The following is a 52,310-nucleotide window of genomic DNA, read 5'->3' as shown; positions in this document are numbered from 1 at the left end:
GGGCGCGCTCGGCGAGCCGCGCCTCGACGTCGAGCACCTGGTAGCCCGTCGTCCGCGCGCGCGTCTCGCTCACGAGACCGAGGAAGCCGCCCCAGTGGGTCACGGGCTCGCCGAGCGTGCCGTCGGCGTCGCCCTCGCCGTCGGCCGCACCCGTGCCGCCGGAGCGCTCGTACGCGAAGCCGCGCTCGGCCATGCACCGCGCGGTCAGCTCCTCGACCGTGCGCGCGACCGTGTCGGCCTCGGGCGCGGTCCAGCCCCACGCGTCGAGCGGCGGCGGGCCGTGCTCGGCGAGCAGGCGCAGGTTGCCCGACGGGTCCGCGTCGGGCGGCCCGTCGGGTGCCGGGGTCGGCACCGCGCCGGTCGCCCGGCCGCCCGTGCCCTGACCCGGTGAGCCGGTGTCGCCGTCGCCGGGGCCCGCGGTGCACCCCGACGCCCCGGCGACGAGCAGCGCGGCGAGCGCCGCAGCCACCACGGCACGGCGACGGGTGCTCCCGGGCGCCGCCGTCGCGCGGTTCACGAGATCAGGAACGACCCGCTCCACCCGACCGCGCCCGTGACGAGGTTGCGGTTCCTCGCCCAGAGCGACGACGTCCCGGTGCCCCACTGGTTGCTGTAGGAGTAGGTGCTGCCCTGCCTGAGCCCGAGGCGTTCGGCGCCCTGCCCGGGGTACCCGGCGCCGACGACGCCCGCGTACGTGTAGGGCTCGCTGCGGATGCGGACCCCGTCGTGCAGGTAGTCGTACGCCTGCGCGGGTGTCGCGGCGGTGAGCCCGCCGAGCGCCAGCGCGGCGGAGAGGGTCAGGGTCGTGATCGTGCGTCTGCTGTGCATGCTCGTACCTCGTCGTCGTGGCATGTGCCGCAGGCCCCCCGCGGCTGGCACGACCGTAGGGCCCGACGCGCCGCCGGGCAAAGGCGCAGGCCGGGTGCGGGCGGGGCGCTGGACCGTGCGGCGGGACGCGACGCCCGGGGCCCCCGCGTCGCCGGTCGTGCCCGCCGTGACCCGTGGCCGCGCCGAACCAGGACCAGATCACCCGGCGAAAAGTGCCCGCGACGCGCGGTAGTAGGTTAATGTTTCAACCAGAAGGCCCGTTGCCTGCCCCCTGCGCAACGGGTCTTCTCCATGCCCGGACCCGGCCGGTGGCCGCACGACCCGGTCGCGCCGTGCGAGCCGCTCGCCCAGGCCCACCACGCCGCGGGACCACCGCCGCCGATCGCCCGCCCAGACCCGCCCGCGCCGACCCACCGGCGCGGGCCTGCGCCGCCGTCGGCCCGCCGGGCTAGCCTCGCACTCGATGCCTGACGAGAGCTCCCCGAGCACCCCGCCCGCCACCTCGACCAGCCGTCCGGCCGACACCGTGCGCCGCGCGGCCACGACGGTCGAGGTCGACGCCGCGCCCGTGCTCTCGTACCCGATGGCGCACAACCGGCTCCCCGTGGTGAGCCGCATCGCGGTGCACCACACGGGCCCTGCGGTCCGGGGCGCGGTCGTGCAGGTCGAGGTACGCGACGTCGAGGGCCGCGTCGGCACGCCGTGGGAGCAGCTCGTCGACCTCGAGACCGACGCGCAGACCGTCCTGACCGACGTGGACCTGCGGCTCGACCCGGCGGCGGTCCTGCAGATCGAGGAGCAGCGGCCCGCGCAGGTCGTCGTGCAGGTGCTCGGCGAGGGCGACCTGCTCGCGGAGCGGACCGTGCACGTCGACCTGCTGGCGCCGCGGCAGTGGCTCGCGGTCCCGCCCGTGCTGGCCATGGAGCTGCTGGCCGCGTTCGTCATGCCGAACCACCCGGCGGTCGGCGCGCTCGTCGACGAGGCGTGCGTGCTGCTCGCCGAGCGGACGGGCGACGCCTCGACGGCGGGCTACCAGCAGGGTCCCGAGCGGGTCGACGCGACCGTCGCCACGGTGCTCGACGCGATGACGGCGCGCGGCATCCGGTACAGCGAGCCGCCCGCGTCCTGGTCGGACGTCGGGCAGAAGGTCCGCACGCCTGAGGAGGTGCTCGACGGACGCGTCGGGACCTGCCTCGACACGGTCGTGACGATGGCGGCGGCGCTCGAGCACGTCGGGGTGCGGCCGCTGCTGTGGCTCGTCGAGGGTCACGCGTTCCTGGGGTACTGGCGCGAGGAGGCGGCGCTCGCGGCGATCGCACAGCGCGAGGTGCCGGACGTCGCGGCGGTCGTCAACCTCGTCGACCTGGGGCTCGTCCGGCTCGTCGAGACGACGCTCGTCACCGCCCGGGGCACGGGTGAGGGCGCGACCGGAGCCGCCCGTTCGGGCCCGGTGACGGCCGCCCAGGCGCACGACGCCGCGTACACGCGCTGGCTCACCGGCGACCTCGCGCGCGTGCTCGGTGTCGTCGACGTGTGGCGGGCCCGGCGCGCGGGCGTCCTGCCGCTGCCCGCGCACACGCGCGCCGCGGACGGGACCGTGACGATCACCGAGTACCGGCCGGGCGAGGACCGCACGACCGTGCCGCAGCCCGTCGCGGTCGACGCCGACGTCCGCCCCGCCGCCGCGGGGACGCTCGGCCGGGCGCCCGTGCCGCCGCGCGTCGCGCAGTGGAAGAACTCCCTGCTCGACCTGTCGCTGCGCAACCGCCTGATCCACTTCACGCCCCGGTCGGGGATACCGCTCGCGGTGCCGGCCGGTGGGCTGGGGTCGGTCGAGGACGCGCTGCACGACGGCCGCGCCGTGCACCTGCTGCCCGCCGACCAGCTCGACGAGGTCGAGGTCGCGCGCGGCGTCACCGCGGGCCGCGAGCTGCCGGCCGAGCAGCGCGCGGAGCTGTTCGCCCGGCGCCAGGCGCTCTACACGGACCTGCCCGCCGCCGGGTACGCGACGCGGCTGCGGGGGCTCGCGTACAAGGCGCGCACGGTCGTCGAGGAGACCGGCGCCAACAACCTGTACCTCGCGTCGGGCTCCCTGGTGTGGACGCTCGACGGCCGGGAGCTGCGGTCGCCGCTCGTGCTCACGCCGGTGCGGCTCGTGACGCGCTCGCGCGAGCAGGCGTACCGGCTCGAGCTCGACGAGACGGGTGCGAGCACGCCCAACTACTGCCTGCTCGAGAAGCTCCGCCAGGTGCACGGGCTCACGGTCCCGGGCCTCGCGGAGCCGGCGCTCGACGGCGCGGGGATCGACGTCGACGCCGCGCTGCTCGCGCTGCGCACGGCGCTCGCGACCGAGGGCCTCGGCTACCGCGTCGAGGAGACCGCGGACCTCGCGATCCTCCAGTTCGCGAAGTTCCGGCTGTGGAAGGACCTCGACGAGCACTGGGACGTGCTGACGCAGAACCCGCTCGTCCGGCACCTCGTCGAGACCCCGACCGCCGTGTTCGCCGACCCGGTCCCCGAGCCGGGCGCCGTCGACCTCGACGAGCTCGCCGCGGCGTGCCCGGTGCCCGCGGACGCCTCGCAGCTCGACGCCGTCGCGCACGCGGTCGCCGGCCGGACGTTCGTGCTCGAGGGGCCGCCCGGCACCGGGAAGTCCCAGACCATCACCAACCTGCTGACCCGGGCCGTCGCCGAGGGGCGCCGGGTGCTGTTCGTCGCCGAGAAGCGGGCGGCCCTCGACGTGGTCCGCGCCCGGCTCGACGACGTCGGCATGGGTCCGTTCTCGCTCGACCTGCACGACAAGGGCAGCAAGCCGTCCGCGGTCCGCGCGCAGGTCCGCACCGCGCTCGAGCACACCGTCGAGGTCGACGACGAGGGGCTCGCCGCCGAGCACGAGACCCTGCGCGCCGCGCGCCGGGCCCTCGCCCGCTACGCCGAGCGCCTGCACGAGCCCAACGGCGCCGGGCTGTCGTTCTACTCCGCCCGCACGAGCCTCCTCGCGCTGACCGACGGCGCGGGCCGGCGCCGGCCCACCGCGGGGACGACCGGCGTCGGGACGACCGAGGTGCTCCCCGTCCCCGTCGAGCTCGTCACGACCGGCGCCCCCGAGGTGCCGGCCCTGCGCCGCGCGCTCGAGCTGCTGCCCGACACCGCCGACCCGGCGCGCCCGCGCCCCGACCACCCGTGGGGCTTCGTCGGGCTGACCGACCCGCAGCGCATCGACGTGGCCGCCGTGGGCCGCGCCGTCGCCGACGTCGACGCGGCGCTCGCCCCCGCGCGGGCCCTGAGCGGCACGTCCGCGACGGTGCTCGCCGCCGCACGCACGCACGAGGACCTCGAGGTGCTCGCCGACCTCGGTGCCGCCCCGCCGGTCCGGGTCGAGACGCTCGACGAGACCCGCACCGAGCGCTGGCGCACGACCGCCGCGCGGCTCGTCGAGGAGATCGCCGCGTTCCCGGCGACGGCCGCCGCGGAGCACCCCGGGCTCGCGCTCGCCGTCCCCGCCGTGCTCGACCTGCCGCTCACCGACCTCGCCCGCCGGGCGCAGGCCGCCGCGTCGTCGGGGTGGTGGGGCCGGCGCGGGCGGCTCCTCGCGGTCGCCGCGGAGCTCCAGCCCGGCCTGCAGCCCGGGACGACGCTCAAGGCCGGGCAGGTGCTCCCGGTGACCGCCTCGCTCGCGCGCGTGCACACCGCCGTCCAGACGCTCGCGTTCCGCGTGCAGGGGCTCGCCGGCGTGACGCTCCCGGCGGGCTGGAACCCGCTGCTGCCCGAGGCGCTCGAGGCGGTGCAGAGCCAGGTCGCGTGGCTCACGTGGGCCGGCGAGGCCGTCGATCCCGACGGTGGCGACCCGACGGCGGACCCGTTCGTGCGCGGGCTGCGGGCGTTCGTCGACGACGTCGCGCGCCTCCCGTTGCTGCCGGCCGACGTCGCGGTGCTCGAGCGGCTCTCGCGGACGACGACGGCGCTCGCGGCGACCGTGCAGGCGACGACGCGGCAGGTCGCGCGGTGGTCGACGCCGGACGGGTTCGTCGCGCGCTGGACGGCGACGGCGGCGGAGCGCGTCGGGGGTGCGGGCGCGGGGTTCGACGACGACTGGACGTCGGCCGCCGCGTGGGGGTCCGGCGCCGCGGGGGACGACGACCCGGACGGCCCGCTCCCGGTGGCGCGCCCGGCCGTCGGACCGGGGATCGACCCGCTCCCGCTCGAGCGCTGGGTCGCGTTCGTCGGGGCGCTCGAGCCCCTGCGCCGGGCCCGGCTCACGTCCGCGCGCGAGCTCCTGCTCGTCGGGGCCGTCGCGGCACCCGACGCCGTGCGCGCGCTCGACCGCGGGCTCGCGATCGCGTCCGCGCGTGAGCGCCGCACCGCGACCGGGCTCGACGGCTTCGACCCCGTCGCGCACGGCCGCGCGATCGGGCGCTTCCTGTCGTCGGCCGCCGCGGTGCGCGACCACCAGCGCACCGCGCTCCCGCGCGACGTGACCGCGGCGCGGCCGTTCGACGCGTCGTCGGCGCAGGGGGACGTCGGCGGGCTCGTGCGCGAGCTCGCCCGGCAGCGCGGCGGGCTCGGCGTGCGCGGGCTCATGGCGACGTACGGGGAGCTCATCACGCAGGTCATGCCGTGCGTGCTCGTCAGCCCGGACTCGCTCGCGCGGTTCTTCCCGGCGCGCGCGGGCCTGTTCGACCTCGTGGTGTTCGACGAGGCGTCCCAGATCCGCGTGGCCGACGCCGTCGGGGCGATGGGCCGCGCGCGCTCGGTCGTCGTGGTCGGGGACTCCAAGCAGATGCCGCCCACCTCGTTCGCCGAGGTCACGGGCGGGGGCGACGAGGAGCCCGCGGAGGGCGCCGCGGACGCGGGCCTCGCGGACGGGCTGCTCGAGGGCGTGCTCACGGGCGCGCTCGCCGTCGAGGACGAGGAGAGCATCCTGTCCGAGTGCGTGCAGGCGCGCGTGCCGCGGCGGTGGCTGTCGTGGCACTACCGCAGCCAGGACGAGTCGCTCATCGCGTTCAGCAACCACCAGTACTACGAGGACCGGCTCAGCTCGTTCCCCGCACCGACGTCGGGCGCCGCCGACCCCGGCCCGGGCGGCTACGGCGTGAGCCTCGTGCGGGTCGACGGGACGTTCCACCGGACCGCCCGCCGGGGCGGGCCCGGGCAGAGCACCGCAGGGCTGCTCCGCACCAACCCGGTCGAGGCCCAGGCCGTGGTCGACGAGATCCGCCGCCGGTTCGACGCCGCGCCGGACGGCCTGCCGTCGATCGGGGTCGTCACGTTCAACGCCCCGCAGCGCGCACTCATCGAGGCCCTGCTGCGCGACTCGGGCGACGAGCGGCTCGCCGACGCGCTCGAGCGCAGCGGGTCCCCGGGCGGCTCCGACGAGGGCCTGTTCGTCAAGAACCTCGAGAACGTCCAGGGCGACGAGCGCGACACGATCCTGTTCTCGACCGCGTTCTCCGTGAACGAGCGCGGCTACCTCCCGCTCAACTTCGGACCGCTCAACCGCGACGGCGGCGAGCGCCGGCTCAACGTCGCCGTGACCCGGGCCCGGCGCCAGGTCGTCGTGTTCTCCTCGTTCGACCCCGAGCAGCTGCGCGCCGAGGAGACCCAGAGCGTCGGCATCAAGCACCTGCGCGCCTACCTCGACCTCGCGGCGAGCCGGTCGCGCGCGACGACGGTCCCCGCGCGGCGCTCGTCGGCCGTCGACCGGCACCGCGAGCAGGTCGCCGAGGCGCTGCGCGAGCGCGGGCTCGCGGTCCGCACCGACGTCGGGCTCTCCGACTTCCGGGTCGACCTCGCGCTGGCCGACGCCGCGGCCCCGGAGCGCCCGCTCGTCGCGGTGCTGCTCGACGGGCCGGGCTGGGCCGCGCGGCGCACCGTCGGGGACCGCGACGGGCTGCCGACCGAGGTGCTCTCGCGGATGCTGCGCTGGCCCGCGGTCGAGCGCGTGTGGCTGCCCGCGTGGCTCGCGACACCCGGGGACGTGCTGGACCACCTCGTGGGGTCGGTCGAGCGCGCGGCCGCGGACGCCGCGACGCGGGACGACGCGACGCCGGCCTGACCGCTCAGGACGCCGAGGCGCCGCGGCGCGGAGACCTACCGCGGTCGGCGCGCCACGAACGTCACGTGCGTGTCCGGCCACTCGACGGGCTCACCCGTCGACGGGTCGCGCAGCGCCGCCCCCACGGAGAGACGGTTCTCGACGAGCCACTCGTTGCGCCACGGCCCGCTCACGGGGTCGACGGTGAACCCGACGCCCTCGAGCAGCGCGACCCAGTCGGGCCACGTCATGTCGCAGAACCGCTCGTGGCACTCGGACAGCCACGAGTCGACGTAGTCGCGCGTGTAGAGGAACTCCGCCGCGGCCCGCAGCGTGAGCTCCGCGACGCCGCCGTCGACCCAGCGCACGTCGCACCCGCCGCCGGACAGCGCCGGGAAGTCCTGCGCGAGCTGTACGAGCCGCTCGGCGGGCGACAGGGCGGCCACGTGCGCGGCGACGGCCTCGCGCGTCCACCCGCTCAGGTCCACGGGCCGGGCCGACGCGCCGTCCCCGTCGAGCTCGAGGTGCACGAGCCGGTCCCCATCGAGCGGGCCGAGCACGTCCGAGCACACCCAGACCCCGCCGGGAGCGGTGTGCTCGTAGATCCGCTTCGCGAGCAGCTCGAGGTCGCTGCGCCCGGCGCCGTAGCTCGAGATCTCGTGGGTCAGGGCCACGGTGAGCGTCGTGCTGACCGACGCGGCGGGGAAGACCGGCGAGCGCAGCAGGTTCCGCTGCGCGAAGAAGACGTTCGGGTTCGCGAACACGCCCTGCGCGCGCCGGTGCTCGGCCTCCGCGACGAGGTGGCGCGAGACGTCGACCCCGTAGAGGTCGGACTCCGCGAGCCGCGGGTCGCGGGCCGCGCGCTCGAGCAGCCCGCCCGCCGCGCACCCGAGGTCCACGACCCGGCCGGGCTCGACGAACGGCGCGACCTGCTCCCACTTGCGGTCGGACGCGTCGTCGAACGCTGCCGTGTACGTGCGGTAGTCGCGCGTGGTCGTCAGGTCGCCCTCGGTCGAGACCGTCGGGTCCTCGTGGATCAACGTGATCGCGGCGTCGAGCCGGTACCGGTCGTAGAAGTGCACGACCTCGGGGTGAGCGAGGTCCCGCCACCGCTCGTCGCCCGCCGCGAGGAGCTCGAGGACGTCCCACGGCCGCTCGGGCACGTCGTCGCACGCGTCCTCGACCGGGACGACCCGGAAGCCGAGGTCGGCGTACATCGCGGCGACCTCGGGCGTCGAGCACGCGACGACCGTGTCGAGCGGCGTGGCCGTGACACCGGTGGAGAGCTCGACGCTGCCGAGGACGGTGCGCGCGAACCGGGGGCTCGGCGGGACGTCGGCGACGGGGGCGACGAGCGAGGGCAGGCCCTCGACGGCCGTGACCCGCTCGATCATCGCCTCGCGCCGGTGCGCCGGGAGCGGATTGCGCCGCGTGCCGCTGTGGGTGGCTGACGTGACGGCCCAGACGACGTTCGCGTCGAGGTCGCACACGACCGGCTCGCCCGCCGAGTCCGCCAGCTCGCCGCCGAGCAGCGCGTGCAGGTACGCCGTCTGGAACCGGGTCACCAGGTGGTGCCGGCCGGGGAGCAGGACATGACGGACGCGCGCGTGCATGGCGAGCAGGATGCCACTCCTGGACGCCCGTCCGGGGGAGCGTCGCCCGGACGGCGCAGCGGTCGCGTGCCCGGGTGTCCGGCCGTCCGCGCAGCGATACGCTCACGCCTCGTGGGCCGGGTGGCCGGAGCGCGCGAGGGGGCGGCGATGACGGGAGGTCGACGGGGTCCGGACATGGACCCGTACGGCCGGCTGCGGTCCGAGGTCTCGAGCGGACGTCTGCTCGACGGCGACGCGGTGGAAAGCGCTCGTCGAGCCGGTGCACCGATGCACTCCGAGCACGACGCGGTCGTCACCGGGACGGCGCCCTGGGGGGCGGCGGTCCGCCTGACGGACGGGGTTCCAGGGTTTCTCGACCACCTCAAGGGTGGGGCGTCGCTCGCTGTCGGCGACACCTGCCACGTGGTCGTGGTGGACGACGCGCGCGACCCCGTGCGCGTCAGTGCGTCCCAGGCCGACCTCGACATCGGTCGGCGCCTGCACCGACGAGGACCTCAGGAGGGACCACCGGTGCCCGACGACGAGGACGTGCCAGTGGCGGAGCGCGCTCGCGGACGGGAGGACGGCCCAGCGCTCGCCGGGCGCCACGCGGTGCTCGACGCCCTCGCGCTCCTGCGGTCGGAGCTCCCGCGGGCTGAGGGCTGGGAGAACGACGACCTCGCCGGCTTCCTGGAGGCGTTCGAGGCGCTGCTGGGATGCGTCGAGCAGGTCTACCTGAGCGAGAGCCGGCCCGTGCCGAACGACCCCTGGGTCCTGGTCGCCGCCGCCCTCGAGGGCGCGCGGTACTACGAGTGAGTCCCCGGAGCGGCGCGTCGACGTCCGGGCCCTGGTCGGGGGACGTGAGCCCCGGATGACCTTCGAGGACCGGGCGCGTGTGCTGCACGAAGGCGGTACGGACCTCGACGAGGTCCTCGCTCGACCGAGGGCGGAGGGCGCGTCGATCGTCGACTGCGTCAAGGTCGTCCGGGCGGTCGAGGGCATCCCGCTCGGTGAGGCCAAGCGGATCGTCGACGCCAGCCCTGCCTGGGCGTCGCACCGGGAGGGCAACCGCCGCCTCCGAGCGAGGAGCAACAGGCCGCCCGCCGGACCGGCGGCGCTACGCTCGCGGCAACAGACGGCTCACCGGGTCCGTGCGCGGACCCCGCACAGAGACGGACGGCGATGGCGCTCACCGACGAGACCCCCGTGACGGCCCGCAGCACCGACCCGCTGGGGACGGTGATCCCCTCGACCGTCCCGACGCACTGGTACAACCTCGCCGCCGACCTGCCGGAGCCCGTCCCGCCGCACCTGCACCCCGGCACGCGCGAGCCGCTCGGCCCGGAGGACCTGGCCCCGCTGTTCCCGGCCGCGCTCATCGCGCAGGAGGTCTCGACCGAGCGCTACGTCGAGATCCCGCAGACCGTCCGCGAGATCTACGCGCTGTGGCGCCCGTCGCCCCTGATCCGGGCCGCGCGGCTCGAGCGCGCGATCGGCACGCAGGCCCGGATCTACTACAAGTACGAGGGCGTGAGCCCGGTCGGCTCGCACAAGCCGAACACCGCCGTCGCGCAGGCGTACTACAACGCGGTCGAGGGCATCACGCGTCTGACGACGGAGACGGGCGCGGGCCAGTGGGGTGCGTCGCTGTCGATGGCGTGCGCGCTGCTCGGGCTCACGTGCGAGGTGTGGCAGGTGCGTGCGTCCTACGACGCCAAGCCATACCGCCGGTTCCAGATGGAGACGTACGGCAGCGTGTGCCACCCGTCGCCGTCGGACCTGACCGAGGCGGGCCGCGCGATCCTCGCCGAGCACCCCGACACCACGGGCTCCCTCGGCATGGCGATCAGCGAGGCCGTCGAGGCGGCCGTCAAGGACCCGGGCGCGCACTACTCGCTCGGCAGCGTGCTCAACCACGTGATGCTGCACCAGAGCGTGATCGGCCAGGAGGTGCTCGTGCAGCTCGCCGACGCGGGCGAGCGCCAGGCCGACACGGTGTTCGGCTGCGCGGGCGGCGGCTCGAACCTCGCCGGGCTGACGTTCCCGCTGATCGGGCAGAACCTGCGCGACGGGACGACGACGCGCGTCGTCGCGTGCGAGCCGGCGGCGTGCCCCTCGCTGACGCAGGGCGAGTACCGCTACGACCACGGCGACGTCGCCGGCCTGACCCCGCTGCTCAAGATGCACACGCTCGGGAAGGACTTCGTGCCGCCGTCGATCCACGCGGGCGGCCTGCGGTACCACGGGATGGCGCCGATGGTCTCGCATGCGGTGAACCTCGGGCTCATGGAGGCGGTCGCGGTCGACCAGGACACCGCGTTCGCGGCCGGCGTCGAGTTCGCGCGCGCCGAGGGGATCATCCCGGCACCCGAGTCGACGCACGCCGTGGCCGCCGCGCTGGCGCACGCGCGGTCGGTCACCGAGCCGGAGGTCGTCGTGATCGGGCTGTCGGGCAACGGGGTGCTGGACCTGCCGGCGTACTCGTCGTACGTGTGAGCGGGCCTCCGCCGGCTGGTCCGCCGCCCGGCTCGGTCCGCGCCGCCGGCCTTGCCTCACGGCTGCGACGGCCGGCGGAGGCGCTCCGGGTCAGGCGGAGGACGGCTTGCGCAGCCCGCGACCACGCGCCGGAAGTGGCGCGGTGCCGTCGTCGCCCGTCGCCCGCCACTCCGTGATCGCCGCCCACGCCACCGCGGTGATCGGCACCGCGAGCAGCGCGCCGATGATGCCGGAAAGGATCGTCCCGGCGGTCAGCGCGAGCAGGATCGCGAGCGGGTGCAGCGCGAGGGCGCGGCCGATGACGACAGGGGCGAGCAGGTCGCCCTCGAGCTGGTTCACGGCGATCACGACGACGAGGACGATGAGCGCGGTCGTCGGGCCGTTCGTCACGAGGGCGACGAGCGTCGCCAGGATGCCCGCGACGGTCGCGCCGATGAGCGGGACGAACGCGCCGAGGAACACGATGGTCGCGAGCGGCAGCGCCAGCGGGACACGGAGGATCACGAGCGCCGCGCCGATGACGACGGCGTCGACGAGCGCCACGATCGCCGTGCCGCGCACGTAGCCGCCGAGCACCCCGACCGAGCGGTTGCCGACGCGCCACGCGCGCGCCTGACGCTCCTCGGACAGCGGCCGGATGAGGAACCCGTAGATGCTGCGGCCGTCCTTCATGAGGAAGAACAGCACGACGACGCCCAGCAGCAGCCCGGCGACGCCTTCGGCGGCCGCGGTCGCCCCGGTGATCGCGCCGCTCTGCACCTGGTCGCTCGTGAGGGCCGCGGTGAGCGACTCGCGCGCGGACGCGATCTGCTCCTCGGTGATGCCGAGCGGGCCCTGGAGCAGGAACTTCTCGAGCTCCCCGAGGCCGCGTTCGGCCTCCTCGACGAGCGTCGGCCACTCCTTGCGGATGCCGCGCCCGACGAGCCACAGCACGACCCCGAGCGTGCCGAGCCCCAGGAGCAGCGCGGCCCACGTCGCGAGCGCGCGGGGCCAGCCCCAGCGCCGGAACAGCCGCACGAGCGGGCTGAACGCGGCGGCGAGGATCGCGGCGATGAGCACGGGGATGACGAGCAGCTTGACCTGCGTGAGCCCCCACACGAGGACCGACGCGAGCGCGAGGAGCAGGAGCGTCTGCGCGCTGCGGATCGCGGCGCGGCCGAGGCCGTCCTGCCACGGGCCCGTCGGGGGCGGCGGGGCCGGGCGGTGCGTCGGGCTCGGGACCGTCGTGGCGAGCGCGGCGGGCGACGCGGCGCGCCCGGGGCGTCGGCGGAAGGCGTTCATGACGTCAACCTGCCACGCGCGGGACCACGCGGCGCGGTGGGAGCGCAGGTGGGCGTCGGGCCGGTGTCGGGCGGTGCGCGGCGGGAGGCCCGGCACCCGGTCCCCGGGCCTCCCGCCGCGCGCCGTGCGGACCCGTGCCGGTCAGGCGGCGGCGGCGCGGCGCGAGGCGAGCGCCGTCCCCGCCTGCGCCGCGGCCTCGCGCGCGGTGGTGTGCATGTCCGCGGCGATCTCGGCGAAGTCGTCGAGGGCGGGGTTCACGCCGACGAGCGTGAACTCGCGCTCGACCACCGTGAGGTCGGCGCCCCAGACGTCGGCGAGGATGCGGCGCAGGTAGTCGGTGTTGTGGTCCCAGCCCTCGCGCGGGGTGCCGGCGCCGTACGCGCCGCCGCGGGTGGTGACGAGGACGGTGGGCGTCCCGTCGAGCAGGCGCGTGCCCTGCGGCGCACCGGCGATCGCGAGGTCGATCCAGGTCTTCGCGTGCTGGGACACCCCGAAGTTGTAGAGCGGCACCGCGAGCACGGCGCTCGTCGCGTCCTGCAGCTCGGCGGCGACCTCCTGGGCGAGGGCGACGGCTGCGCGCTGCGCGTCGGTCCGGTCCGCCTCGGGCGTGAAGCTCCCGGAGATCGCGGTCGCCCAGGCGTCGGCCGGCAGCGGGTCCGCGCCGAGGTGGCGCCGCACGACCGTGGTGTGGGGGTGGGCGGCGACGACGCGGTCGAGGACGACGTCGGCGAGGGCGCTGCTGGCGGAGCGGTCGCCCTGGATGCTGGCGTCGATGCGGAGCACGGTCATGGGGGTTCTCCTCAGGTAGGGACTTGAGCGTTCAACTCGCACCTTAGAGCGAGGGAGTTGAATGTTCAAGCCGTGCTCTAGGATCGTCCCGTGACCGCACATCCGCCCCGCACCCCCGTCGCGGAGCCGGACGTCCGCTGGCTCTCCGCCGAGCAGCAGCGCGAGTGGCGGTCCCTGATGGGGCTGTTCATGGACCTGCCCCCCGCCCTGGACGCGCAGCTCAAGCGCGACGCCGGGCTGAACACCTTCGAGTACCAGGTGCTCGCCGCACTGTCCGAGGCGCCGGCCCGCACGCTCGTGCTCAGCGACCTGGCCGCCCTCGCGCGCGGGTCGCTCTCCCGGCTCTCGCACGCCGTGACCCGGCTCGAGCGCGCGGGCTGGGTCGAGCGGCGCAGCTGCACGGACCGCGCGGGCCGGCACACCGAGGCCCGGCTCACCGAGTCCGGCCTCGCCCGGATCGAAGAGGCCGCCCCCGGCCACGTCGCGGCGGTGCGCCGCCTCGTGGTCGACGTGCTGACCCCCGAGCAGCTCGCGCAGCTCGGCGCCGCCGCCCGCGCGATCAGCGCGGCGACGCAGGCCGAGCCACCCGGCGAGGGCCGCGTGGACGGCAGCTGCTGACTCCCGTCCCCGCGGCGGGGCGCTCGCGCCCGGCAGCGCGCTCGCCTCAGGCGCCCCCGACCGCCAGGACGTAGAGCGCGGCGAGCGCACCCCCGCCGACCGGTGCCCCGACCGCGACCTGCGCGAGCGTGTGCTCACGCAGGGCCACCCGAGCCCAGCACACCAGGAGCACGACGGGCACGGCGAGCGGCAGCACGGCCGGCCCGAGCTCGTGGGCCAGCACGACGCCCAGCCCCGCGGACACGCCGGCGTGGAAGCTGATCTTCCACGCCAGGTTGATCACGAAGAGCAGGGCCTGGGTCCCGATCGCAGCGACCACGAGGGCGACGACGGCCCGCGGGGCGTCCGTGGCGACGGCGTGCACGAGCCCGACGGCCGCGAACGCGATGTTGCTGAGGATCGGGACGACCCGCTGACTGCGCGACGTGAGCATCCGGTCCGACCACCGCCCGGCTCGCACGCCCGCGATGACCACCGCGTACGGGAGCACGGTCACGAACAGCGCGCAGACCGCCCCGCTCACGAGCCCGGCGGCACCTCCCGCGCGCCAGCCGACGAGCACCAGGGCGGCGGCACCGATGCACGGCGGCGCGAGGACCCCCGTCACGAGGCGCGCGAGCCGGGTCTGGCGCGAGGCGGCGCCGACGGCAGGAGCGACGGGGGTCGCCGGGGCGCCGCCGACGGGGCCGAGGTCCTGCGTCACGGAGCCCCCTGGCTGTCGCTGCGTGGTCCGACGCGGGGAGGCTACCGCGCCACCCGCGACGGGCCGACGCACGCCACCCGGGCTACGGCTTGACCGCCCGGACGATCGCGCCGTGCAGACCGGGAGCCACCTCGTGCGTGAACGTCACGCTCGCGTCGGTGAAGCCCGCCGCCGCGAGGCCGTCCAGGTACTCCTGGCGCGAGAGCGCCCCCGCGATGCACCCGACGTAGCTGCCGCGCTCGGCGCGCTGCTCCGGGGTCACGTCGTCGTCGGCGACGACGTCGGAGATGCCGACGCGGCCGCCGGGGACGAGCACGCGGAACACCTCCGAGAGGACGGCCGGCTTGTCGACGGACAGGTTGACGACGCAGTTGGAGATGACGACGTCGACCGCGGCGTCGGGCAGCGGGACGGCCTCGATGCGGCCCTCGAGGAACTCGACGTTCGTCGCGCCCGCGGTCGCGGCGTTGCTGCGCGCGAGGTCGAGCATCTCGGGGGTCATGTCGACGCCGTACGCGAAGCCGGTCGGGCCCACACGCCGCGCGGACAGCAGCACGTCGATGCCGCCGCCCGAGCCGAGGTCGAGCACGCGCTCCCCGGCCCGCAGGTCGGCGACGGCCGTCGGGTTGCCGCAGCCGAGCGACGCGAGGAACGCCGCCTCGGGCAGGGCGGCCGCGTCGTCGGCGTCGTAGAGCGCGCCGCCGAACTGGTCGCCGGTCTCGAGGGCCTGCGCGGTGCCGCAGCACGACGCGGCGGCGGGGGAGCCGGCGGTCTCGGCGACGGCGCTGCCCGTCGAGCAGCAGCTCCCGGCCGTCAGGTCCGCGGCCGTGCCGCAGCACGGCTCCGCCGCTCCGGCCCGGGCCCCGGCGCAGCACGCGTCACCGGCCTGCGGGGCGCCGCTGCGGCTCACGGCGAGCGCCGCCTCCGCGTAACGGTTGCGTACCTGCTCGACGAGGTTCTCGGTCATGTCGTCCTCCACGGTCGGTCGGGTCCCGGGGGCCCGCTACGGCAACGCATTGATATGCGTCGATGTCTGAACGATGGAGCAAGGATCGACAGATGTCAATATCTGAGGCACGATCGACCCGTGAGTGCTCCCACGCTGCTTCCCGTCCTCGACGTCACCGCCTGCTGCACCCCGCTCGACGAGGGGACGCTCGCCCGCGACGACGCCGAGAACCTCGCCCGCATCCTCAAGGCGCTCGCCGACCCGGCGCGCCTCCAGCTGCTGTCGCACATCGCGTCGAGCGCCGAGGCGGTGTGCGCGTGCGACCTCAACGACGTCGTCGGCCTCGCGCAGCCGACCGTCTCGCACCACCTGTCGACCCTGGTCAAGGCCGGCATCCTCACGCGTGAGAAGCGGGGGGTGTGGGCGTACTACACGGTCGTCCCGGGGGCGCTCGGCGCGCTCGCGGACGTCTTGCGGCACGCGGGCACGAGCGCGCGCTGACCCACGGCGCCCGGCCCGGCGCACGCGCTGACCGCGGCGCCGTCGGGCGGCACACCCGCTCCGCAGCGCCGGCGGCAGCGGCTCACCCGCTCCGCGGCGCCCGCAGCATCTGCGTCTCGACCGGCCCGTGCGGCCGCAGCGCCGTGATCTCGCCGACCACCCGGAAGCCGAAGCCCTCGTAGTACCGGACGTTCTCCTCGCGCGAGGTCTCGAGGTAGCACGAGGCCCCGGTCCGGTCGGCGTCCGCGAGCACGGGCGCGAGCAGCCGGCGGCCGTGCCCCCGGCGCTGCGCGTCGGGCCGCACCCCCAGGACCTCCAGGTACCACGCCCCCTCGCGCGGCACGGCGTCGCGCAGGCCCGCCTCGACGGCCGACCCGAGCCGTGCCAGGGCCGCCGTCCGCCGCGGGTGCGCCAGCGCGACGGGCACGAGCGGCCCGAGCGTGCGGAGCTTGCGCAGCGTGGACATCGGGTAGGCGCCCGGCGGGTACCAGACGGCGACGCCCGCGACCCCCGCGTCGTCGTGCACCCCGAGCACCCGCCCGTGGCGCAGGCCGTCGGTCAGCCCGACCCGGTGGATCGCGTCGAGCGCGCTGCGCCGGACGTGCGGCTCGGGGAGCACGTGCGAGAAGCCGGGGTCCCCGCGCAGCGCGCTCGACAGCACGCGCGCCGCGGCCCGCACCGACGCCCGCCCGGGAGCGAGCTCGGCGGCCAGGTCGGCGGGGTCCATCCTCGAAGACTGCCCCACGGGGTGCGGGGCGGCGACCGGCGGAGGTCCCGGACGCAGGCGCCGTCAGCGGGCCTCGTAGACCACGAGCGCGACGTCGTCGCGGGCACCCACGTCGAGCATCGTGCCGATCAGGAGGTCGCCCAGCTGGTCGACCGGCCGCTCCGCCACGGTGGCGGCCGCGATCCGGGCCAGCCGCGCGAGGCCGTCGTCGAGCCCCTCGTCGCGGCGCTCGACGAGCCCGTCCGTGTAGAGCACGAGGGTCTCCCCGCGCTCGAACGTCGCGGTGGCCTCCGGGCGCGGGCCCGGGGCGAGCCCCAGGAGCGTGCCCGTGCCGTCCTCGAGCCAGCGGGGCCCGGTCGCGGACAGCACGAGCGGCGGCGGGTGGCCGGCCTTCGAGTACGTGACCGTGCGGGCCTGCTCGTCGACGACCGCGCACACGACGCTCGCGCACTCCGCGCCGGGGAGCGTCGAGGCGAACCGGTCGAGCCCGTCGAGCGTCGCGGCGGGCGACAGGTCCTGGAGCAGCAGCGCGCGGGCGGCGCTGCGGAGCTGGCCCATGACGGCCGCGGCGCCGAGGCCGTGCCCCACGCAGTCGCCCACGACGAGCCCGAACCGCCCGCTGCCGAGCGGCACGACGTCGTACCAGTCACCGCCGACGGCCAGCCGGTCGTCCGCGGGCCGGTAGCGCGTGTGCCAGCCCGGCGACCCCGGGTCCGCGGGCAGCATCGCGGCCTGGAGCGCCGAGGAGACGGTCTGCAGGTCGTCGACCTGCTTCTGGTGCGTGAGCGCCACCGCGAGCGCGTTGCCCAGCGACGCGGCCACGAGGTGCAGGAACAGCTGCTGCGCCTCGTCGTCGGGGCGCAGCGGGTTGCCCGTGAGCGCGACGACGCCGACGGGCGCGTCGCCGAGCACCGCGGAGACGGGCTCGACGAGGGTGGTGCCGAACCGCTCGGCCACGCGCGAGGCGCACACGCGCTCGAGCACCTCGCGCGGCACCGGGCCGGTCCCCGGGGCGCCGCCGTCGGGCCCGGGGTGCGTCGAGAGCAGCTCGGTGAGGCCGCCCGACGTGCACAGGTGCACCTCGGCGTGCGTGACGTCGGGACTCTCCCGGAGCACGTCGGCGGCCACCTTGGCGGTCAGCTCGATGTCGAGCTTGACCCGGTGCAGGCTCGTCGAGAGCGTGCCGAGCGTCTCGAACCGCCGGCTCGCGACGACGCGGTCCGTGGTCTCGCCCACGATGCAGAGCATGCCGGCGAGCTCGTCGCGGTCGTCGCGCAGAGCGCTGTAGGAGAACGTGAACGCGGCCTCCTCGAGGAACCCGGACCGATCGGTCAGGAGGCGCATGTCCTCGAAGAACAGCGACCTGCCGGTGGACGTCACGGTGTCGACGAGCGGGCCCACCGAGTCCCAGATGTCCGCCCAGACGTCGGCCATCGGGGCGCCCATCGCGCCGGGGTGCTTCGTGGTCCCCAGCATCCGGCTGTAGCCCTCGTTGTAGATCATGGTCCGCTCCGGTCCCCAGGCGACGAAGACGGGGAACTCGGTGCTGAAGCAGATCCGCACGGCGGCGCGCAGGTCACGCGGCCAGGACCTCGGGGAGCCGATCGGCGTCGACGCCCAGTCCACGGAGCGCGCGAGGACGCCGGTGGGCGTCGTGCCCGTCGCGCGGGCCAACCACGTGTCGGGCACGGCTCAGCGTAAGCCGCGACAGCGCGCCGCACCTCGTACGGCCGTCCAGGTGGTCGGTGTTCCACGTGGCGGGTGTGCCGACGAGCGTGTGCCACGATGCGCGGATGGTGCAGCGGTACGACGTCGTCGTCGTGGGCTCGGGCTTCGGTGGCTCCGTCGCCGCGCTGCGCCTCGCCGAGAAGGGCTACCGGGTCGCGGTCCTCGAGGCCGGGCGGCGGTTCGCCGACGAGGACTTCCGCACGTCGTGGCACCTGCGCACGTTCCTGTGGGCGCCGGCGCTCGGCTGCTTCGGCATCCAGCGGATCCACCTGCTGCGGGACTCGCTCGTGCTCGCCGGGGCCGGTGTGGGAGGCGGCTCGCTGGTCTACGGCACGACGCTGTACCGGCCGCTGCGCGCGTTCTACGAGGACCCGCAGTGGGCGTCGATCACCGACTGGGAGGACGAGCTCGCGCCGCACTACGACCAGGCGGCGCGCATGCTCGGCGTGACCCGCAACCCTGCCGTGACGCCCGCGGACGCGCTGCTGCGGCGGGTCGCGACCCGGCTCGGGCAGGAGGGGACCGTGCGGCCGACCGACGTCGGCGTGCTGTTCGGGGAGCCCGGCGCGGCGGTGCCCGACCCCTTCTTCGGGGGCGCCGGCCCCGCGCGCGCGGGCTGCACGCAGTGCGGCTCGTGCATGACGGGGTGCCGGGTCGGCGCGAAGAACACCCTGACGAAGAACTACCTGCACCTCGCGGAGCGCGCGGGCGTGCACGTCGAGCCGCTGACGACCGTGACCGGCCTCGCGCCGCTCCCGGGCGGCGGCTGGGAGGTCACCGCCCGGGCGACCGGCGGGCGGCTCGGGCGGCTGCTGGGCGGCGACGGGCCCGGGCGTCGGACCTACCGCGGCGGCTCGACCTGGCACGCGGGCCACGTCGTGCTCGCGGCCGGCACGTACGGCACGCAGACGCTGCTGCACCGGATGCGCGCGAGCGGCACGCTGCCCGCCCTGTCCCCGCGCCTCGGCGAGCTCACGCGGACCAACTCCGAGGCGCTCGTCGGCGCGAGCGCGCCGCACGTCGACCCGGCGCGCGACCTCTCGACGGGCGTCGCGATCACGTCGTCGTTCTTCGTCGACGACGCCACCCACGTCGAGGCCGTCCGCTACGGGCGCGGCTCGAACGCGATGGCGCTGCTGCAGACCGCGCTCGTCCCGGGCGGCACCGCGCTGCGCCGGGTCGGCGGCTGGCTCGGCACGCTCGCGCGCGGCCTCGCGACCCGGCCGGCGACGACCGTGCGCGCGCTCACGCCGTACCGGTGGAGCGAGCGGACGACGATCGCGCTCGTCATGCAGTCGCTCGACAACTCCCTGACCACCTCCCTCGCGCCGCGCCTGCTCGGCGTCCCGCTCCCGGTCGGCCGGCGCCGGCTCACGTCGCGGCAGGGCAGCGGCGAGCCCAACCCCACGTGGATCCCGCAGGCCCATGCCACCGCGGCGCTCCTGGCCGACGAGCTCGGCGGCGTCGCCGGCGGCAGCGTCGGCGACCTCGCCGCGATGCCGATGACCGCGCACTTCCTCGGCGGCTGCCCGATCGGCGCGACCCCCGAGGACGGGGTCCTCGACCCGTACCAGCGCGTGCACGGGTACCCGACGCTGCACGTGCTCGACGGCGCCGCCGTGACCGCGAACCTCGGCGTCAACCCGTCGCTCACGATCGCCGCGCAGGCCGAGCGTGCGGTGTCGCTGTGGCCCGAGCGCGGCGGGGTGGACCCGCGCCCGGCGCAGGGCGAGCCGTACGTGCGGGTCGAGCCCGTGCCGCCGGGGCGCCCGGCGGTGCCGGCGGGTGCGCCGGGGGCGCTGCGCGTGCGGCGGGAGGATGCGGGCGCGGGACGGCCGTCGTCCGCCGGTGCGGTCGGGGCGTGACGACGCGTCAGGACCGGCGCTGCCAGCTCGCGTAGACCCCCGCGGGGCGGAACCCGAGCGCGACGTTGATCGCGAGCATGTGCCCGTTCTCCTCGGCGTTCCAGGTGTGCACGCGCCGGGTCGCGGGGCGCTCGTGCGCGAGCGTGCGCAGGTTCGCCGCCTTGACGAGCATCCCGAGCCGGTGCCCGCGGTGCTCCCGGAGCACGAGCGTGTCCTCCTGCCAGGCGCACTCCGGCTGCGCCGCGGGATGCTCGATCCGCGTGAGGGCGACGAGCCGTCCGCTCGGCACGTGCTCGGCGACCGTCACCACGTACCCCCGGCCGCTCGCCGCCGCGAGGTCCTCGCCGTAGCGCACGCGCGCCGCGTCCCACGGGTCCTCCTCGACGTCCAGGTCCGCGAGCGGGACGTCGGTGCTCATGCGCGTGAGCAGCACGCCGACGTCGTCGAGCCAGGCGTCGGGCGTGCGGTCGGTCCACGAGTGCAGGCGGTATCCCGGGCCGGCGGCCGCGGCGGCACCGTCGAGGTGGCGCGCGAGGACGGCGGCGTCGAGCGGCACGTCGAGCACGCTGTACCGCTCGGCCTGCTCGGGCCGGTACCCCCGGTGGGCCGCGAACGCGACGCCCGGGACGGAGCCGTCGAGGCGGCCGCTGCCCGACGCCGCGGCGAGCGCGTCCGGGTGCCCCTCGGGCGGCTCGCCGCGGTGGTACGTCATGCCGTGGACGGTCGTGCGGCCGCGCCGGGCCGCGACGCGCTCGGCGGCGTCGACGAGCGCCGTGCCGATGCCCTGGCGCAGGCGGTCCGGGTCGGCCCAGACGTCGAGCTCGGCGAGGCGGGGGTTGCTCGTGCGGGGGAGCTCGACCACCGCGGCGCCCGCGACGTCGTCGGCGGTGAGGTCCTCGGGGCGCCGGTCCGCGGAGGCCGCGGGGACGGCGACGAGCACGATGCGCTCGGTGTACTCCTGGCCCCGCAGCGTCCCGAGCCAGTGCTCGACGGGCTCGACGAAGTCGTCGTGCCCCCAGGTGCGCCGCTGCGTCTCGGCGTTCAGCCGGTGCGCGCCGACGACCGCGCCAGCCGCGCGGTCCTCGACCCCCGCCGGGAGGACCGCCTCGACCACCGACCACGACGTCATCCTGCGAGCGTGGCACCGCTCCGCGGCGCCGGTCGAGCGCATTGCGTGGCGACGCCGTCGGCTGCTCGCGCGCGCCGGGGGAACCGTCTCACCGCACGCCGGGGTAACCGTCGCACCCGCCCCGCGGGCCCGTCCCGCCGGGGTCCGCCCGAGCCGCCCGGGACGCGACCTATCCTCGACGGCGTGACGAGCGAGCGTGCGTGCGGGACGCGGCCCCCGGGTGCCGTCCCGGGGCTGACCGCGTGCAGCCTGTGCGCGGGCGAGACCCTCGGGTCGGGCGACGCCCTCGACGGCGGTCAGCTGGCCCGGCTCCGGGCGCTCGCGGCCCGCGGCACCGCGCAGCTCACGCTCGCGGAGTGCCTCGACGAGTGCGAGCGCGGGGACGTCGTCGTCGCCCGCCCGAGCGGGGACGCCCGCCGCACGGCCGGCGGCCGCCCGGTCTGGTTCGAGCGCGTGGCGGGCGACGAGCTCACCGGGCTGCTCGCGGGGTGGCTCGACGCGGGCGGTCCGGGTGTGGACCCGGTGCCCGACGCGCTCGCGGCGTACGTCATCGAGCGCGGCGGGGAGCCCGGCGCTGAGGCGTGACGTCCAGCCGGGTCGCGAGCCCGCTGAGCGGCGTGCCGCCGATGGCGGAGCGGGTGCTCAGCGCGCCGCCCACCGCACGGCGCGGACCGTGGAGCGGACCACCTGCTCCTTGACCGCGGCAGCCGGGCGGCCCGTGAGGACGACGTCCCTCGGGCTGTCGTCCCTGCCGACCACCTGGACGAGGCCGTCGTCGCGGCCGAGGCTCAGGCACTGGACCCAGTACCGGAACTGCAGCGGCGCCGGGTCCCGTCCCGAGAGCTCGGCGGCCACGTTGCGTCCGGCGCGTGCGCCGGTCGGGAGGGCCGTGGCGCAGGCCATCCGCAAGGTCCCCGCCCCGGCCGACCAGGCCGCCGCCGCGTCACCGGCGGCGTAGACGTCCGGGTGGGACACCGAGCGGAGGAGCTCGTCGACGACGATGCGCCCGTCGGGCCCGACCCGCAGGCCGGCGTCCGCGGCGAGCTCGGTCGCGGCCACCAGGGAGGCGTTCCACACGACGACGTCGGCGTCGATGTCGTCGGGGGCCACCGTGACGCCCTCGGTCAGGCCGACGCCCAGCCGGTCGAGCACGGTGCGGACGTGCGCCCGCCCCCTCGCCGACAGCGACGGGCCCACGGTGCCCGCCGTGTGCAGCTCGACCGCCCAGCCCGTCCGCTCGGCCAGCTCCGTCGCGGTCTCGATGCCTGTCGCGCCCCCGCCGACGACGACGACCTTCCCGGGGCCGTCAGCCAGGCGCTTCCTCGTGCTCTCCGCGGTCTCGGAGGTGAACACCCTGCCGTCGCGGTCCCCGGCGGGCCCGCGGGTGCGACTGCCGAGGGCGTACACCAGCCGGTCGTAGGCGTGCACGCGTCCGTCGTCGGTCGTGACGGTCCGCCGCGCGGTGTCGATGCTCGTGGCCCGTCCGGGCACGTGCGCCACCCCCCGGGGAGCCAGGAGCGGCGCCAGGGGGTGGGAGATGCTCGGCCGGCCCGCCGCCAGCTCGTGCTGCCGCACCCGCTCGGTCAGCTCCGAGGTCGGGGAGACGACGGTCACGGCCGCACCGGCGGCCGCCCGCAGCGCAGCCATCAGACCGGCGTAGCCCGCACCGAGGACCACGACGCGGGGTCGGGAGGAGTCGTTCTGCTTCGAGGTGTGCATGCCATGGTGACGACGCGGGAACGTCGGACGTGACGTCGCGCCGTCGTGACTCACGTCACATGTCGCGCCTCGCCCTCCGGGGCGTCGAGGACGGCCTCACGCCGGGCGCACGCGTCTCAGGACGCCGCGTCGCGTGCGAGCATCGCCCGGTGCCTCCTCACGTGCTGCTGCTGACCTTCGACGACCCCGACGGCCACGACATCGAGACCCCGGGGGTCGTGGCCGCGCTGCGCGCCCGCGGCGCGACCGTGACCGTCTCGCCGTGGCGCGAGCCGTCGGTCACGCGGGTCCCGGCGGACGTCGTGGTGATCCGCTCGACGTGGGACTACCAGGAGCACCCCGACGAGTTCCGGGCCGTCCTGGGCGCGTTCGCCGCGCCGGTGCTCAACCCGCTCGACGTGGTCGGCTGGAACCTGCACAAGTCCTACCTCCTCGAGCTCGCGCGCGCGGGCGTCCCGGTCGTGCCGACGGCCCTCGTCCCGGCCGGGAGCGACGAGCCGGTGCCCGCCGTCGACGCGCCCGAGGTGGTGCTCAAGCCGGCGATCTCCGCCAACGCATGGGGTCTCGGGCGGTTCGCCACGGGCTCCGCGGAGGCGGCGGACCACCTGCGCACGCTCACCGCCACGGGCGACGTGCTCGTCCAGCCGTACCTGCCGGAGATCCTCGCCGGGGAGCGGTCGGTCGTCGTGATCGGCGGTCGCGTCTCGCACGCCGTCCGCAAGACGCCCGCCGCCGGGGAGTTCCGGGTGCAGGCGGAGTACGGCGGGACGGACACGGCCCACACGCCGACCGCCGCCGAGATCGCGGTGGCGCACGCCGCGCTCGCGTGCGTGCCCGGCGGGCCGGAGGCGCTGCTGTACGCGCGGGTCGACCTCGTCGGTCCCGAGGACGCGCCGCTGCTCATCGAGCTCGAGCTGGTCGAGCCCGAGCTGTTCCTCGACCTCGCGCCCGGCTCGGCGGACCGGTTCGCCGCCGCGCTGCTCGCCCGGGCGTAACGCCGCCCGGCGCGGCGGCGGTCCCGGCTAGCCTCGTCCACGCGCCCCTCTCGTCCACCTCACCGCGGAGGCCTCCTGCATGGGCACGGTCCGGAACCCGATCCTGCCGGGGTGCTACCCGGACCCCTCGATCTGCCGCGTGGGGGACGACTTCTACCTCGTGACCTCGACGTTCGAGTACTTCCCGGGGCTGCCCGTGCACCGCAGCCGGGACCTCGTCGGCTGGGAGCAGATCGGGCACGCGCTCGACCGGCCCGGTCAGCTCGACCTCGCCGGGGTGCGGTCCTCGCACGGGCTGTTCGCGCCGACCCTGCGGCACCACGACGGCACGTTCTGGCTGATCTGCACGCTCGTCGGCCAGCGCGAGGGCGCGCCCGGGGGGAACTTCTACGTGACGGCGACCGACCCGGCCGGGCCGTGGTCGGACCCGGTGTGGATCGACGAGGAGGGGATCGACCCGTCGTTCCTGTTCGACGACGACGGCCGCGTCTGGGTGCACGGGACGCGGCAGCCGCCGGAGCCGCGGTGGCACGACCAGACCGAGGTGTGGGTCCGCGAGCTCGACCCCGCGACGGGCCGGCTGGTCGGCGAGGAGCACGTGATCTGGCACGGCGCGCTCGAGAACGCGGTGTGGGCGGAGGCGCCGCACCTGTACGCGGTCGACGGCCGGTACTACCTGCTCGCCGCGGAGGCGGGCACCGAGTTCCACCACGCGGAGTCGGTGGCACGCGCGGACACGGTGACCGGGCCGTACGAGGGGTACCGCGGCAATCCCGTGCTGACGCACCGCCACCTCGGCCGGGGTGCGGACGTCGTCGGCGTCGGGCACGCCGACCTGGTGCAGGCCGCCGACGGCTCGTGGTGGGCCGTCGCGCTCGGCATGCGGCCGTACGGCGGCTACCACTACAACCTCGGGCGCGAGACGTTCCTGCTGCCCGTCGCGTGGGAGGACGGCTGGCCGGTGTTCGCCCCGGGCGAGGGCCGGGTCCCGGCGGTCGTGGACGTGCCCTTCGCAGGGGAGCCCCGGCCGGGCGTCACGCAGGGGGCCACCTCGGGGCTCGTGCGTCCCGACGACGTCCGGTGGACCTCGCTCCGCGGCCCGGCGCAGGACTTCGCGACGCCCGACGGCGACGGCTGGCGGCTGGCCCTGGACCCGACGACGCTCGCCGAGCCCGGGACGCCCGCGTTCCTGGGCCTGCGCCAGCAGCACACCGACGTCGACCTGCGCGTCCGCCTGACCGCGCCCCTCGCCGAGGGCTCCGGCGAGGAGGCGGGGCTCGTCGTCCGGCAGTCGGAGGACGACCACGTGCGGCTGCACGTCACGGCGCCGACGGCCGGCGGGCGCACGCGGGACGTCGTCGCGGTGCACCGGCGCGGCGGCGTCGACCACGAGCGGGGACGGGTCACGCTCGCCGCGGGCCCGGACGAGCCGCTCGTGCTCACGATCAGCGCACGCGGGCAGGACTACGCGCTGACCGCCGCGACGGCCGCGACCGCTGCGACCGCCGGGGCGGACGGCGACGGCGACGGCGAGGTGGTCGCGGTCGTCGACGGCCGGGAGCTCGACACGGTCGCGACCGGCGGGTTCGTCGGGCTGTGGCTCGGCGTGTACGGGACGAGCAACGGGCGGCCTACCTCGACGTCGGTCACGGTCCACACGGTCGAGTACCTGCTGCCGTGAGCCTCAGGCTGCCTCGACCGGCAGCCAGAGCTCGACCGTCGCGGTGCTGAGGTCGTCGGCGCGCTCGAGCACGGCGACGATCTCCGGTCCCTCGCGCAGCCGCCAGGGGTTCGACGGGAACCAGTCGGTCGCCGTCGCGGCCCAGACGGACTGCAGCGTCTGCGGGTACGGGCCCGCCGCGCGGAACACGGCCCACGACCCCGCGGGCACCGGGAGGACGTCGAGGTCGCCGGGGACGTCGACCTCGTCCGTGACGGCGACCCCGTGCAGGTAGGTCAGCTCGGTGCCCTCCCGGCGGTCGGGGTCGATGTCGGCGCTCACGGCGAGCAGGCCGCGCGGCTCGGTGTCGCTCAGGGCCGTGAGCCGGCCGTGCTCCTCCGGCGCCAGTGAGGTCACGTGCTGCTGAATCGCCGGGTTGACCCCGTGGTGCACGAGCGGGACGCGTACGGCGCGGCCGGCGAGGCGGAAGGCGGGTCGGGAGACGAGGCGGACGTCCATGGGATGTGCTCCTTCGACGGTCAGGCGGAACCTGAGGCGGGGTTGGGTGCGGAGGGGGCCGCCGTCCCGCCGGACCTCGCCCGGGCCGACGCCGTGCACGGACCGGAACGCCCGACCGAAGGCCTCGGTCGAGCCGTACCCGTGGCGCACGGCGATCCCCAGCAGGTCCCGGGTGCCCGTCACGACCTCCGCCGCGGCGAGCGTCATGCGCCGGCGTCGCACGTACTCCGACAGCGGCATCCCCGCCAGCGCCGAGAACATGCGGCGCAGGTGGTACTCGGTGGTGCCGAGGCCAGCGGCGAGGCGGGCGACGTCGAGGTCCTCGGCGAGGTCCTCCTCGACGACGTCCACGAGGTGGTTGAGCCAGGCGATCACGGTGCCCCTTTCCGTCCGTCAGCCTGCCGCCGGGGTCCGGCCCGGCGCCCGATCATCGTGGCCCGGTGCGATCGGCCGGTGCTATCGGCCGGTGCGGTGGGTCCGGGCGACGACCCGTCGACCGATCCGGGCGTCGTCGTGCCTGATCCTGCTCGGAACGGCGGGAACGGGTACCCGGTCGCCGCCGCCGGTGCTTGGGTCGGGCCATGGCCCTCGACGAGCTCCGCACCCTGATCACCCGGCACGCCCGGGCGGGCGTCACCAGCACCCCGGACGGCGTCCACGTCGCGCTCGTCGAGCACCCCGGCGAACCCGAGGCCGCGACCACCGGCACCGTGCTCGCCGTCGTCGTGCAGGGCGCCAAGCGGCTCGCGCTGGGCGACCGCGTGCACGACTACCGCGCCGGGCAGTACCTCGTGGCCTCGCTCGACCTGCCGGTCACCGGGCAGTTCACGGAGGCCAGCCCCGAGCGGCCCGCGCTCGGCGTCGGGCTCACGCTGCGCCCCTCGGTGGTCGCCGAGCTCGTCCTGCACCCCGCGGCGCGTGACCTCGTCGCCGCCGGGCGCGGACGGGCCGTGCCGCCCGGGGTCGCCGTGAGCACCGCGCCCCCCGCGCTGCTCGACGCGGTGCTGCGCCTCGTGCGCCTCCTCGACCGCCCGCGCGACCTGGCGGTGCTCGGGCCGATGGTCGAGCGCGAGATCCTGTGGCTGCTCCTGACCGGCGATCAGGGCGCGACCGTGCGCCAGCTCGGGCTCGCGGACAGCAGCCACCAGCACGTCGGCCACGCGGTGCGGTGGCTGCGCGAGCACTACGCGGAGACCGTGCGGGTCGAGGACCTCGCGCAGCTCGCGCGCATGAGCCCGTCGGCGTTCCACCGGGCGTTCCGCGCCGTCACCGCGATGAGCCCGATCCAGTTCCAGAAGCAGATCCGGCTCCAGGCGGCGCGCGTGCGGCTCGCCGTCGACCCGAGGGACGTGGCCGGCGCCGCGCGCGCCGTCGGCTACGAGAGCGCGTCGCAGTTCAGCCGGGAGTACCACCGGCAGTTCGGGGCGCCGCCCGGGAGCGACGCCCAGCGGCTGCGTGCCGCGGCAGCGGTGGAGGTGACGGCGTGAGCCGCCTCGTGCCCGCCGGCGTGCACCGCTCGCGCCGCCTGCTGCCGGCCGTGCCGAGCCGGGAGGGCCACCGGGCGACGCCGCTCGAGCTGTTCTTCGACCTCGCGTACGTGTTCGCGTTCACGCAGGTGAGCCGGCTCATGGCGCACCAGCACGACGGCGTCGGCATCGTCCAGGGTCTCGTCGTCCTCGCGCTGCTCTGGTGGTCGTGGACGGCGTTCGCGTGGCTGTCGAACCACGCGCACGCCGACGAGGGCGTGGTCCGCGTCGCCATGACGACCGCGATGGTCGCGCTGTTCGTCGGCGGGCTGGTGCTCCCCGACGCGTTCGGTGCGCACGGCGGCGACCGGTTCGCGCCCGTCGTCCTGGTGTCCGCGTACCTCGTGGCCCGCGCCGCGCACGCCGCGGTGTACGCGTTCGGCGACGTCGACGACCCGGCGATGCGGCGGCGCGTCGTGCGCGCGGTGCTGCTCCCGCTCGTCCCGTCCGCCGCGCTGCTCGTGCTCGGGGCGTCCGTCCCGCCCGGGGTCCGGCTGTGGTGCTGGCTCGGCGCGGTCGTCCTCGAGCCCGCCCTGTCCTACCTCGCGACCCGGGGCACCGAGTTCCGGCTGCCGTCCGCGACGCACCTGGCCGAGCGGTACGGCCTCGTCGTGATCCTCTCGCTCGGCGAGTCGGTGCTCGCGATCGGCGTCGGGGTCGGCGCGGCGGGTGAGGCCGTCGACGGCGCGACGCTGCTCGGGGCGGTGCTCGCGATGCTCGTCTCGATCGCGCTGTGGTGGACGTACTTCGCGCGGTACGCCCGCCCCGCGGAGCACGCCCTCGCCGCCACGCGCGGCGTCGAGCGGGCCCGGCTGGCGAACGAGGGCTACAGCTACCTCCACCTCGTCGTGGTCGCGGGCACCGTGCTCGCGGCGCTCGGGATCGAGGGGGCGATGGCGCACGTCGGCGACACCGAGCCGCTCGGCACGTTCTCCGCGGCGGCGCTCGGCGGCGGGCTCGCGTGCTTCCTCGCGGGCGCGAGCCTCTTCGTCCGCCGTGCGCTCGGTGCGTGGCCCGTGGTGCGGACCGCCGGTGCGCTCCTGCTGCTCGCGGCCGTCCCGGTGCTCGGCGCCGTCCGGCCGCTCGCGGCCCTGGGCCTGGTCGTGGCGCTGCTCGTCGGGGTGCTCGTCGTCGAGCAGGCCGGGGTGGGCCGTCGGAGGGAGGCGGACGACGAGCCCGCGGTCGTGGGCGTCGACGCCGGCTGAGCACGGCCCGGGTCACCAGCGGCGAGGGCCCCGCCCTGCGCCGCCCGGGTCACCCCGCCGGCCTGGGCCCGCGTCCGCGCGGCCCGCGTCACCAGCCGGCGAGCGCCCGCACCCGCACGGCGAGCTGCTCGGGGGTCTCGCCGTCGGTCGCGAGCCGGTGGGTCCCCGCCGGGGCCGCGGCGTCCAGGCGGCGGGCGGCGGCGGCCGAGCGCGCGCGGTGCGCCCGGAGCTCCTCGCCGGTCTCGCGCGTCGCAAGCCGGGCGTCGACCACGTCGTCCGACCCGGTGAGCAGCACCGCGGTCACCGCGGGGGAGTCGCCCATCGCCGCCGCGAGCGCCTCGGCGGCGAGCACGCTCACGGTGTTCGTGTAGACGAGCCGCCGGTACCCGAGCTCCCGGTAGTTGGCCCAGACCGCCGCGAGGTTGCGCAGGTCGAGCCCGTGCTCCCACGGCGGCGGCCACGCGAGGTCGAGGAAGTCACCCTCGACGACGGCGTGCCGCACGTCGTCGGCCCGCAGCAGCGCGTGCAGCGCGAGGGCGGTCGAGGTCTTGCCGACGCCGGAGCGACCGCCGATCACGACGAGGTGGGACGCGTCGTCGGCCGGGCCGCGGTGGTCCTCGTGCTCCGGTGCTGCCACGCGTCGGAGGGTAGCGGGGCGCGCGACCGGGCCGCGGGCGGGGCGGTGCGGCGCACCGGGGCACGGCACGGCACGGCACACAATCCGCTGTCCCGCGCGGGGCCGCACCGCCACACTCCTGCGCATGAACCAACACGAGACCGCGAGCCCGCCCGAGACCGTGACGCTCTGGCGCCCGACCGGCCCCGAGGAGCTCGCGCTCGTCGAGGCGACCGGGTGGACGGCGTGGCCCCCGCGCCTGCCCGACCAGCCGATCTTCTACCCGGTGCTGAACGAGGACTACGCGACGCGGATTGCGCGCGACTGGAACGCCCCGCGCAGCGGCGTCGGCTACGTGACGCGCTTCGAGGTCCGGACGGACTTCCTCGACGCGTACGACGTCCAGCAGGTCGGCGGCGAGACGATCCTCGAGTACTGGATCCCGGCCGAGGACCTCGACGCGCTGAACGCGAGCATCGTCGGGCGGATCGAGGTCGTGGGCGAGCACCGCTGACGCCCTCCGCCGCGTCGTCCCCTCCCCGCGCACCGAGCACGGGCGGGGGCGACGCGGCGCGCCCGGCGGCACCCGGTCGGCGAGTTGTGCACGTCGCCCCCGCGGTGGAAGGTAAGCGACCGGGAAGGAGACCCATGACCCCGCCGCCCGCCCCCACGCGGACCGAACGCCTCGACGCCCTGCCGTTCACGCGCGAGCACCTGCGCCTCCTGCTCGGCTCGGGCGCCGGGTGGGCGCTCGACGCGCTCGACGTCGGGCTCATCTCGTTCGTCCTCGCGCAGCTCGCGGTGCAGTGGGGGGCGTCGCCGACCGAGCTGTCGTGGATCGCGTCGGCCGGGTTCGTCGGCATGGCGCTCGGCGCGAGCCTCGGCGGGCTGCTCGCCGACCGCATCGGGCGGCGCCAGGTGTTCGCGCTGACGCTGCTCGTGTACGGGCTGGCGACGGGCGCGTCGGCGCTCGCGGGCTCGGTCGCGGCGCTCATCGTGCTGCGGCTCGTCGTCGGTCTCGGGCTCGGGGCGGAGCTGCCCGTCGCGTCGACGCTCGTGAGCGAGTTCGCGCCGCCGCGCATCCGCGGGCGCGTCGTCGTCGCGCTCGAGGCGTTCTGGGCTGTCGGCTGGAGCCTTGCGGCGGTCGTCGGGTACCTCGTCGTCCCCGCGAGCGACGACGGCTGGCGCTGGGCGCTCGCGATCGGCGCGGTCCCGGCCCTGTACTCCGCGGTCGTGCGCGCGGTGCTGCCCGAGTCGGTGCGCTTCCTCGAGTCGCGCGGGCGGGTCGTCGAGGCCGAGGCCGTCGTGCAGCGGTTCGAGCGGTCCGCCGGCGTTGCGCCGGAGCCGGCCTTCGTCGCCCCCGCGACGCCGACCGCGGGCGGGTCGTGGACCCCGAAGCCGATGGTGCCGGGACCGCGCCGGCCGTCGGCCGACGAGTCCGACCCCGTCGAGCCCGACGGCACCCGCGCCCGCCCCCAGCCGCCCGCTGCGCGCGGGACCCGGGTCGCCGCGCTGTTCGCGCCGTCGCTGCGCCGCCGCACCGTCGCACTCTGGCTCGTGTGGTTCATGGTCAACTTCGCGTACTACGGCGCGTTCATCTGGCTCCCGACGATCCTCGTGGCCGACGGGTTCACGCTCGTGCGGTCGTTCGAGTACACGCTGTGGATCACCCTCGCCCAGCTCCCCGGGTACGCCGCGTCGGCGGTGCTCGTCGAGGTGTGGGGACGGCGCCGCACGCTGTCCACGTTCCTCGTCGGCTCCGCCGTGGCGGCCGCGCTGTTCGCCTCCGCGGGCACCGAGCAGGGCGTGCTGCTGACCGGGATGCTGCTGTCGTTCTTCAACCTGGGCGCGTGGGGCGCGCTGTACGCGGTCACGCCCGAGCTGTACCCGACGTCGGTGCGCGGGACGGGATCCGGCGCCGCCGCGGGCTTCGGGCGGATCGCCTCGGTGCTGGCCCCGCTGGCCGTGCCGTTCCTGCGCGACGCGGGCGGCACGAGCCTGCTGTTCGGGGTCTTCGCGGCCGTCTTCGTGGTCGCCGCGGTCGGCGCGTTCACCCTCCCGGAACGTCAGGGTCTCCCGCTGGACGAGTAGACGACCTACGCTGCGCGCGTGCCGGACACCTCGCAGGACTCCCCGCGGGCGACGACGCCCGTCCCCGTCCCTCGTCGGCGCGTGCTCGCCTGGGCGCTGTGGGACTGGGGGTCCGCGGCCTTCCAGGCCGTCATCACGACGTTCGTGTTCACGCGCTGGATCACGTCCGACGCGTTCGTCGACCCGGCGACCGTCGCAGCCGCCGAGGCCGAGCCCGGCGGGGACGGACCGGCGAACGCGCTGCTCGACGCGGCGCTCGCGGACCACTCCGCGTGGCTCGGGTGGGGGCTGGCCGGCGCGGGCGTGCTCATCGCGCTGCTCGCGCCCGTGACCGGCTCGAGCGCCGACCGCACGGGGCGGCGCAAGCGCTGGCTCGGCGTGCACACCGCGATCACGGTGCTCATCAGCATCTCGATGTTCTTCGTCACGCCGGACCCCGGCTCGCTCGAGCAGAACCTGCTGCTCGGGATCTTCCTGCTCGCCGTCGGGCACGTGTTCTTCGAGCTCGCGGGCGTCAACTACAACGCGATGCTCGCGCAGGTCTCGACGCCCGGGACCGTCGGCAAGGTCAGCGGCATCGGCTGGGGCGCCGGGTACGTCGGCGGGATCGTGCTGCTGCTCCTGCTGTTCGTCGGGTTCATCGACCCCGAGGTCGGCTGGTTCGGGGTCACCGACGAGGGCGGCCTCGACATCCGGGTCGCGGTGCTGTTCTCCGCGATCTGGTTCGCGGTGTTCGCCCTGCCGGTCTTCTTCGCCGTCCCCGAGCTCCCCGTCGCGGGCCGCCCGGAGCGCCGCGGCGTCGTGGCCGCCTACCGGGCGCTCGCCGCCGACGTCGTCCGCCTCTGGCGCACGAGCCGCCCCACGGTCGGCTTCCTGGTCGCGAGCGCGGTGTACCGCGACGGGCTCTCGGGCGTGTTCGTGTTCGGCGCGATCATCGCCTCGACGACGTTCGGGTTCACCGCCGGCCAGGTCATCCAGTTCGCGATCGCCGCGAACGTCGTCGCCGGGCTCGCCACCGTCGCGGCCGGGTGGCTCGACGACCGCATCGGTCCCAAGGCCGTCGTCGTGGGCTCGCTCGTCGGGCTCGTCGTCGCCCGCCGCGCGTCACGACCTCGTGCCGACGCAGCGCGAGTACGCCGCCTGAGCGCACCCCGCTCCTCTCCCGACCCAGGGCAGCACGCACCCGCGTGCTGCCCTGGGTCGTCTGCGTCCCCGGTGGGGCGGCGTGCACGGGAAGCGGACGGCCGTGGGGCGGCGATGCGGCATCCTGAACCGGATTCCGCCGCGTGCGTGGTGGGTCAGCCGCCAGCCCGCCGCGCGAAGGAGCCGACCATGACGCCGACGACCGACCCGACGCCCACCGTCCCCACGGTCACCAACCCGGCCCACGCCCCGGTGCTCGCCGCCCCCGCCGCGGCGCACGGTGCGCGGCCCTGCGGCGCCGACCACGCGTGCGCCGGCCCGACGCGGCGCAGCGTCCTGCGCGGAGCCGGTGCGGTCTCGCTCGGGGCGGCGGCGCTCGTGCTCGCCGCGTGCGCGGCCCCGGCGGACGGCGACGACGAGCCCGCGGCGGGCGGCGGCGCGTCTGCGGACGGCGGTGGGTCCGGAGCGGTCCTCGCGCGGCTCGAGGACGTCCCCGTGGGCGGCGCGCTGTCGGTCGACGGGCCCGACGACGTCCCGCTCGTCCTCGTGCAGCCGACCGCGGGCACCGTCGTCGCGTACGTCGCGGTGTGCACGCACCAGGGCTGCACCGTCGTCCCCGACCGGGACGTGCTCGTCTGCCCGTGCCACGCCTCGGTGTTCTCGACCGAGGACGGCTCGGTCACCACGGGCCCCGCCGAGGAGCCGCTCGGGCAGCTGCCGGTCCGGGTCGTCGACGGCGAGGTCCTCGTCGCCTGACGTCCGCACGGCGCGCCCCGCGCGGAGCCGGCCGGACGCCGAGGGCGTGGTCCTCGTCGAGCGACGTCCGCACGGCACGCCCCGCGGAGGGCCCGCCGGGCGGCGCCGGCGCGGTCGACGCCACGGGCTAGAGCTCGCCCTTGCGCTGCAGGAACCGCATGGCCGCCCAGCCGATGGGGATCCGCAGCCAGAACGTCAGCGCGCGGAACAGGAACGCCACGGAGACCGCGACACCGGCGTTGATCCCGACGGAGGTCAGGCCCGTGGTCAGCGCGAGCTCGACGGTGCCGAGGCCGCCCGGGGTCGGCACGAGCGAGCCCGCGGTGTTCCCGGCGAGGTAGAGCAGCGCGACCTGCACGAGCGAGACGTCCTCCCCGAACGCCCGCAGGGCCGCGTCGAACGCGAGGACGTAGCCCATCGTCATGAGCACGTTGCCGCCGAACGCGAGCACGAGCCGCCGGGGCTGCCCGACGACCTCGATGAGCCGCGGCCAGGTCTGGCGCAGCATCGGGAGCGTCTTCGAGGCGACCCACGCGCGCACGGCCGGCACGAGCAGCGTCGAGGCGACGAGCAGCGCCAGGATGCCGATCGCGAGGAACATCTGCGGCGACGCGGGCAGCGGCGACGCCTGCTGGGTCCCGGACGCGACGGACAGCCCCAGCAGCAGCAGGATCGTGACGACGAACTGCGAGACCTGCACGAGCGCGACGGTCGCCGCGGCGAGCGACGTCGACACCCCGCGCCGCGTGAGCATCCGCAGGTTGAGCGCGGCGGGGCCGATCCCGGCGGGGGCCGCGAGCGCGACGAAGGTGGCTGCGGTCTGCACGAGGGTCGCGCGCCACACCGGCAGCCGCACGGGCGAGAACGCGACGAACGCGAGCCCCGCGCCGAACAGGGTCAGCAGGCCGAGGCCGAACGCGACGAGGCTCCAGCGCCAGTCGCTCTCGCTGACCGCCTCGGTGATCTCGTCGACGTTGATGCTCGTGAGGACGACGACGACCGCGACGGTCGTGAGGAAGATCGTCAGCAGCGTCCGGGCCCCGAAGCGCACGAGCTGCTCGGGGTGCACGTCCGCCTCGGGGAGCCGCTGGACGAGCGCGGACCGCAGCTCGGCGAGGACCTCCTTGTGCGCGCGCATCTCGTCGCGCGTGCGCTGGGGGAGGGCGATGGTCTGCAGCAGCGGGCCGACGGCGGCGATGTCCTCGTCGGGCAGCACGCGCGACGCCGACTCCAGGGCGCGCGTCGCGCCGACCCGCAGCGCGAGCAGCGCCACGAGCTGGGTGACGTCCATGCGCCGGGCGAGCTCGGAGGACGCGACGTCGCCCTGCTCCCACCCGACGAGCCAGGCGACGGGCCGCCCGACGACGACGTCGACGAGCACGACGTCGCTGGTCAGAGCGCGGTGCGCGATCCCGGCGCCGTGCGCGAGCCGCAGCTGCGCCCAGACCTCCTCGAGCATGTCGTCGGTGATGTCCTCGGCGTCGAGGTCCGCGAGCGGGCGGGCGGTGCCGGGCGCCTCCTGGACGAGCAGCATCGAGTCGTCGGCCTCGGAGATGCTGAGCAGGCGGGGGGTCCGGACGCCGGCCGCGCGCGCGGCGTACGCGAGGAGCGCGGCACGCTCGGCGGCCTGGCGCAGCGACACCACGGAGCGCCCGTCGAGCCCGCGCAGCCGGAGCGAGCGCCACAGCCGCGACAGCATGCCGACGACCTGCCGGTCGCCGTCGAGCACGACGACGTCGAGGTCCTGGCCGTCGGCGGTGGTCAGGTCGTAGACGCGGTGGTCGGAGTAGCGGGCGATCGCGCGGGTCGTCGTCGGGGGTGCACCGGCGGCGGTGCCGGCGGTGGCGTCCGCGCCCTCGTCGTGCGCGTCGGGCACGCGGGTGATGCGGACCGGCTCGAAGCCCGCGCGCCGCACGCCGTCGACGAGGCTCACCCCGTACGCGCGCTCGGAGCGCACGCCCGACAGGTAGCGCACGCCGAGCCCCGCGACACGCCCGACGAGGAGCGCGACGGCCAGGCCGGGCAGCGACACGGCGCCGGTGATGAGCACGACGCCGACCCAGACCCACAGGAGGTTCCACGACCACGCGACCGTGCGCCGCCGGGTGCGCGGCCCCGACGTCGTGAGCAGCCCGGCGATGAGGGAGACGTACGGGGGGATGGTCAGCACCCACGCGCCGCTGCGCAGCCGCACGGACATGCCGGTCACGAGCTCCGCGGGCCCGAACGCGTGCACCGCCCACCCGAGCACCATGCACAGCAGGAGCCCGCCGAGCGCCGCCGCGAGCGCCTCGAGGAGCTGGCGCCCGAGCCGCCGGATCGCGAGCTCGGTCAGGACCGCGACGGGCGCGAGGACGACCACGACGATCTCGAGCAGGGTCACGGGGAAGATGAGGATCTGCCCGAGGAGCGACCGAAAGCCCTGCACGTCCTCGGCGACCCCGGTCGTGGTGTTCTGCGCGTAGGTCGCGGCGACGAGCACGAGCGCGATCCCGAGCGTCCCGACGACCACGCCGAGCAGGTCGCTCGGGTGGTGCACGCGGACCGCGGGGGTGTCGACGATCTCGACGCCCGCGAGCCGGTCGGCGTCGTCGTCGGGGGACGGGCCGAGACCGAGGCGCGCGGTCGTCGGCAGCTCGGGCATACCGGCGAGTGTAGGCAGCGAGGCCCTCCTCGCCCCGGCGATGTCCGGTGCGCCGGGCCAAGTCGATCCTCGGGGCGGATGCTCGTGCGACCTGGGTCGGTCCTGGGTCGTACCCGGGGCGCGCGGCTCTCAGGGTCGACTCAGGGTGGGTGCGGCAGGATGCGCCCCATGACCGAGCAGGACGCGCTCGCGCGCGAGTTCGAGGAGCACCGGGCGCGGATCGTCGGGCTGGCCTACCGGGTGCTCGGCAGCCGGGCCGACGCCGAGGACGTGGTGCAGGACGCGTGGCTGCGGTTCGCGGGTGCGGACCGGCCCGCGATCGAGGAGCCGGCCGCCTGGCTCACGACGGTCACGACGCGGCTGTGCCTCGACCGCCTCCGCTCGGCCCGGGTCCGGCGCGAGACGTACGTCGGCCCGTGGCTGCCCGAGCCGTGGGTGCAGCCGCTCGACGCCCCGCCCGGGCCCGAGCAGCTCGCCCTGCTCGACGAGTCGGTCCGGCTCGCGCTGCTCGTGGTCCTCGAGGAGCTCTCGCCCGAGCAGCGCGTGGCCTTCGTGCTGCACGACGTGTTCGCCGTGCCGTTCGCCGACGTCGCGGAGTCGCTCGGCACCAGCGTGGCGGCGGCGCGGCAGCTCGCGTCGCGCGCCCGGCGGGCCGTGCGGGAGCACCGTCCGCCGCCCGCGGTCCCGCTGCCCCGCCAGCGCGAGGTCGTCGAGGCGTTCACGCGCGCGGCGTTCGGCGGCGACCTCGACGGCCTGGTGCGCACGCTCGCGCCCGACGTCGTGCTGCGGTCCGACGGCGGTGGTCGGGTCAGCGCGGCGCTGCGTCCCGTCGTCGGCCCCGACCACGTCGCGCGCTTCCTGCTCGGGCTCCGGACGAGGGCGGGGACGGCGCGGGTCGACGTCGTGCCGGTGCTCGTCAACGGCGAGCTCGGTGCTCTCGTCGAGATCGGCGAGAGCACCGACGCGCACGTCGCGTCGGGGATCACGGTCGTCCTCCCGCGCGTCGGGCCCGACGGCCTGGTGCACGGGGTCGACATGGTCCGCAATCCCGACAAGCTCACGCGGGTGCGCGTCCCGGTGCGGTGAGCGGCGCCCCGGTCGGGCGGGCGGTGTCGAGCGGCGGGAGCGCGCACACGTCCCCGTCGGCGAAGCCCTGGCTCGTGATGCCGAGCGCGTGGTTGAGCCGCGAGCGCTGGTTCTCGAGCGCGACCAGGTGGGCCAGCTCGACCGTCCCGGCGTCGCCCAGCTCGGCGCGCAGGGTGGCCACCATCGCGTCGGTCACCCCCATCGGGGTCGCCGTGGCCGCGTCGGCGAACGCCATCGCCCGCTTCTCGAGGTCGGTGAACGACGCGGAGCCGGCGTAGTCGCGCACGGCCACGAGCTCCTCGGCGCTCACGCCGACGCGCAGCGCGAGCATCGCGCCGAAGTCGATGCACCACGGGCAGCCGATGACGACCGCGACGCGGTGCTCGACGAGGCTGCGCAGGCGCTCGGGCAGGTGCCGGCGGGCGCGCAGCAGCACGACCTCGCCCACGAGCTGGGACCAGAACACCCCGCGGCTGTGCGCGGTCACGGCGCCCGGGTCGAGGGGCATGCCGAACATCCGCCGGGTCGCGGCGGCGGCGACCCGGTCGGCGAGGCGCGGGCGTGCGGGTGGGGCGATGCGGGCCATGGTGACTCCTCGGGTCGTCGGTCACTCGGGTGACGACGCAGGAGGGGAGAACGTGACGGGCGCGGGCCGGGTCAGCCGGTCGGGTGCTCCCGGTACGCGCGCGACGCCGCCGCGATACGCTCGGCGGTCGCCCGGAACGCGCGCAGCTCGTCGGCCCCGACCGCCGCACCGACCGCGTCGGCCCACGCGTGCTGGGCGTCGCGCAGCCGCAGCAGCGTCTCGCGGCCCCGCGGCGTGGGCTCGAGCAGCCGGGCGCGGGCGTGCCGGGGGTTGTCGAGGTAGCGCGCCCAGCCCTTGTCGACGAGCAGGTCCGCGGTGCGCTGCACGCTCTGCCGGGCGAGGCCGAGCCCGACGCGGCGCGCGACGTCCGAGACGGTGAGCGGCTCGTCGAGCGTCGCGCCGAGCACCTGCCACCACGCGGGGGTCAGCCCGGCGGGCTCGGCGATGTCCCGCGCGGCGGCGAGCAGCTCGCCGTTGAGCTCGAACACGGGGAGGACGAGGGCGGTCAGGGCGTCGCCCGCGGGGGAGCGGCCCGCCGCGCGGTCCGCCGTCGCGCCCGTCGCTGCACCCGTCGCGCCCGTCGCACGCGCCGCCGCCCGGTCGGCCGCGGGCGTGCGTCGGGGCGCCCGCGCGCCCGCCGGGGTGGGTCCGGTCACGCGCCGGCGCCGGTGAGCTGGTCGTAGAAGCGGCGCTCGCCGGTCGTGTAGAGCCCGTACCAGGCCTCGGTGATCTCCGGCGGGAAGAGCTCGAGGGCCTCGAAGACCGCTCGGGCGAAGTCGACGGGTGCCGTCGCGGGCGCGGTGATGACCCCGCGGTCGACGACGGTGCGGCCCTCCCGGTACAGCGCGTGCCCGGCGTAGCCCGGGGCCGTCGCGAGGAAGTCCGCGGCGTTGCTCGTGTGCTCGCGGTCGTCGAGCAGGCCGGTGCGGGCGAGCGCGAGCGTCGCGCCGCAGATCGCCGCGACGGGGACGCCGGCGTCGACGCACCGCCGGGCGAGGTCGAGCACCTGCTCGTGGCCCTCGCCCCAGGACTCGCCGCCCGGCAGGACGAGCGCGGCGATGTCCTCGAGCGGGACCTGGTCGAGCTGGGTGTCGAGCAGCACGCGCAGCCGGCCGGTCGTCGTGACCTGGGTCGTCCCGGTGGGGCCGGCGGTGACGAAGCGGTAGCGGTGGTCGCCCTGCTCGGCGGCGATCGTCAGGCCGGCGGTCAGGTACGCGTACTCCCAGTCGGCCATCGTGTCGAGCCCGTACAGCACCACGGTTCCCATGTCGTCCTCCTCGGTTGACAGCACCCTGTCAACGCTACGCCGATGACAGGGTGCTGTCAACGATGCCGTCGTGGCCCGCCCCCCCCGGATCGCCCGGCCGGCTCTGCGCGCGCCGGCGCGTCAACCTGGGTTGACGCGGCGCGCGCGGTCGCCTAGCGTCGGAGGCGTCAACCCAGGTTGACGAACTGACCGGAGGTGCGACGTGGAGGAGGTCGACATGAGCATGCTCGTGCGGCAGGCGGACGGGGACGACCCGCTGTCGGCGCTCGCCGCGCTCGCGCAGCTGCGCCGCGAGACGGACCGGCGCGAGGCCGTCGTCGTGCGGCGCGCGCGCGTCGCGGGGGTGCCGTGGGCGTCGATCGCGACGATGCTCGGCGTGAGCAAGCAGGCCGTGCACAAGAAGTACGGCGGCTCGCGGTTCTCGCGCACCGACTGAGCGGCACGCCCCGCGCGGTGCGCCGTAGCGTGACGCCGGTGAGCGACAACGCTGCGCGCCCCCCGGTCGGAGTCCTGCTGCGCGACTGGCGCCGGCGCCGGCGGCTCAGCCAGCTCGAGCTGTCGATCGAGGCCGAGGTGTCCACCCGGCACCTGAGCTTCGTCGAGACCGGGCGGGCCCGCCCCAGCCGGACGATGATCCTGCGTCTCGCGGACCACCTCGACGTCCCGCTGCGCGAGCGGAACGCGCTGCTGCTCGCGGCGGGCCTCGCGCCGGCCTACAGCGCGCTCGCGCTGGACGACGCCGGGATGGCGCCGGTGCGCGAGGCGGTCGACCTCGTGCTGCGGGGGTTCGAGCCCTACCCTGCCGCCGTCATCGACCGCCGGTGGAACCTCGTCGCCGCCAACCGGAGCGCGGACGTCCTCACCGCCGGGGCGGCGGAGCACCTGCTCGGGCCCCCGCTCAACGTGCTGCGCCTGAGCCTGCACCCGGACGGCATGGCCCCCCGGGTCGTGAACCTGCCGCAGTGGCGATCGCACCTCCTCCACCGCCTGGCGCACGACGTCCGGCAGACCGGCGACCCGGAGCTCGAGCGCCTGCACGAGGAGCTGTCCGCGCTGCCCGGCGGCCGGGACGCGTCGCCGCCGACCGGGATCGCCGTCCCCCTGCGCCTGCGCCACGGCGACACCGAGCTGGCCTTCCTGAGCACCGTGACGACCTTCGGCAGCGCGCTGGACCTGACGGCTGCCGAGCTCAGCATCGAGGCCTTCCTCCCCGCCGACGCGCGCACGGCGTCGGCGGTCCGGGAGCTGACCGGAGCCGCGCCGGAGCCTGCCTCGGGCTGACGTGCGGCGCCGGCCCGGGAGCCCGCGACGGTTGTACGTGCCGCGCCGGATCCCGCCTCAGGCCGACGAGCCGCGCCGGCCCGCCGCGCCGGCCGCAGAGCGACGGCTCCCGGGGCGCGGTCCGCCCTGGTCAGGGGGTGAGTCGGACGCCGGGGCCGCCGTGCCCCTCGCGGCGGAGCGCGGCGGCCGTCTCCGCGGGGTCGTAGTCGGCGCTCACGCCGTCGACCAGGATCGCGTGGCCGGGCACGTTGCGGGTCCGCAGCGGCTTGAGCGCGGTGTACGCCTCGGACCCGTACCAGGCGCGCGCCGCCGGCAGGTCCGGGAACTCGATGACGACCACGGTCCCCGGCCAGGCGCCCTCCTGGACCTCCACGGTGCCGCCGTGCACCACGAAGCGTCCGCCGTGCGGGTCGAGCGTGGCCTGGATGCGCTCCATGTACTCGAGCACCTCGTCGGGCAGGTGGGAGGGCGGGGCGGTCAGGTGCGCCACGGCGTACGCGCTCACGGCCGGCCACCCGGCGCCGACGCCAGCGATCCCCGGCCGTCGGGCCACGAGGGGTGTCCGGCCGGTACGGCTCCTTGTGTGCTCATGGCCCCCACGTTCCACCCGGGGGCTGGGCGCCGTCGATGACCTCGGAGGTCATGGAGGCGGCCCGCAGGCCGCTGACCCGGACAACCGACCGGTTGGACGGGATTGGTGCGCGCGGGTGAGGGTGAGGCATGGCACGTCTTCGACCGGCGACGACGCCGGCCCCCACCGAGGCCCCGCGGACCCACGACGAGGCCGTCCGTGCGCCTCGTCCGACCCGCCGGCGGCGGCTCCTGCTCACGCTGGCGGCCCTCGCGCTGCCCCTCGCCACCGGCATCGCCGCGTCGCCCGCGGCGGGCGTCGGCAGCGGTGACCTGTTCCCGGACGACGCCGTGTGCGGGACGGGGACCGGTGCCGGGTGCCGCGCGCCGATCGAGTGGAACGTCGCGACCTACGGACCCCCGGACGGCACGCACATCGTCCGCCGGACGCTGTTCACGGTGTTCGCGCGCCAGGGCGAGCAGCTCCTCCTGGGCTCGTCGGCGCTCGGCGTCGTCCCCGGGCTCGCGGACGTCGCCGTGTGGGAGCCCGGCGCCGTGACCGACACCGAGGCGGCGACGCTGCCCGCTCCCGCGTCGAGCTGCCGGGCCCAGCGCGAGGCGAGCGGGGACGCCGCGCTCGGGCTGATCTCCACGCGGGCCCAGGAGCTGGCCGGTGCGCGGTCGGTCGACGGCACCGGCAACCCCGATGGCTACGTGCCGTGCGTCCACACCGTGACCACGACCGGGCTGCGCCGCGTCGCCTTCTACGGCTCGATCGGCCCCGGTGGCGCGCTCTCCGGCGGCGTCCCGACGCGGGCCCAGGTCGGGACGGGCGTCGTCGCGCAGGCCGAGAGCTCGACGACCGTCGCCGCGTGGGACCTCACCGTGCGACCGGCCGCGCCCGGCTCGACCGCCGACCTGCCCGGGCGCGCGTTCACCTACGTCTACGCGGGCTTCACGGGCGGCAGCGACCGCCCCACGGACTTCTCGACCTACATCACGACGACCGACGGCTTCCGCTACCGGGTTGCGACCCGGTCGTTCGACCCCTTCGGCTTCGTCTTCTACGGCAACCCCGTGGGCTTCTACGACGCCGACGGCGTGACCCCGCTGCACCGGGACGTCCTCGGCTCGGGCAGCAACCAGCAGACGCTGACCGACCCGCTCGGCGGCGTCCGCCTGGCGCGCGCCGAGTACCCCGTGTCGGTCGAGCCGCTGGCCCCCGAGACGCTCGACGCCCTCGGCATCCCCGCGCAGGGCGCCGAGCCCGTGATGGGGCCGCTCGGGTTCGCCGGTTCCGCGGGCGGCGACGTCGCGTTCGAGGGGCAGGGCGGTGGCCTGCGGTTCAGCACGGGCACCCGCGGGACCTACGAGATCGTGCTCTCGCGCGACGGCGCCTCGTTCGACGCCGGAGCGCCCGGCAACCGGGTGCTGCGCGGGCTCGTCGGGCCGGGGACCCACGACATCCCGTGGGACGGTCTCGACAACGTGGGCGTCCCGTTCCCGGCCGGCCAGTACCCGGTGCGCGCGACGCTGCGCGGCGGGGAGTACCACGCGCCGATCCTCGACGTGGAGAGCTCGCTGCGCGGCGGTCCCAGCATCACGCTCGAGAACCCGCCGGACGGCGTGTGCCCGTTCACGGGCGAGGTCAGCACGGGCACGAACTGCACCCGGGGGTTCTACGACGACCGCGGCTACGTGACGAGCGCCGGCGTGGCGGTCGGGACCCCCGGCGAGCTGCTGTGCGCGGGCGTGGGCACGCGCCCCTCCGTCGCGTCCGCCGACCCCGACCTCGGCTTCGACACGACCTCCGGCCAGCGGGCGTTCGGCGCGGGCGCGGGTGCGAACACGAACACGCAGTGCACCGGCAGCTTCGGTGACGCCAAGGGGCTCGACCTGTGGTCCTACGTGCCCGGCGAGGCGCGGACCTCGGTCGTCGTGGTCGTCCCGCCCGCGGCCCCGGCGCCCCCGCCCGGGGTGCCCGCGCCCCAGGAGCCGGCGCCCCCGGTGCTCCCGGCCGAGCCCGGGCTGCCCGCCGCCCCCGTGACCCCGGCCGACCCCGCGGCGCCCACGGCGCGACCGGGCGCGCCGTCGTCGGCGCGGACAGACCCCGGGACGCGCGCACGGACCTCTCGTGAGGGGCGGGCGACGGCGCTGGCCCGGACGGGGTCCGACGTGACCCCCGGGCTCGTGGGTCTCGGGCTGGTCGTGGTGGGCGGCGCCCTCGTGGGTGCCGCGCGACTGCGTCGCCGCCTGGGCTGACGGGGGCCGCCGGGCGTCCTCGGCGCGCCGACGGCCGACGCGCGGTCGCGCGGACGCGCCGAGGTGCGACGCGCAGGGCGCCGACGGGCGACGCGCAGGGAAGCCGACGGGCGACGCGCGGGCGTCCCGCCGGGCATGCTGGGCTGACCCCAGCACGAGGAGGTCGCCGTGGCGACGCGTCCCGCACCACCCGAGGTCAGCGCCGGCGAGGTGCTCGCCGAGCTCGCGGCGCTCGAGGACCCGCGCATCCGCGCCGTCAACGAGCGCCACGGCGACGACCACGGCATCAACCTCACGCAGCTGCGCGCGGTGGCGAAGCGGCTCAGGACCCAGCAGGGGCTGGCGCGGGAGCTCTGGGCGACCGGCGACACGGCGGGCCGGCTCGTCGCGATCCTGGTCTGCCGCCCGAAGGACTTCGAGGCGGCCGAGCTCGACGCGATGCTGCGCGACGCGCGCGTCCCCAAGGTGCGCGACTGGCTCGTCGGCTACGTGGTCAAGAGGAGCCCGCACGTCGAGGGGCTGCGCACGGCGTGGTTCGACGACCCCGACCCGGCCGTCGCCGGCTCCGGGTGGGCCCTGACCAGCGACCGCGTCGCGAAGGCCCCCGACGGCCTGGACCTGCCGGGGCTGCTCGACCTCGTCGAGGCGCACATGAAGGACGCGCCCGCGGGGCTGCAGTGGGCCATGAACGAGTGCCTCGCGACGATCGGCATCCACCACCCGGCGCTGCGGGTCCGCGCGCTCGACATCGGCGAGCGGCTCGAGGTCCTCAAGGACTACCCGACGCCGCCCGGGTGCACCTCGCCGTACGCGCCGATCTGGATCGGCGAGATGGTGCGCCGCCAGGGCTGAGGGGTCGGGCCGTCAGCTCAGCCCGAGCGCGTCCCGCCACTCCGCGGGCACGAGCGCGTACCCGACGAACGCGACGACGTCGAGCACGGTGTGCGCGACGACGAGCGGCATGACCCGCCGTCGCCGCCGGTAGTACTCGGCGAACACGACGCCCATGACGACGTTCCCGACGAACGGCCCGAAGCCCTGGTACAGGTGGTACGAGCCGCGCAGCAGGGCGCTCGCGGCGATGATCGCGGGGGTCCGCCAGCGCAGCTCGCGCAGCCGCTCGGTCAGGTACCCGACCGCGACCACCTCCTCGAGCAGCGCGTTCTGCAGCGCGGCGAGGACGAGCACGGGGACGGTCCACCACGCGGCGTTCAGCGCCGACGCCTGCACCTCGACCGTCACGCCGAGCGCCCGCCCGGCGGCGTAGAGCGCGAGGCCGGGGATGCCGATGAGCGCCGCGAGCCCGACGCCGACGCCGAGGTCGCGTGCGGGCCGCGTGCCGTCGAGGCCGATGCGCCGGACCGCGCTGCGGCCGTGCGAGGACAGCAGGTACAGCGCGAGCGCGACGGGGACGAGCGCGAAGCCGATGCTCAGCAGCTGGTAGGTCAGGTCGAGATACGGGCGCGGCGAGCGGCTCGCGTTGAGCGTCGCGGACTGCTCGGCGAGCGGCGTGCCCTCGGTGAGCCGCGCGGCGATGTTCACGAGCGCGTAGACGCCGGAGCGGCCGAGCGAGAGGCCGAGCACGATCCACACCTCGGTGGTCAGCCGGCGGCGGAGCGCGGGGAACGACGGCGCGGGCGCGGTGCCCGGTGCCGTCGTCATGCTCCGAGGGTAGGTGGTCGCCCGGGGTGCCGCTCCGGGTGCCGTCGCGCACGCGCGCCTACCGTCGAAGGACCGCACACCCCTTCGAGAGGAGCCGCACGCATGTCCCACCTCACCGGCAAGACGGTCGCGTTCCTGGCCACGGACGGCTTCGAGGACAGCGAGCTGACGAGCCCGTGGCAGGCGGTCACCGAGCACGGCGCGACCGCGGTGCTCGTGTCGTCCGGGAGCGGCACGATCACGGGCAAGAACGGCCACGAGGCGCAGGTCGACCGGACGACGGCCGACGCGAGCGCCGCGGACTTCGACGCGCTCGTGCTGCCCGGCGGCGTCGCGAACGGCGACACGATCCGCCTCGACGAGCAGGCGGTCGCGTTCGTGCGCGACGTGTTCGCGCAGCACAAGCCCGTCGGCGTGATCTGCCACGGTGGCTGGATCCTCACGGACGCCGACGTGCTCCACGGCCGGACCCTGACGTCGTACCCGAGCCTGCGCACCGACCTGACGAACGCGGGCGCGACGTGGGTCGACGAGGAGGTCGTCGTCGACTCCGGGCTCGTCAGCAGCCGTGTGCCCGACGACCTGCCGGCGTTCAACGCGAAGCTCGTCGAGGAGATCGGCGAGGGCGAGCACGCGGAGCAGACCGCCTGACGCCCCACCACCACGGCCCCGTCGCCGCTCGTCCCCCCGAGCGCTGCGGGGCCTCGTCGTGCCCCGTCCCGTCGCCCGGACCCCTTGTGCCCGCGGTCAGTGCAGAGTAGTTTGCAGTGCAAAGTCCTCTGCACGGGAAGGGTCGCACCTATGGCACCCGACGACGCGTCCGACGAGCCGCTCGACCTCGCGGAGAGCCTCGCGATCATCCAGGCGCAGCGGGCGCGCGTCCGCGACCAGGTCGCGCCCGACCCGCGCGTGCTCTTCGGCGCGTGGGGTGTCGCGTGGCTCGTCGGCTACCTCGTGCTGTGGTCCTCCGCCCGCGCCGAGCCGTACGGGCACCCCGGCGGGGCTGCGTTCACGGTCTTCGGCGTCCTCCTCAGCGCGGCGCTCGCGGTGACGATCGCGCACATCGCCCGGCGCACCGCGGGGGTCCGGGGGGCGAGCGAGCGCACCGGGTCGATGTACGGCTGGACGTGGACCATCGGCTTCAGCGCGGTCGTGCTCACGATGATCGGGCTGACGCGGGCCGGGGCGGGCTGGGAGGTGCTCGCGCTCGGCTGGAACGCCCTCTCGGCGCTCGTCGTCGGCGTCCTCTACGCCGCCGGCGCGGCCATGTGGGAGGACTGGCGGATGTTCGGGCTCGGCGCCTGGATCGCCCTCGTCGCCGGTGCCACGACGCTGCTCGGGGTCCCCGGCTCCTACCTGCTGATGGCGCTCGCGGGCGGCGGGGGGATGCTCGCCGCGGCGACCCTCGCGCACGTGTCCCGGCGGAAGGGCGGCTGGTGACCGACGACGACCTCGACCCCGTCATCCACGCGCAGTCCCGCCTGCGCGTCGTCGCGACCCTGGCCGCGATGCCGCACGGCGACCGCGTCTCGTTCCCCAAGCTCCAGCGTCTGCTGGACATGACCGCCGGGAACCTCTCGACCCACGTGCGCAAGCTCGAGGAGGCCGAGTACGTCCTGGTCACGAAGACCCACGAGGGCCGGACCCCGGCCACCTACCTCGAGCTGACGAGCAGCGGGCGCCTCGCGTTCGAGCGCTACTCGCGCCGGCTCACCGACCTCCTCAAGGGAGCGCAGTCATGAGAAGCGCAGTGACGAACCACGTGGTGCAGGTCGAGGGGGTCACGCGCCGGTTCGGCGCCGTCACCGCGCTCGACGACGTGTCGCTCGACGTCCCGGAGGGCGAGCTCGTCGGGCTGCTCGGGCCGAACGGCGCGGGCAAGACGACGCTGCTCAGCCTCGTCAGCGGGATCCGGAAGCCCGACTCCGGGGAGATCCGGCTGTTCGGCCGCAGCCCCCGCGACGCGGTCGCCCGGCTCGGCCTCGGCACGACGCCGCAGGAGACCGGGCTGCCGCCGACGCTCAAGGTCGGCGAGGTCGTCGACCTCGTGGCCGGGCACTACCCGGACCCGATGCCGCGCGGCGAGGTGCTCGAGCGGTTCGGCATCGGCGACCTCGCCGGACGCCAGACCGGCGGGCTCTCGGGCGGCCAGAAGCGCCGCCTCGCCGTCGCGCTCGCGCTCGTCGGCCGCCCGCGCCTCGTCCTGCTCGACGAGCCGACCACCGGCCTCGACGTCGAGGCGCGGCACGTGCTGTGGGACGCGCTGCGGCAGTACCACGCGGACGGCGCGACGGTCCTGCTCACGAGCCACTACCTCGAGGAGATCGAGGCCCTCGCGCAGCGGGTCGTCGTGATCGGCGAGGGCCGCGTGCTCGCGGACGACTCGCTCGCCGCGGTGCTCGACCTCGTGGCGGTGCGCCGCGTCCTGGTCTCGGTGCCCGAGCACGCCGCCGCTGCGCTGACCCGGATCCCCGGGGTCGTGAGCGCGGAGCGCGACGGCGACCGCTGGACCCTGCTCGCCTCGGACGCCGACGCCGTGGTCCGCACCCTGGTGCGCGACGACGTGCCGTTCAGCGGCCTCGAGGTCCGCGGGGCGTCGCTCGAGGAGGCCTTCCTCGCGCTCACCGGCGGGGAGCCCGTCCGCGACGCGGCGCGCGCCGCCGACCGAGCGGCCGACCGCGCCGCCGCGCCGTCCGCCGAAGGCCCGACCGCCGTCCCCCAGGGAGTCCCGCGATGACCGCCACGACGCTCGCCCCGCGCAGCCCGCTGCACCTCACGCTCCTGCACGCGCGCTTCCAGTTCCTCGAGACCGTCCGGGTGCCCATCGCGGTCATCGGCAACCTGCTGTTCCCGTCGCTCGCGATGTTCTTCTTCGTGGTGCCGCAGCCCGAGGTCTCGCAGGACCCCGGCATCGCGACGGCCGCGGCCGCGCAGCTCGCGACGTTCGCGATCATCTCGACGTGCCTGTTCTCGTTCGGCGCGGGCGTCGCCGAGGACCGCGCGATGCCGTTCGACCCGTACCTGCGCACGCTGCCCGCCGGTGCGGCGCCCCGGCTCGCGGGCCGCGTCGTCAACGGGATCGTGTGGTGCCTGCTCGCCCTGGTGCCGCTGATCGGGATCGCGATCGTCTTCACCGAGGCCACCATCACGCCGCAGCGCCTGCTCGTCTCGCTCGCGCTCGTGCCCGTCGTCGCGCTGCCGTTCCTGCTGCTCGGGCTCGCGATCGGGTACGCGCTGAGCAACAAGGCGGCCATCGCGGTGGTCCAGGCGGTCCTGTTCCCGCTCGCGTTCGCCGGCGGGCTGTTCATGCCGCCCGAGGTCTTCCCGGGGTGGATGAACGCGATGTCCCGCGCGCTGCCGACGCGGGCCGCGCGCGACCTCGTGATCGACGTCGCGACCGGGTACTCCGCGTACGCGCTCGCGCTGCCCGTGCTGGTCGGGTGGACGGTGCTGTTCGCGGCGCTCGCCGTGACGGCGTACCGGCGCGACGAGGGGCGCCGGTTCCGCTGACCGGGCCGGCCGGGCGATGAGTCCGGCGCGGCCGGGCGGTCTGACGGGGATGGACACTGCACCGCACCCTGTCGACCCGGCCCGCGCCGCCGGGTCAGCCGACCCCGCCGCCGCGCCGGACCGCGTCGAGGGCACGGCCCGCTCGGCCGACGGGACCGTGATCGCCTGGGACCGCACCGGCGCCGGCCCGCCGGTCGTGCTCGTCGAGCCCGCGCTGCACGACCGGTCGTTCTCCGCGTTCGACGGCCTCGCGCCGCTGCTCGCGCCGCACCTGACGGTCGTCCGGTACGACCGCCGGGGTCGCGGCGCGAGCACCGGCACCGGTCCCCACGCCGAGCCCGGCGCCGTCGAGCGTGAGGTCGAGGACCTCGCGGCGGTGCTCGACGCCGTCGGGGGACCGGCGCTGCTGCACGGGTTCTCGTCGGGCGCGCTGCTCGCGCTGCACGCCGCCGCGCATGGCCTCGACGTCGCCGCGCTGGTGCTCGTCGAGCCGCCGCTCGGGGACGACGACCCCGACGAGCGCGCCCGGTCGCGCGAGTTCACGGCCGAGCTCGCCGCGCTCGTCGCCGCGGGCCGGGACGCCGACGCCGTCGACCGGTTCCACGAGGGGATCGGCGTGCCGCCCGAGGCGCTCGCGCAGACCCCGCCCGACGTCCGGGCCACCTTCGAGCGCCTCGCACCGACCCTCGTGCACGACTGCCGGCTCGGCGACGAGACGACGCTCGACACGCTCCGGGCCGTGCGGGTCCCGGCGCTCGTGGTCGACAGCGCGGGCAGCTCGCCGGACCTGACCGGCTGGGCCGCTCGGGCCGCCGCCGCGCTGCCCCGCGGGACGCACCGCAGCCTGCCGGGCACGTGGCACGGCGTCGCGGACGACGCGCTCGCGGCGGCGGTGCTCGACGTCGCGCGCGAGCACCTGCTCCCCGGTCACGGCGCCGCCTCGGGCCCTGGCTCGCGGGGCTGAGCGACAAGGACTTCCCGGGGGGCACGGCGACGTCGAGCTCGAGCACGACGGTGTCCCCGCGCTAGTTCGTCGTGGTGGCGCGCGCCTGTCGCGGCGGGCGCAGGAGCTCGGGCTCCCCGGCGGGGTCGCCCACGGTGACGGTGACCGCTCTGCCTGGGTCTCAGAGCGCGGCGGGTCCGTCCGCGGAGCGCTGACGGGCAGGCCCGGCCGTCCGGTCCACCGCGGGCTGGAGCGTGGCTCGTGCCGTCTGCAGCGTCTGCGCCAGGTGCTCCAGGTCGTGCGCGGGCACGAGCATCCCGAGGACGTCCTCGGCGGCGGCCTCGAACACGGGCGTGGCGCGGTCGACAGCCGCCGAGCCGCTCGCGGTCAGCGACAGCTTGGCGGAGCGCCGGTCGTCGGGGTCCGTCACGCGTCGGCACCAGCCCTGCTCCTGCAGACGGTCGACGGCCTTGCTCGCCGCGCCGACGGTGATGGAGATCGTGCGCGAGACGTCGAGCACTCGGCAGCCCGGCACGTCGCGGATGATGCTCAGCACTTCGAGCTGGGGCAGTGTCAGGCCACCTGTCGCCTTGAGCCGCGCGTCCACCGCGTTGTACAGCAGCGTCTCGACGCGGACGAGGTCGATGAACACCGCTCCGGCGCCGGCTGCCATGCGACCTCCTCACCTCAGGAACTGTGTTCCAGGGAATGTATCGCGCGTCGCGGTAGTTGCCCTGGAATCTATCGTGACGTCACCCAGGGGGTCGCCATGTCGCAGGCCCAGCTCACCGCCATCGACGTCGCGCTGCGCGGCGGGCAGCGGGAGCGCCAGACCCTCGCACAGCAGCGCGCCGGCTTCGAGCAGTTCGCGGCTCGCCCGATCGAGAACGACGTCACCGTCGACGAGGTCCGGCTCGGCGGCGTACCGGCGCTGCGGCTGGCGCCCCCACGAGCCGCCGGAGCCGCGCTGCTCTACCTGCACGGCGGCGGCTACGTCATCGGGTCCGCGCGATCGGGCGCCGGGCTGGCGGCCGCCCTCGCCCGCCGCGCGAACGCGGTCGCCTACTCGCTCGACTACCGCCTCGCGCCCGAGCACCCGTTCCCCGCCGCCGTCGAGGACGGCCTCGCCGCCTACACCGGGCTGCTCGCCGCGGGCCACGAGGCGGGGGAGGTCGTCGTCGCAGGTGACTCCGCCGGCGGTGGGCTCGCCCTCGCACTGCTCCTGTCCGCGCGAGGCGTGGGGCTACCGCAGCCGGCGGCGGTCGCCGTCATGTCGCCCTGGGTCGACCTGACGCTCACCGGAGAGAGCCTGCGGGCCAAGGAGGCGGACGACGCGATCTTCGACGCGGCGGACGTCGCTGGGTACGCGGCGCAGTACCTCGGGGACCACGACCCCGTGGACCCGCTCGCTAGCCCGGTCCTGGCTGACCTCGACGGGCTGCCCCCACTGTTGATCCAAGTGGGGACGAACGAGGTCTTGCTCGACGACGCGACCAGGCTCGCTGCCCGCGCGGCGTCTGCCCACGTCACCGTGACGCTCGAGGTCGTCGCTCGGGCGCCGCACGTGTTCCAGCACTTCGCCGGCCAACTTGACGAGGCAGACCTCGCGCTCGACCGCGCCGGGCGGTTCCTTGCGGGCCACCTGACGGCCCCCGGCTTCTCGCCGGATGGGCCCTAGGTCTACTTGGCCATCATGGCCGCATGCCTGCGTCGCGGCGCCTAGAGGAGCCGTGGATCTGTGGCGCGATCGCCATGGGTGCACTCAAACGATCGTTTGGGTGCGTGTCTCATGCGTTTGGCCGGCTACGGGCCGATCTCGGCCCAGACCACCTTGACGGTGTTGGTGCGGTACCACCCGACGTCGACCGACAGGCGCCGGGCGATCTGCAGGCCGAAGCCGCCTTCACCTGGTGGGCGGTCCCCGGCGATGCGGGGCTGGTTGCTCAGGTCGTGGTCGGCCACCGTCAGCAGGAAGAGGGTGTCGTGCTGGAGGAGCTCGACGATCGTGGGCGGGCGTCCGTGGCGGATGGCGTTGGTGGCGAGCTCGGAGGCGACGAGCACGAGGCTGTGCGCGATGCCGTCGAGGAGCCGGTCCTCGCGCGCGCGGGCGCGCGTGTTGATCTCTTGGCGCAGGCCTTCGCGCAGGCCGTGCAGCTCGGTGACGGAGTCCAGAACCCAGCGGCGGACGGGTGAGAAGCGAGACGGTGGGCGCGAGGTGCGCAACCCGGCGTCGAGACCGGTGTCCTCGCTCGAGTCGGGGGTCGACGGTGTGATCACCGTTCGACGGTAGGAGACTGGCCGGATGCCTGCCCGGCGGCGCCGATCGCAAGAGCCATCTCGGGGCGACGTGCCGCGCGAACGTCCGCCGTGCGGACGCATGGGATGGCTTCGGGTGACGTGGAGCATCGGCCACAGCCGTCTTTCCCTGCGGTGGCCGGGTCGACACCCCAGCCGCTCAAGATGGTCGGGCACGTGCCGTTCGAAACCCGCGCACTCAACCTCACGCAGCTCAAGCGCAGCAAGCGGACCTGCCGGGTTGGGGCGGGGGACAGGCGCGGAGGCCGACCGGTGTGCCGGCCCCGGGCGCGCAGCAGCGCGGGCGGCGGCAGCTCGCTCGTGCATCAGCTCGCGCTCGTACTCCGCTAGCGCCCCGAAGATCCCGGCGAGCATCCGGCCGGTCGGGGTCGCGTAGTCGATGCCCTCGCGCTGAGACCGCAGCAGCACCCCGGCGGTCGTCAGGGTTTCGATCGTGCGGATGACACCGGACAGGGAGCGTTCGAGCCGGTCGAGGGCGACGACCATAACCGTGTCGCCGGCCCGGGCGTAGTCCAGCAGCGCGGCGAGCCCGGGCCGGGACTCACTCGCCCCCGACATCGTGTCGGTGAAGATCCGCTCGCACCCCGCCGCCGTCAGCGCGTCGCGCTGGGCCTCGAGATTCTGGTGGTCGGTGCTGATACGTGGCCAGGGCTTCGGTGCTGACGAGGTGCGTTCACGACCGCTTCGGTCGTGACCACGGACCGGGGTGCGGT

General features: G+C 76.0%; 46 protein-coding genes and 1 pseudogene (1 of these 47 running past the window's edge). 26 read left to right on the top strand and 21 right to left on the bottom strand.

The window, feature by feature from the left end:
- Positions 1–517 (bottom strand): annotated as a pseudogene (locus CCE01nite_RS05060) (hypothetical protein); the annotation flags it as partial.
- The gene (locus CCE01nite_RS05055; RefSeq protein WP_034630651.1) at positions 514–828 is read right to left on the bottom strand and encodes a hypothetical protein; all 315 of its coding nucleotides are present in this window, start codon (positions 826–828) and stop codon (positions 514–516) included. The pseudogene CCE01nite_RS05060 and the gene CCE01nite_RS05055, both read right to left, overlap by 4 nt.
- 463 nt (positions 829–1,291) lie before the next feature.
- On the opposite strand from CCE01nite_RS05055, the gene proA reads away from it, so the two are divergent.
- On the top strand, positions 1,292–6,883 hold the full coding sequence (gene proA, locus CCE01nite_RS05050) for an anti-phage protein ProA (RefSeq protein WP_141372039.1): 5,592 nt from the start codon (positions 1,292–1,294) through the stop codon (positions 6,881–6,883).
- A 35-nt stretch (positions 6,884–6,918) separates the two neighbouring features.
- On the opposite strand, the gene CCE01nite_RS05045 is transcribed toward proA, so the two are convergent.
- The gene (locus tag CCE01nite_RS05045) at positions 6,919–8,475 is read right to left on the bottom strand and encodes a class I SAM-dependent methyltransferase (protein ID WP_141372038.1); all 1,557 of its coding nucleotides are present in this window, start codon (positions 8,473–8,475) and stop codon (positions 6,919–6,921) included.
- A 267-nt stretch (positions 8,476–8,742) separates the two neighbouring features.
- Between CCE01nite_RS05045 and CCE01nite_RS21535 the strand changes: the two genes are divergently transcribed.
- Both CCE01nite_RS21535 and CCE01nite_RS05035 read left to right on the top strand, forming a co-directional pair.
- Complete coding sequence (locus CCE01nite_RS21535) at positions 8,743–9,270, top strand: DUF7660 family protein (RefSeq protein ID WP_174774677.1); 528 nt, start codon at positions 8,743–8,745, stop codon at positions 9,268–9,270.
- Positions 9,271–9,636: 366 nt separating this feature from the next.
- Positions 9,637–10,950 (top strand): TrpB-like pyridoxal phosphate-dependent enzyme, encoded by a 1,314-nt coding sequence (locus CCE01nite_RS05035; protein WP_141372037.1) that lies wholly within the window; start codon positions 9,637–9,639, stop codon positions 10,948–10,950.
- A 90-nt stretch (positions 10,951–11,040) separates the two neighbouring features.
- On the opposite strand, the gene CCE01nite_RS05030 is transcribed toward CCE01nite_RS05035, so the two are convergent.
- Positions 11,041–12,231, bottom strand: coding sequence for an AI-2E family transporter (locus tag CCE01nite_RS05030; protein WP_141372036.1), 1,191 nt, complete (start codon positions 12,229–12,231; stop codon positions 11,041–11,043).
- A 141-nt stretch (positions 12,232–12,372) separates the two neighbouring features.
- The gene (locus CCE01nite_RS05025; RefSeq protein ID WP_034632918.1) at positions 12,373–13,020 is read right to left on the bottom strand and encodes an FMN-dependent NADH-azoreductase; all 648 of its coding nucleotides are present in this window, start codon (positions 13,018–13,020) and stop codon (positions 12,373–12,375) included.
- 90 nt (positions 13,021–13,110) lie between these two features.
- Here CCE01nite_RS05025 and CCE01nite_RS05020 point away from each other — a divergent pair, with 90 nt between their 5' ends.
- Positions 13,111–13,638: a MarR family winged helix-turn-helix transcriptional regulator gene (locus CCE01nite_RS05020; protein WP_052104316.1), complete on the top strand. Its 528-nt coding sequence runs from the start codon at positions 13,111–13,113 to the stop codon at positions 13,636–13,638.
- A 46-nt stretch (positions 13,639–13,684) separates the two neighbouring features.
- On the opposite strand, the gene CCE01nite_RS05015 is transcribed toward CCE01nite_RS05020, so the two are convergent.
- Positions 13,685–14,341: a phosphatase PAP2 family protein gene (locus tag CCE01nite_RS05015; protein WP_052104317.1), complete on the bottom strand. Its 657-nt coding sequence runs from the start codon at positions 14,339–14,341 to the stop codon at positions 13,685–13,687.
- A gap of 82 nt (positions 14,342–14,423) precedes the next feature.
- Positions 14,424–15,308 (bottom strand): arsenite methyltransferase, encoded by an 885-nt coding sequence (arsM, locus tag CCE01nite_RS05010; RefSeq protein ID WP_034632944.1) that lies wholly within the window; start codon positions 15,306–15,308, stop codon positions 14,424–14,426.
- A 120-nt stretch (positions 15,309–15,428) separates the two neighbouring features.
- Between arsM and CCE01nite_RS05005 the strand changes: the two genes are divergently transcribed.
- Positions 15,429–15,791 carry an ArsR/SmtB family transcription factor gene (locus tag CCE01nite_RS05005; protein WP_052104318.1) on the top strand — a complete coding sequence of 121 codons (363 nt, stop codon included), beginning with the start codon at positions 15,429–15,431 and terminating at the stop codon, positions 15,789–15,791.
- A gap of 82 nt (positions 15,792–15,873) precedes the next feature.
- Here the strand turns inward: CCE01nite_RS05005 and CCE01nite_RS05000 are convergent, their stop codons facing one another.
- On the bottom strand, positions 15,874–16,518 hold the full coding sequence (locus CCE01nite_RS05000; protein ID WP_034632921.1) for a GNAT family N-acetyltransferase: 645 nt from the start codon (positions 16,516–16,518) through the stop codon (positions 15,874–15,876).
- Positions 16,519–16,581: 63 nt separating this feature from the next.
- Positions 16,582–18,207 (bottom strand): PP2C family protein-serine/threonine phosphatase, encoded by a 1,626-nt coding sequence (locus CCE01nite_RS04995; protein ID WP_052104319.1) that lies wholly within the window; start codon positions 18,205–18,207, stop codon positions 16,582–16,584.
- Between the two features lie 104 nt (positions 18,208–18,311).
- Between CCE01nite_RS04995 and CCE01nite_RS04990 the strand changes: the two genes are divergently transcribed.
- On the top strand, positions 18,312–20,111 hold the full coding sequence (locus CCE01nite_RS04990; RefSeq protein ID WP_052104320.1) for a GMC family oxidoreductase: 1,800 nt from the start codon (positions 18,312–18,314) through the stop codon (positions 20,109–20,111).
- Positions 20,112–20,118: 7 nt separating this feature from the next.
- On the opposite strand, the gene CCE01nite_RS04985 is transcribed toward CCE01nite_RS04990, so the two are convergent.
- Entirely contained in the window at positions 20,119–21,240 is a 1,122-nt protein-coding gene (locus CCE01nite_RS04985; RefSeq protein ID WP_034632924.1) for a GNAT family N-acetyltransferase, read from the bottom strand.
- A gap of 183 nt (positions 21,241–21,423) precedes the next feature.
- On the opposite strand from CCE01nite_RS04985, the gene CCE01nite_RS04980 reads away from it, so the two are divergent.
- Positions 21,424–21,825, top strand: coding sequence for a hypothetical protein (locus tag CCE01nite_RS04980; protein ID WP_034632926.1), 402 nt, complete (start codon positions 21,424–21,426; stop codon positions 21,823–21,825).
- Positions 21,826–21,882: 57 nt separating this feature from the next.
- Here CCE01nite_RS04980 and CCE01nite_RS04975 read toward each other — a convergent pair whose 3' ends face one another.
- On the bottom strand, positions 21,883–22,959 hold the full coding sequence (locus tag CCE01nite_RS04975) for an FAD-dependent oxidoreductase (RefSeq protein ID WP_034632928.1): 1,077 nt from the start codon (positions 22,957–22,959) through the stop codon (positions 21,883–21,885).
- 149 nt (positions 22,960–23,108) lie between these two features.
- Between CCE01nite_RS04975 and CCE01nite_RS04970 the strand changes: the two genes are divergently transcribed.
- Both CCE01nite_RS04970 and CCE01nite_RS04965 read left to right on the top strand, forming a co-directional pair.
- Positions 23,109–23,954, top strand: a complete 846-nt coding sequence (locus tag CCE01nite_RS04970) for an ATP-grasp domain-containing protein (RefSeq protein WP_211254585.1) — start codon at positions 23,109–23,111, stop codon at positions 23,952–23,954.
- 79 nt (positions 23,955–24,033) lie between these two features.
- A complete protein-coding gene (locus CCE01nite_RS04965; RefSeq protein ID WP_034632930.1) occupies positions 24,034–25,635 on the top strand; it encodes a glycoside hydrolase family 43 protein in 1,602 nt (533 codons plus the stop codon).
- A 3-nt stretch (positions 25,636–25,638) separates the two neighbouring features.
- Here the strand turns inward: CCE01nite_RS04965 and CCE01nite_RS04960 are convergent, their stop codons facing one another.
- The gene (locus CCE01nite_RS04960; RefSeq protein ID WP_034632931.1) at positions 25,639–26,508 is read right to left on the bottom strand and encodes an AraC family transcriptional regulator; all 870 of its coding nucleotides are present in this window, start codon (positions 26,506–26,508) and stop codon (positions 25,639–25,641) included.
- A gap of 206 nt (positions 26,509–26,714) precedes the next feature.
- On the opposite strand from CCE01nite_RS04960, the gene CCE01nite_RS04955 reads away from it, so the two are divergent.
- A complete protein-coding gene (locus CCE01nite_RS04955) occupies positions 26,715–27,620 on the top strand; it encodes an AraC family transcriptional regulator (RefSeq protein WP_034632933.1) in 906 nt (301 codons plus the stop codon).
- The gene (locus CCE01nite_RS04950; protein ID WP_246056329.1) at positions 27,617–28,864 is read left to right on the top strand and encodes a low temperature requirement protein A; all 1,248 of its coding nucleotides are present in this window, start codon (positions 27,617–27,619) and stop codon (positions 28,862–28,864) included. The genes CCE01nite_RS04955 and CCE01nite_RS04950 overlap by 4 nt, the downstream gene beginning before the upstream one ends.
- 88 nt (positions 28,865–28,952) lie before the next feature.
- On the opposite strand, the gene CCE01nite_RS04945 is transcribed toward CCE01nite_RS04950, so the two are convergent.
- Positions 28,953–29,501, bottom strand: coding sequence for an ATPase (locus tag CCE01nite_RS04945; protein WP_141372034.1), 549 nt, complete (start codon positions 29,499–29,501; stop codon positions 28,953–28,955).
- Positions 29,502–29,625: 124 nt separating this feature from the next.
- Between CCE01nite_RS04945 and CCE01nite_RS04940 the strand changes: the two genes are divergently transcribed.
- The 3 genes from CCE01nite_RS04940 (at position 29,626) to CCE01nite_RS21735 (ending at position 33,470) form a co-directional block, all read left to right on the top strand.
- Positions 29,626–29,994: a hypothetical protein gene (locus CCE01nite_RS04940; protein ID WP_141372033.1), complete on the top strand. Its 369-nt coding sequence runs from the start codon at positions 29,626–29,628 to the stop codon at positions 29,992–29,994.
- A gap of 134 nt (positions 29,995–30,128) precedes the next feature.
- Entirely contained in the window at positions 30,129–31,571 is a 1,443-nt protein-coding gene (locus CCE01nite_RS04935) for an MFS transporter (protein WP_141372032.1), read from the top strand.
- A gap of 18 nt (positions 31,572–31,589) precedes the next feature.
- Positions 31,590–33,470: an MFS transporter gene (locus CCE01nite_RS21735; protein WP_141372031.1), complete on the top strand. Its 1,881-nt coding sequence runs from the start codon at positions 31,590–31,592 to the stop codon at positions 33,468–33,470.
- Positions 33,471–33,597: 127 nt separating this feature from the next.
- Here CCE01nite_RS21735 and CCE01nite_RS04925 read toward each other — a convergent pair whose 3' ends face one another.
- Entirely contained in the window at positions 33,598–36,114 is a 2,517-nt protein-coding gene (locus CCE01nite_RS04925; protein WP_052104485.1) for a lysylphosphatidylglycerol synthase transmembrane domain-containing protein, read from the bottom strand.
- Between the two features lie 168 nt (positions 36,115–36,282).
- Between CCE01nite_RS04925 and sigJ the strand changes: the two genes are divergently transcribed.
- Positions 36,283–37,200 (top strand): RNA polymerase sigma factor SigJ, encoded by a 918-nt coding sequence (sigJ, locus tag CCE01nite_RS04920; protein ID WP_052104484.1) that lies wholly within the window; start codon positions 36,283–36,285, stop codon positions 37,198–37,200.
- On the opposite strand, the gene CCE01nite_RS04915 is transcribed toward sigJ, so the two are convergent.
- The 3 genes from CCE01nite_RS04915 to CCE01nite_RS04905 form a co-directional block, all read right to left on the bottom strand.
- On the bottom strand, positions 37,172–37,786 hold the full coding sequence (locus CCE01nite_RS04915; protein WP_034634988.1) for a carboxymuconolactone decarboxylase family protein: 615 nt from the start codon (positions 37,784–37,786) through the stop codon (positions 37,172–37,174). The two genes, sigJ and CCE01nite_RS04915, sit on opposite strands and share 29 nt — an antisense overlap.
- A 71-nt stretch (positions 37,787–37,857) precedes the next feature.
- A complete protein-coding gene (locus tag CCE01nite_RS04910) occupies positions 37,858–38,442 on the bottom strand; it encodes a MarR family winged helix-turn-helix transcriptional regulator (protein ID WP_211254609.1) in 585 nt (194 codons plus the stop codon).
- Complete coding sequence (locus CCE01nite_RS04905; protein WP_218026446.1) at positions 38,439–39,077, bottom strand: DJ-1/PfpI family protein; 639 nt, start codon at positions 39,075–39,077, stop codon at positions 38,439–38,441. Before CCE01nite_RS04905 ends, CCE01nite_RS04910 begins: the two co-directional genes overlap by 4 nt.
- A 193-nt stretch (positions 39,078–39,270) precedes the next feature.
- Between CCE01nite_RS04905 and CCE01nite_RS04900 the strand changes: the two genes are divergently transcribed.
- Together CCE01nite_RS04900 and CCE01nite_RS04895 are read left to right on the top strand one after the other, a co-directional pair.
- On the top strand, positions 39,271–39,489 hold the full coding sequence (locus CCE01nite_RS04900) for a hypothetical protein (protein WP_084142982.1): 219 nt from the start codon (positions 39,271–39,273) through the stop codon (positions 39,487–39,489).
- Positions 39,490–39,527: 38 nt separating this feature from the next.
- Positions 39,528–40,334: a helix-turn-helix transcriptional regulator gene (locus CCE01nite_RS04895; RefSeq protein ID WP_211254608.1), complete on the top strand. Its 807-nt coding sequence runs from the start codon at positions 39,528–39,530 to the stop codon at positions 40,332–40,334.
- A gap of 130 nt (positions 40,335–40,464) precedes the next feature.
- On the opposite strand, the gene CCE01nite_RS04890 is transcribed toward CCE01nite_RS04895, so the two are convergent.
- Positions 40,465–40,839, bottom strand: coding sequence for a DUF1330 domain-containing protein (locus CCE01nite_RS04890; protein ID WP_034635000.1), 375 nt, complete (start codon positions 40,837–40,839; stop codon positions 40,465–40,467).
- Between the two features lie 215 nt (positions 40,840–41,054).
- On the opposite strand from CCE01nite_RS04890, the gene CCE01nite_RS21200 reads away from it, so the two are divergent.
- Together CCE01nite_RS21200 and CCE01nite_RS04880 are read left to right on the top strand one after the other, a co-directional pair.
- Positions 41,055–43,166 carry a T9SS type B sorting domain-containing protein gene (locus CCE01nite_RS21200; protein ID WP_170223935.1) on the top strand — a complete coding sequence of 704 codons (2,112 nt, stop codon included), beginning with the start codon at positions 41,055–41,057 and terminating at the stop codon, positions 43,164–43,166.
- A gap of 168 nt (positions 43,167–43,334) precedes the next feature.
- On the top strand, positions 43,335–44,018 hold the full coding sequence (locus tag CCE01nite_RS04880; RefSeq protein ID WP_034634306.1) for a DNA alkylation repair protein: 684 nt from the start codon (positions 43,335–43,337) through the stop codon (positions 44,016–44,018).
- A gap of 12 nt (positions 44,019–44,030) precedes the next feature.
- Here the strand turns inward: CCE01nite_RS04880 and CCE01nite_RS04875 are convergent, their stop codons facing one another.
- Complete coding sequence (locus tag CCE01nite_RS04875) at positions 44,031–44,828, bottom strand: CPBP family intramembrane glutamic endopeptidase (RefSeq protein WP_034634304.1); 798 nt, start codon at positions 44,826–44,828, stop codon at positions 44,031–44,033.
- A gap of 102 nt (positions 44,829–44,930) precedes the next feature.
- Here CCE01nite_RS04875 and CCE01nite_RS04870 point away from each other — a divergent pair, with 102 nt between their 5' ends.
- From CCE01nite_RS04870 to CCE01nite_RS04845, 6 genes are all read left to right on the top strand, one after another.
- Complete coding sequence (locus CCE01nite_RS04870) at positions 44,931–45,479, top strand: type 1 glutamine amidotransferase domain-containing protein (RefSeq protein WP_034634302.1); 549 nt, start codon at positions 44,931–44,933, stop codon at positions 45,477–45,479.
- Between the two features lie 150 nt (positions 45,480–45,629).
- Positions 45,630–46,268, top strand: coding sequence for a hypothetical protein (locus tag CCE01nite_RS04865; protein ID WP_034634299.1), 639 nt, complete (start codon positions 45,630–45,632; stop codon positions 46,266–46,268).
- Positions 46,265–46,570, top strand: coding sequence for a transcriptional regulator (locus tag CCE01nite_RS04860; RefSeq protein ID WP_034634297.1), 306 nt, complete (start codon positions 46,265–46,267; stop codon positions 46,568–46,570). Before CCE01nite_RS04865 ends, CCE01nite_RS04860 begins: the two co-directional genes overlap by 4 nt.
- Positions 46,567–47,565 (top strand): ABC transporter ATP-binding protein, encoded by a 999-nt coding sequence (locus CCE01nite_RS04855; RefSeq protein ID WP_034634295.1) that lies wholly within the window; start codon positions 46,567–46,569, stop codon positions 47,563–47,565. Before CCE01nite_RS04860 ends, CCE01nite_RS04855 begins: the two co-directional genes overlap by 4 nt.
- Positions 47,562–48,338, top strand: coding sequence for an ABC transporter permease (locus tag CCE01nite_RS04850; protein ID WP_034634291.1), 777 nt, complete (start codon positions 47,562–47,564; stop codon positions 48,336–48,338). Before CCE01nite_RS04855 ends, CCE01nite_RS04850 begins: the two co-directional genes overlap by 4 nt.
- A 49-nt stretch (positions 48,339–48,387) precedes the next feature.
- The gene (locus tag CCE01nite_RS04845; RefSeq protein ID WP_084142920.1) at positions 48,388–49,302 is read left to right on the top strand and encodes an alpha/beta fold hydrolase; all 915 of its coding nucleotides are present in this window, start codon (positions 48,388–48,390) and stop codon (positions 49,300–49,302) included.
- A gap of 160 nt (positions 49,303–49,462) precedes the next feature.
- Here the strand turns inward: CCE01nite_RS04845 and CCE01nite_RS04840 are convergent, their stop codons facing one another.
- Positions 49,463–49,954, bottom strand: a complete 492-nt coding sequence (locus CCE01nite_RS04840; RefSeq protein WP_084142919.1) for a MarR family winged helix-turn-helix transcriptional regulator — start codon at positions 49,952–49,954, stop codon at positions 49,463–49,465.
- Positions 49,955–50,050: 96 nt separating this feature from the next.
- On the opposite strand from CCE01nite_RS04840, the gene CCE01nite_RS04835 reads away from it, so the two are divergent.
- Positions 50,051–50,959 (top strand): alpha/beta hydrolase fold domain-containing protein, encoded by a 909-nt coding sequence (locus tag CCE01nite_RS04835; protein ID WP_034634288.1) that lies wholly within the window; start codon positions 50,051–50,053, stop codon positions 50,957–50,959.
- A gap of 125 nt (positions 50,960–51,084) precedes the next feature.
- On the opposite strand, the gene CCE01nite_RS21730 is transcribed toward CCE01nite_RS04835, so the two are convergent.
- Positions 51,085–52,310, bottom strand: partial view of a recombinase family protein gene (locus tag CCE01nite_RS21730; RefSeq protein WP_211254596.1) — the 3' portion only. It continues 133 nt past the right edge of the window; 1,226 of the gene's 1,359 nt are visible here — the last part of the coding sequence; its start codon lies off the right edge, out of view; its stop codon occupies positions 51,085–51,087.

Source organism: Cellulomonas cellasea (assembly GCF_006538745.1).
GTDB classification, from domain to species: Bacteria; Actinomycetota; Actinomycetes; order Actinomycetales; family Cellulomonadaceae; genus Cellulomonas_A; species Cellulomonas_A cellasea.
This window is presented reverse-complemented; position numbering and strand designations above follow the sequence as displayed.

Coding starts and splice junctions, on each gene's coding strand:
- CCE01nite_RS04925 (WP_052104485.1), bottom strand. CDS start 36,114: ATGCCCGAGCTGCCGACGACCGCGCGCCTCGGTCTCGGCCCGTCCCCC.
- CCE01nite_RS04975 (WP_034632928.1), bottom strand. CDS start 22,959: ATGCACACCTCGAAGCAGAACGACTCCTCCCGACCCCGCGTCGTGGTC.
- CCE01nite_RS04985 (WP_034632924.1), bottom strand. CDS start 21,240: ATGACGTCGTGGTCGGTGGTCGAGGCGGTCCTCCCGGCGGGGGTCGAG.
- CCE01nite_RS04870 (WP_034634302.1), top strand. CDS start 44,931: ATGTCCCACCTCACCGGCAAGACGGTCGCGTTCCTGGCCACGGACGGC.
- CCE01nite_RS04840 (WP_084142919.1), bottom strand. CDS start 49,954: ATGGCAGCCGGCGCCGGAGCGGTGTTCATCGACCTCGTCCGCGTCGAG.
- CCE01nite_RS05035 (WP_141372037.1), top strand. CDS start 9,637: ATGGCGCTCACCGACGAGACCCCCGTGACGGCCCGCAGCACCGACCCG.
- sigJ (WP_052104484.1), top strand. CDS start 36,283: ATGACCGAGCAGGACGCGCTCGCGCGCGAGTTCGAGGAGCACCGGGCG.
- CCE01nite_RS04955 (WP_034632933.1), top strand. CDS start 26,715: ATGGCCCTCGACGAGCTCCGCACCCTGATCACCCGGCACGCCCGGGCG.
- CCE01nite_RS04875 (WP_034634304.1), bottom strand. CDS start 44,828: ATGACGACGGCACCGGGCACCGCGCCCGCGCCGTCGTTCCCCGCGCTC.
- CCE01nite_RS04850 (WP_034634291.1), top strand. CDS start 47,562: ATGACCGCCACGACGCTCGCCCCGCGCAGCCCGCTGCACCTCACGCTC.
- CCE01nite_RS21200 (WP_170223935.1), top strand. CDS start 41,055: ATGGCACGTCTTCGACCGGCGACGACGCCGGCCCCCACCGAGGCCCCG.
- CCE01nite_RS04865 (WP_034634299.1), top strand. CDS start 45,630: ATGGCACCCGACGACGCGTCCGACGAGCCGCTCGACCTCGCGGAGAGC.
- CCE01nite_RS04855 (WP_034634295.1), top strand. CDS start 46,567: ATGAGAAGCGCAGTGACGAACCACGTGGTGCAGGTCGAGGGGGTCACG.
- CCE01nite_RS04845 (WP_084142920.1), top strand. CDS start 48,388: ATGGACACTGCACCGCACCCTGTCGACCCGGCCCGCGCCGCCGGGTCA.
- CCE01nite_RS04835 (WP_034634288.1), top strand. CDS start 50,051: ATGTCGCAGGCCCAGCTCACCGCCATCGACGTCGCGCTGCGCGGCGGG.
- proA (WP_141372039.1), top strand. CDS start 1,292: ATGCCTGACGAGAGCTCCCCGAGCACCCCGCCCGCCACCTCGACCAGC.
- CCE01nite_RS04900 (WP_084142982.1), top strand. CDS start 39,271: ATGAGCATGCTCGTGCGGCAGGCGGACGGGGACGACCCGCTGTCGGCG.
- CCE01nite_RS05055 (WP_034630651.1), bottom strand. CDS start 828: ATGCACAGCAGACGCACGATCACGACCCTGACCCTCTCCGCCGCGCTG.
- arsM (WP_034632944.1), bottom strand. CDS start 15,308: ATGACCGAGAACCTCGTCGAGCAGGTACGCAACCGTTACGCGGAGGCG.
- CCE01nite_RS05030 (WP_141372036.1), bottom strand. CDS start 12,231: ATGAACGCCTTCCGCCGACGCCCCGGGCGCGCCGCGTCGCCCGCCGCG.
- CCE01nite_RS05025 (WP_034632918.1), bottom strand. CDS start 13,020: ATGACCGTGCTCCGCATCGACGCCAGCATCCAGGGCGACCGCTCCGCC.
- CCE01nite_RS04990 (WP_052104320.1), top strand. CDS start 18,312: ATGGTGCAGCGGTACGACGTCGTCGTCGTGGGCTCGGGCTTCGGTGGC.
- CCE01nite_RS04965 (WP_034632930.1), top strand. CDS start 24,034: ATGGGCACGGTCCGGAACCCGATCCTGCCGGGGTGCTACCCGGACCCC.
- CCE01nite_RS05045 (WP_141372038.1), bottom strand. CDS start 8,475: ATGCACGCGCGCGTCCGTCATGTCCTGCTCCCCGGCCGGCACCACCTG.
- CCE01nite_RS04940 (WP_141372033.1), top strand. CDS start 29,626: ATGAACCAACACGAGACCGCGAGCCCGCCCGAGACCGTGACGCTCTGG.
- CCE01nite_RS04935 (WP_141372032.1), top strand. CDS start 30,129: ATGACCCCGCCGCCCGCCCCCACGCGGACCGAACGCCTCGACGCCCTG.
- CCE01nite_RS04915 (WP_034634988.1), bottom strand. CDS start 37,786: ATGGCCCGCATCGCCCCACCCGCACGCCCGCGCCTCGCCGACCGGGTC.
- CCE01nite_RS21535 (WP_174774677.1), top strand. CDS start 8,743: ATGCACTCCGAGCACGACGCGGTCGTCACCGGGACGGCGCCCTGGGGG.
- CCE01nite_RS05000 (WP_034632921.1), bottom strand. CDS start 16,518: ATGGACCCCGCCGACCTGGCCGCCGAGCTCGCTCCCGGGCGGGCGTCG.